Raw genomic sequence first — 56,701 nt, forward strand, 5'->3', positions numbered from 1 at the left:
TGTGTCAGACCTGCCTTAATTGCCGGAACAGGGCAGGTTTACGCGACGTCGTGAGCCGATTTCCGCCTCATTCCGGCCTCCATTCCGCCCGTTCGGGGCGACCCGACGTAAGGTAAGGTTATCCACCATGTTCCCCTTGGATCATGCCGCGGCGCAGCTTGTATGACGTCGAGGCGTCCGTCAATCGTGCCGTAAAGCATTGAAAATAAATCATTATATTCGCCGTCGAAGGCGCTCGATCTCCGACCTGCGACCTGAGATCGGTTGCAGAGACGGCCATCAAGTGAGACTTTTATGCTCACCTATTAAGCATGGCAGAACAGATTGTTTCTCTCTTGGCCGGTCGAATTGGGGCGGATATGTGGCAATATCTGGGCGGGGGTGCCAGGGACGTCGGTTTCGACCGAGCGTGACTTCGGGGTGAAGATGGCATTTGATTTTGAGCCGCAGTTTTCGGTCGCTCTGCCGAAAACGATGCGGGAGACGCTGCCGGCCACGACCAATCGGGCCAATCGTATTCTTAAAAGGGGCTTCGATATCCTGTTCGCAGGGATCGCTCTGGTGCTGCTTGCACCAGTGTTCGGTATCGTCGCGCTGGCCTTGCGCCTGCGCGAACGGGGGCCGATCTTCTTTTCGCACAAACGCGTGGGCGCGAACGGCGAGGAATTCGCCTGTCACAAGTTCCGCACGATGAAGACCGACGGGGACCGCCAGCTGGAATGGATGCTCGCCATCGACCCGATCGCGCGGGCCGAGTGGGAAGCGGACCGCAAGCTGGAACGTGACCCGCGGGTTCATGCCATCGGCAACATCCTGCGCCGCACCAGCCTCGACGAGCTGCCGCAGTTCTGGAACGTGCTCAAGGGCGACATGTCCATCGTCGGTCCGCGCCCGATCACCTGGAGCGAAGCCGAGAAATACGGGATGCACTTCGCCGATTACTGCGCGGTCAAGCCGGGGATCACCGGCGCGTGGCAGGTCGGCGGACGCTCCGACACCAGCTACGACTACCGTGTCGGGCTTGACGTCGACTACGTGCGCAACGCCACTTTCCTCGACGACATCCGCATCGTATTCAAGACCGTGGGCGTGGTCCTTGCCCAGCGTGGGGCCTGCTGACCGCGCGCCTGACCGGAACCATTCGATGTTGCATTCCATGAGCGAATTGCAGAACCCTGCGCAGACCGCCCTTCCGACCGACGGAGGGGCGGATGCCGTTCGGGCACCGCAACCGACCCGCGTGGTCATCGGCATCCCCACCACGGGCCGCCCGACGATCCTGCCCGACACGGTGCGCGCCATCGCGCGACAGTCGCGGCTGCCGGATCTTCTGATCCTGAGCGTCGCCGGGCCCGACGACCTTGGCGATCTCGACATCCCGAAGCTGCCGTTTCTGGTCGAGGTCATCACCGGCCCGAAGGGCGCCACCCTGCAACGCAACCGGATGATGCGTATTCTGGGGCGCGAGGATGTGCTCCTCCTCCTCGACGACGACTTTCTGATGGAGCCGGACTACGTCGCCAACACGCTGACGGTCTTTCGCGAGAACCCGAACGTGGTCATCGCCACGGGAACGGTACTGGCCGATGGCATCCGGGGGCCTGGCTACGACCACCGCGAAGGCGCGCGGCTTCTGGCCGAACACGCGCAGGCGGAGAAAACCGAGACGCTTTCGCCGAAATACGCGGGCTACGGCTGCAACATGGCGCTACGGGCGAGCGTCGCGCTGGACGAGGCGATGCTATTCGACGAGGCGTTGCCGCTTTACAGTTGGCTCGAGGACGTCGACTTCTCACGCCGCCTTGCCGCACATGGCGACGTGGTGAAGGCCGGGCATATGCGCGGCGTGCATCTCGGCACCAAGACCGGGCGCACGCCGGGCATTTATTTCGGCTATTCCCAGATCGCGAACCCGTTCTACCTGCGCCGCAAAGGGACGATGAGCCGCTTCCACGCCTATGAGATGATGAGCAGGAACATCCTGTCCAACCTGATGCATTCACTGCGCCCGCCTGCATGGGCGGACTATCGCGGGCGGCTGAAGGGTAACCTCGTGGCGATCGGCGATGTGATCCGGGGCAAGGACTCGCCCGATCGGATCACGCGGCTGAAGCCCTGATGCCCGCCAGCACCCGGTCATACTCGGCTTCCTGCGCGTCGATCCATTCGGACCGGCTGAGACCAAGACGCACGTCGCCGGAATACCCCTTTTCACTCATCGCCCGCACCTGATCGTCGGGCAGGGACATGAACCGGGTCAGGGCCGCGTCGATGCTGGCCGGATCTGTGGGCGAGAACGACAGGCCAAGCCCGTTCTGCTCGACCTCTTTCGACATGAGGGCGGTGTCGGCCACCAGCACAGGCAGGCCGCTTTCCACCGCCTCGGCGATGACGAGCGCGAAGGGTTCGGGATGAAGCGAGGGCATGACCAACGCGCGCGCGTCGCCCACGTAACCGCCCACCTGTGAGCGCTCGATCCACCCGGTGATCGTGGGGTTGCCGGACGCATCGGCCTCCAGCCCGGCCCGCATCGGCCCGTCGCCCACCAGCGTGGTCGGCACGCCCGTGCGCCGCGCGGCCTCGGCCAGAACGCCGGTGCCCTTGTCCGGTTCGAGCCGCCCGACATAGACGAGCTTCCGGTTCTCCTCGGCCCGGATACGCTCTTTCGCGTAGGGCACGACCGGATTGCGCACGACGTGGATCGCATCCGCGCGGTATCCGGAGCGTGTCAGGCGCGAGGTCATTTCGGGGTGCAGAACCAGTATTCCGCCCCAGTCTGACCCGTCTCCCAGATGGCGGCGCAGGTTCTTCTGCCGCAGCACGCGCCAGACCTTCTGCGGATAGCTGCGCTTGTCGCAATGGGTCGAGATACAGTCGAGCGACAGGGGCACGCGGGTGCATACCTGACCCTTCTGGTAATCCATATAGACCCCGTTGGGGCAGGCCACGAACATATCGTGGGCGTGGATCAGGGTGCGTTGCGACACGGGCTTCAGCGCCGCGAAAACCTCGGGCGAGAAGATCTGCGCCCAACTGTGCGTGTGATAGACCGTCTCGGGCGTGTCGCGTTCGGCGATGAAACGGGCCACGACGTCACGCGCCCTGGTGTTCATAAGGCCCGAGGTCAGCGCGGTGCGGCCCGGCAGTTCCAGCAACGTCTTGCCGCCGACCGCCACGACCTCGACCCCGAGGGCGGCAAGCTCGGGGCTGTCGCCGTCGTCGCCGCACAGCCAGATCACCTCATGCCCACGCGCGACGAAATCTTCGGCGGCCATCATGGCAAGCGCCGTAGCCCCGCCACGTGCAAGGCTCATGTCATTTATGATGACGATTCTTCGACGGCTCATGTTTCCAATATCGGCCTAGAAATTTTCCCGTATCCGCCTGTTTTTCGGCGCTCTCGCTGCTTAAACGCATATGTCGGGTAATGCCACTTTGTGGCAATTGTTCGGAGTCAATCGTTTGCGAGCGTGTCGGTCGTGAGAATTCTGGTGTTCAACCTGCACTATTCTCCCAACCTCGGGGATGGGTTGATCGGCGCCTGCATGGTTCACGCCTTGGGCGAGCTGGTGCCGGATGCCGCCGTCGTGCCGGTCGACATTTCGGGCCGCGACAGGTTCGGCGCCGTGACCGTGCGCAACCGGGCGACGCTTCTGAAAATACTCCGCCTGTTCTCCAAGACCTTCCGCCGTCAGATCGTCTATCGCCGCCTCAACGCCATGCTCGACCGGATCGAACCGCGCTGGCGCGAAGCGATTTCCGGTGCCGATCTTGCCATCATCGGCGGCGGGCAACTGTTCTCGGACGCGGACCTGAACTTCCCGACGAAGATCGGGCGCGTGGCCAAGCTTCTGCGGGACGAGGGCCTTCCCGTGGCGATCCACGGAACCGGTGTGTCGCGCAACTGGTCGCGCAGGGGCAGGGCGCTGTTTCGCACGTTGGCCGAGGCGGACCTGCGGTCCATCGGGATGCGCGACGAAGACTCGCTCAAGGCGTGGGAGGATCAGTCGGGGATCTTCGAGCCGAAGGCTATCCTCACCCGCGACCCCGGTCTGCTCGCTTTCGAGGCGTTCGGACCTGTCGCCGCGGTCGACCGGATCGCGCTTGGCGTGACGTCGCCCGTGCTTCTGACCTACCACGCCGACAGCGGTGTCGCGGGGCGCGGCGGTCTGGGCTGGTTCGAAGCTCTGGCGCTGGAACTCGTCGGTCAGGTCGGGCCCGTGCGGCTGTTCTGCAACGGGGCCGAGGAAGACGCCCTTGCACTGGGCGAGCTGTGCGAGCGCCCGCTGATCCGACAGGCCATCGCGGACGGTCGGATCGAATGTGCGCCGGTGCCCAGAAACCCGGAAGAACTGGTGGCCACGGTCGCGCCATGCCGTGCCGTGATCTCGCACAGGCTGCATGCCTGCATATTGGGATATGCCTACACGAGGCCCGTGGTCGGCATGGGGTGGGATCGCAAGGTGCAAAGTTTCTTTGCGTCGGTCGGGCTGGATCGCTTTTTCGTCGGGCGCACAAAGACGCCGCCGGAAGAGGTCGCCGCGCTGGTTCAGACGGCGCTGGAACAGGGGATCGACCCCGACACCCACCGATGCGCCATCGAAGACACGCGCGAAGGAATGCGCGCCACGCTTGAAGCTCTGCAAGGTGCCGAGCGGTTCAGGGTGCGCGAGAGAGCGTGAAGCGGTAGGACGACGCATCGCCCGCATCCGACGCGCCGGACGCGACGAGGATCTCCAACTCATCGCCGGCCGCCATGTCGAAGGGGCCGATCCGGGTGTCGATCCTGCCCGTGACCACCTGCCGTGCAAGCTCGGCGTCGTTTACGAGGACGGACAGGACGACCCCGTCGCTCGTCGCGTCTGGTGCCAACGAGATGTCCAGAACCAGTGCCCCGTCCGCCTCGGCCACATATCGGTGCCCCACGGCCCCCGCGACGGTCGGCACGATGAACTCGGCATTCATCCGGATGCCACCGTCCCGCGCGCTGGCCAGATACGGCACCCAAGGGACGCCGCCCGTCTCCTGTCCGGGGCGGAAGGCAAATGGCGCGTCGCCGTCCATGAAGCGCACGAAGGGGCGGAACCCGTCGCCCGCGCCATCGTGGTCGAACTGGTCATAGCTGTCTGCGATGACGGTCTGCGGCCCGAGGCGCAGGTTCTCCCCCGGACTGACCGCGACCCCGTCGCCTGACACGATCAGCGGCACGTCGCGCGACAGGGTCCGCCGATCCGTTTCGCGCCCGTCGGGGCCGAGCAGGGTCAGCTCCGCGTCTACCTCGATGTCACGCGGCGCGCCCCAGATCACGATCAGGTCCGACCCGAAGGCGCAGGCATAGGTGAACGGGTCCGGTGAAACGTCGCGCACAGGAACGCCCTCGGCCCGTGCCTGCAACATCGTGAAAGCCGCGCCCACGTCGGTCAGGGCGTAATCGGTGCCGACCAAAGGCTCCAGCCCGTCGCCACGGGTGTTGAGCGGATACCAGACCGCGCGGGTCACGCCGGAAACGGCTATCGCGCAATAGTATTTCACCAGCGTCGCCGCCGCCTTCGCCCCGTTGGGGTCGCCGAATTCGGTCGCCTCGATGGGCAGGGCGCCGAACCCCGGAACCTGCCGCAAGAGCGCGATCTGGCGCGGCAGTTGCTCCGGCGGTGTGGTGTAGGGGTGGATCACCACCGCATCCATCCAATCCGCAGCGCCCGCCTCCGACAGCGCCTGAAACCACGCAATCGGGATCGAATGCGCAGCACCGCCCAGCACCCGAACCTGCGGATCGGCCGCCTTCACCGCCTTGTAGGTCGCCTCGATCAGCGTCGCATAGATCGCGGCCCGGCCCGCGAGATCCGCCGCGCGCATCGGGCCGGAGGTGAAGGTGTCGCTGTTCATTTCGTTGCCCACCTCGACCGAGGTGATGGCGGGGAAATCCTGCGGCATCCGGGCCGAGAACCGGGCAAAGGCCTCGACCCCCTCGGGGGTGTAGGGCGTGACGCCCCCCTGAAACGCGGGATGCCCGTTGTTCATGATGACCGTCATCGTCATCCCGCGCGCCGCGAGCAGGGCCGGATAGCTGTGGCGGATCGTGGGGTAGGCGATCTGACCGCCCGTTTCGATGTCTTTCCAATAAAGCTCGTCGCGCAGATCGTGGATGCCGTACCTGTCGGCGGCGTCCAGCATCCGCCGGTCCCAGGTCTGCCCGAAACTCGACGCCGCCCCCAGTCGCGGCCCGACGTTTTCCTGAGCCCAGAGGGGCAGGGCGGTCAGCGCGGCAGCCAGAACGGGGAAGACCAACTTCATGCCAAGAGCCTGCCCCACCCCGCCATGCCCCGGCAAGCGCCCTTCACAGAACGGGCCGTTTCGTGCAGGAAGACAGCAGACAGAAACGGACCCGCCCGCCCTTGCAATTCGTCCCCTCCACCTTGATCGCCGTCTTCGCCATCGTGGCGCTCGTGGGCCTCGGAATGCAGCGCGGGCTCTGGGCGTTCATGGTCTTGGCCCCCTTCGGCGCGGCGGCGGCGTTCAACCTGCCCGCGCTGGGCGGCGCCACCATCGGCGTGCTCGACCTCGGCGCGGTGACGCTTTTCTGCATGGTGCTCCTGACCCGCGGGATGATGTCGAGCCTGCTTGGCACGTTCCGACCGTTCGGACCGGGGTTCTGGCTTGCCTGCGCCATCGTCGTCGCGGGCATCTCGGCCATCTTCTATCCGGTCCTGTTCGCGGGCCAGACCGAGGTGTTCGGCATTGCGCGCCAAGAGGGCGAGGGTCGCATCGCCCGCTATCCGCTGGGATTTTCGACAGGGAACATCACGCAGCTTTTCCGGCTCGTCCTCGACTTCTTCACCTTCGCCGCCCTTGCGACCGCCTTTCGCCGCCAGTCCGAGGTGCGCCCGGTCCTGACCGCGCTCGCCGTCGCGACCACCGTGAATTTCGTGCTCGGCTGGCTCGACGTCGCGACCGCGAAATTCGGTCTGACCGCGTTGATGGAGTGGCTGCGCTCGGCCAATTACTCCATGCACATCACCGACACGATGGCGGGGATGAAGCGCATGATCGGCGGGTTTCCCGAAGCCTCGACATTCGGGTATTTCTCGCTCGGCCTGTTCGGCTTCTGGCTGCAATACTGGTTGCTCGCACCGGGCTCGCGCCTCAGCCGATGGATGCTCGCACTCGCGACGATCTCGGTCATCCGCTCGACATCGTCCGCCGCCTATCTGGCCCTCGTCGTGTTCCTCGTCACCTTCGGGCTCTACCTGATCCTCAGGAACCTGCGCGCGGAAGCTTCGCGCCGCTCCATCGTGCTGGTGTTCGGCGGGCTCATCATGGGCTGGGTGCTCGTCATCGCCATCGCCGCCAGCTACGAACTCGTCCAGCCCGTCACCGATTTCCTCGACCGGGCGCTGTTCAACAAGATGGACAGCGACAGCGGCGTGGAACGGATGAGTTGGAACACGCAGGCGATGCAGAATTTCTACGACACCTACGGCCTTGGCGCGGGCGTGGGCGCGGTGCGTGCGTCGAACTGGCTGATCGCCTGCCTCGCCAGCGTCGGCGTGATCGGCACGTTCTTCTTCCTCGCGTTCCTCGCAAGCCTCGGCATGGCCCCCTCGCGCCCCGGCTGGGATCCGCGGGCGGTCGTGGTCAAGTCGCTCAAGGCCGGATGCCTCGCCATGCTCTGCGCCGCGCTTCTGACCCACCCGACCCCGGACTTCGGCGTGTTCTTCTTCGCGCTCGCCGGTCTCATCGCCGGATTGTCCCGCGCACTGGCCCTAGAATCACGCCCGGCAGGCGCCACGACCACGTGAGTGGGTGCTAAGTCTTTGATTTCGATTCTCAATCAATCCCAAAGAATTGACTCCATTGTCCGCCCCGACATCGCTAAATGTGGCAGGATCCGGTGAACATGCTGGTGAAATACCGAATTTTTGACGCAATTCGGTGGAAACGAAACCGCGCGTAAACTATATTCGCGAGGACTGGGGGGGGCCTTGTTGCGTAGGGTCCATTGTCTGTTCAATTGCAAACTCGCCACCGTTCGCGGAGCGTCGGGTCATGCCCCGTCGTTGCCGGTCGATCCTGCGGGTCGGCTGTGGATGCCGCGCGAAAAGCCGGTGCACACCACGTCATCGCCCAAAAACCGACAGAATGGTCTTCGAATTATGGGGTCGAGGAGAGTGAAGCGTGACCACGTTCGACATGCAGGCCGTCCGCTCCGGGCGTAGTTCCGAGCGGTCCGAGGATATCGACCGTGTCGATGTCCGTGGCCTGCTGCGCGCGATCTTTTCGCGTGGTCCGCTGATTGGCGGTCTTGCCGTCGGCTGCGCGCTGCTCCTTTTCGTCGTCACGCAGTTCATCCCGTCGACCTATACCGCCTATTCCAAGGTCATGCTGGACGCGCGCGAAGTGCGGATCATGTCGTCGGACGAGGTGGTGTCGAACCTCAGCCTGTCCGACCCGGTGATCCAGTCCGAAGTGTCGGTCATGACATCGAACATCCTGATCGAACGCCTGATCCTCGAGGTCGGGATCGAACGGCTTGAAACGCTTTACTGGGGCGAGGTGCGCGGGGATCGTGACGAGGCATCGCGCCTTGCCGACCTGACATGGGCGATCCGGCAGGATCTGAACGTGTCGCGCGAATCCGAAAGCTACGTGTTCGAAATCCAGTTCAGCGCCGCCGAACCCGGCATCGCGCAACAGATCGCTAACGGCATCGCCGACACCTATATCGCGCTCCAGCTTGAAAACCGCCGTGACAGCGCCGTGCAGGCGACCGCATGGATTCAGGAACAGGTGAACGAGGCGCGGGCCACCGTCGAGGCCGCCGAGGCCGCGCTGGCCGAATACCGCTCGGATGCGCTGACCCGTGAAGGCGGCACCTATGAAACCTCGACCCAGCAGCTTGGCAACCTGTCGAGCCAACTGGTCGTCGCCCGTTCGGAGCGCGTGACCGCCGAAGCGCAGTATGAACAGCTCAGGAACCTTCTGGAAAATCAGGGGCTCGACGCGCTGGCGAAAGCCGTGACCTCGCCCCTGCTGGAACGGCTCAATCAGGATAAGCTGGCCCTTGAACGGCAGGACGCGCAATGGGGCGCCTCGTTCGGCCCCGACCATCCGCAGCGGGTGCGCATCGCGAATGAGATCGCGGGCGTCGAAGCCGAAATGCAGACCGAGGCGGAGCGCATCATCGAGTTGCGTCGGAACGAGGTCGAAGTGGCCCGCCTGCGCGAACAATCCCTCGCCGACGGCATCCAGCAGCTCGAAGATCGTCTTGCGGGCATGTCCGCCAATTCGATCGGTCGTACCCAGCTGGAACGCGAAGCCGCCGCCGCGCGCGAGAATTACGAGGCGCTTCTGGCACGGCTCGGTGCCGCGTCGGGTCAGGAAAACCTGCAACGGCCCGAAGCCCGGGTGATTGAACGCGCGACCTTCCCCGCCGTGCCGTCCGCGCCCCGGCCCAAGCTGATGGCGGCCTTCGGGCTGGTCCTCGGCCTGACCGCGGGGCTGGTCGCCGCGCTGTTTCTGGAAATGACGCGCTCGACCTTCCGCACCCGGCGCGAAGTCGAGGCCGAAACGGGCCTCTCGGTCCTCGCCAGCCTGCCGCTACAGGCGCAGGACGGCACGCGGGACGTGATCCGGGGGCTGCGCATCAATTCCAACACGCTTTTTGGGGAAAAGGTGCGCCAGTTGCGCACCCTGATGAACATGCGTGACCGCGACGTCGCGCGGGTGGTGTCCGTCACCTCCTCGCAACCCGGCGAGGGGAAATCGACGACCGCCATGGCGCTGGCCCAGATGGCGGCGCTTGCCGGTAAATCCGTCATCGTCGTCGACGGCGATCTGCGCCGCTCGCGTCTGGCCGAAACCTTCGGCTGGCAGGTCGATTACGATTTCGCGGACTTCATCCTCGAAACCGCCGACCTGCCCGAAACCATTCATCTGGACGAAGAAACCGGCATTCATTTCCTTGCTGCCGTAACCCCGTGCCCCGAAGCCGCCGACGATCTGTCCGAGGACTGGCTGCGCCCGCTGATGAAAGAACTGAAGCGCGTGTTCGACGTGGTCATCATCGACACCCCGCCGCTGTTGAACGTGGCCGACGGGCTGGTCTTCAACACGGTGGCCGACAGTATTCTTTATGTCGTGCGGTGGGACGAAACCAAACGCGCCGCCGTGCGCGAAGGCATCGACGCATTGGCCGAGGTCGGTCTGACCCCGGCAGGAATCGTTTTGAATCAGGTCGATCCGAAGGCGGCCGAGAAAATTTACGGAGACGGGTATGCAGCATATTCTTGACCGCACCACCCCCGGCCATCCGACACGCAAGACCACCCAGCCCTGGGTGCGCCGTCTGGGCCTGTCCGGCGACGAACCCCGCGTCGCCATCATTCATTACTGGCTGGTCGGAATGCGCGGCGGCGAGAAAGTGCTGGAGTCGCTTCTGCGCATGTTCCCGCAGGCCGACATTTTCACCCACGCCTATGACCCGTCCAAGGTCTCGGACCTTATCAATTCCAAGACGGTCCACCTGACCTCGGTGGGCCGCAAACCCTTCGCGACCCGGCTTTACCAGAACTACCTGCCGCTCATGCCCCGCGCGCTCGAGGAACTGGACCTGTCGGGCTATGACCTCGTGCTGTCCAGCGAAAGCGGCCCGGCCAAGGGCGTGATCCCGGCGCCTGATGCGCTGCACCTGTGCTATACGCACTCGCCCATGCGCTATCTGTGGGATCAGTATCACGTCTATCGCCGCGACGCGGGGGCGGTGAAGCGGGCGGTGATGCCGCGCCTGATCCACAACCTGCGCCAATGGGATGTGACCAGTGCCGCGCGCGTGGATTGCTTCGTCGCGAACTCCACCCATGTCGAGGCGCGGATCAACAAATACTGGCGGCGCGACGCCCGCGTGGTGCATCCGCCCGTCGCGGTCGAAGACTTCGATCCGGTCGAGGCAAAGGATCGCGGCGGCTTTTACCTGTGGCTGGGCGAGCTGGCGTCCTACAAGCGGCCCGATGTGGCGATCGAGGCGTTCAACAAGCTGAACAAGCCCTTGTTCATCATCGGCGGGCCGGACAAGACCGCCAAGGCGCTGTCGCGCAACGCGAACGACAATATTCGGTTCCTCGGCAAATTGCCGTTTCCCAAGATGAAAGCCTATCTCGCGGCCTGCAAGGCGCTGGTCTTTCCGGGCGAAGAGGACTTCGGACTCGTCCCGGTCGAGGCGATGGCTTCGGGCCGCCCGGTGATCGCCTATGGGCGCGGCGGCGCGCTGGACACGGTCGTCGACCGCCAGACCGGGCTGCTCTATGCCGACCCAGACGTGGACGGTCTGATCGCCGCCGTCGAAGCGTTCGAGCGGGAGGGTCTCGAAGACCTCGACCCCCATGCGCTCGCCGCCCATGCCCAACAGTTCGACGAGGCCAATTTCCGGCGCGGCATCGCCAGCGTCCTGCGTGAAAACGGGATGCCGGTGGATGCGGTCAAGGTTGATGGTGCCTGAAACGCCCCGGAATAGTCGGCCCACGGTTTCGGGCGGACGGCGCGGGGTCCGGCGATGCTGAAGCGCCTTGCGGCCCCCTATGTCGTCGGCGTCGCGTCGCGCGTCATCGGGCAGGCCATTGCTTTTGCGACCGTCGCTATCGCGTCGAAGTTCATCGACCTCGACGGGTTCGGCACCTACGCCTTTGGTTGGGCGCTGACGGTCATCGCGACCACCTTTGTCTTCACCGGGTTCTATCAGGCCCTCCTGCGTTCGCAGGATATCGAGCGCGACCGCCACACGCTCTTCTGGGCCATGCTGGGCGTCGGCGCGCTGGGCTCCATCGTCATCACCGGGATCGGTCTGACGATGGGCGGACTCGCCACGACCGAGGGCCGGGTGATCCTGACGCTCGCCCCCTTGCCCTTCGTCAACGTCCCTGCGGCGTGGTGGGAGGCGCAGTTGGTGCGCGCCGCGCGTGTCCGGGCCGCAAGCCTGTATGTCCTGATCTACGAAAGCTTCGCGCTGCTCACCGTGATCGTTCTGTTGTCGATGGGGTGGGGGGTCTTCGCGCTCGTCACCTCGCGCGTGGTAGCCGTGGCGTTCGGTCTTTTGCAGACCGGCCTGCTCGTGCGCCGGCTTCCCCGGTTCGAATTCCGCCTCGACGCGCTCAGGGCCTCGCGCGAGACCGCCGGGCCGCTCTGGGGGACCACCAGCGTCGCGCTTCTGTCGAATTACGGGGCCGACCTGATCCTCGGCGCGCTGGCATCGCCCGCCGTCGTCGGGGCGTACCGGGGCGGGGCTCGCATCGCGATGACCGCCGCCGACCTCGTCATGCAACCCCTTGGCCTGCTGTCGTGGTCCAAGTTCACCCGGATCGAGAAAGAAGGTGCGGGCATTCCGGCGCTGCGCCGTGCCTGGATCGAGAATATGTCGCTCGCCGCCGCGCTCATGTGGCCGATGTCTATGGCCGTCGCGTTGCTGGCCCCGCTTCTGGTGGTGACGATCCTCGATGACACGTGGCTGCCCGCGGCCTCCATCGTCTCGATCCTCGCGGTTTCGAAGTCGATCGAGTTTTTCGCCAACCTGCTCGAGCCGACGATGCTGACCACCGGAAACGCGGGCCGACAGCTGAAGATCCGCAGCGCGGGGGCCGTCACGCTGATCGTGACCCTTCTGGCGTTCGGGCGTTTCGGGCCGGAAGCCGCGGCCTACTGCCATCTCGCGGCCAGCGTCGTGGTCGGCGCGGCATCGCTCGCGGCCACCGCAAAGGCGCTGGAAATTCCGCTGCGCGACATGGTGATGACGTTCCTGCCGGGGGCGGCGCTCGCGGCGCTCACCTATGTGGCGGTGCATTGGTCGAGCAGCCTGTGGGGCTCGGTCGGGTCAGAAGTTGGACTGGGCCTGACGCTGGTAAAGATCTCGGTCGCCTGGCTCATCCTCATGGCCATCTTCATGCGCCGTCGCGTGCTGGTCCTTCCCACGCCCTGAGGTGTGTTGCCCGGTGAACGAACGGCGCAGGTCCATCACCGTATAGCCCCCGCCGGCATCCATGTGATGCATACCCATGATCCCCGGCATGGCATCGGGCGTGATATGGCGCACCCGACGCTCACTATAGCCCGTCATCGACAGTTCGGTGATCTCCATCAGGTTCAGCCCATATCCGTAAACGCCGTTGGAATTGTCCTGACTGGCACGATAAAGCCGCCCGTTCTCGGCGAAGATGCGTCCCCCGTTGCGTGCGGTCGTCGCATCGAGCACCACCGGATTGAGCGGATGGGGCTGCGGGTTCGTCATCATCGGATCGTCGATGGCGAACAGGTGCAGTTCGCTTCCGAAATCGCCGAAACTGTCGTTGGCGATGTTCGTGGCCAGCCACCATTGGCCCGCGTGCTCGAATACGACCGTGTCCGACGCCTCGACACCCTCGAAACCGACCGCCGCACGCTCCCACCCCAGCGGAAAATCGGTCGCGCGCCATAGTTCGATCCGTTTCGCCTGATGCGTTTCCGGGATCATCCAGACTTCGCCGTTCCAGCGAAAGACGTAGGGAAACGACAGGTGATGCGGCATCTGCATGACCGGACCGATGGGGTCCATCCGCATTCCGTCGAGCCGCCCGACCGACAGGTGCCCGTGGTGGGTGGCGTAGTCGAAATCCTCGTAGAACAGATAGGTGACGCCATCGTGCTCCAACAAGAACGGGTCAGCCCAATAGGTGTTTCCCGGCGGCATCAGATCGACGCCCGAGGTCGGATCGATCCCCGCCAGCGGCCCGTGTGACAGGCGCAGAAAGAACATGCCGGGGCGCTTGCCGCGTTTGGCCTCGATCCGGCGCACCACGCGCATGGCAAGCTCCCACGTCAAGGCGCAGGCGTAGTCTGCAAGGTCCACACCGCGCGGCGCGGGCAGGGTGGCCGGGGCCGGAACCGGCACCGGCAATGCGCCGTCCCGCGTCAGCCGCACCAATTCCCGCAGCAGGAGCAGCACGGATTTTTCGCGGGCGAAGGCCGCATTGCGCGAGGCCATGAACTTGGTGTCGAAGCGGGCGGTCGCGATCGTCGCCTCGCCCTCCTCCGTCCGGCAGGTCAGCGCGACCTCGGTCACCGGGCTGCGCAGGCGCGCCTCGGTCAGGCCGCTCGCCTCGTCATAGGTCGATAGCCGCCACAGACCGAACCGAGCGGCCGGGGCGCAGTTTTCCGCCGCCCGTGACATCGAGAAATCAACGACGACATCGCAGCCCTCGGCAAGGTCGGGCGCGAAATTGCGAAGCGGCGGCACGTCCGGCGGCAGGTCGTCGGGCGCAGGGAACAGCCGCGTCTCGGCAGCGATCCAACCGCGCCAGATCGCGGGAAGGCTGGGTTCGGGGGCGGGGCAGGCGGTGACCACGGCCAGATCGAACCGCGCATCCTCGCCCACGGCACGCAGAAACCGGCGTTCGCCGGGTCCGGCGACGCCTGCTTTCAGGATCACGCAGAGTTTCAATGCACTCATTTCGCGGTCTTCGTTTCTGCCCAGTCTCTAATTAGAAACCAATGCTGGCAGGAATATGGCCGCGTTTCGATGCGATTGCCTAGGCTTGCGTGCGGTCGTCGCGCGACGCGCCCCGGTCCGGGCGCTAGAAGATCCGCCCCGCCGCAAGTATCCGGTCACCTGCACGCCGCGTGAATTCAGGCACCTTGGGCGAGGGCAGGCGGTCCGCCATGACCTGAAGCTGCTTTCGCAGGCGTCGTGGCGCGCCGATCAGGCTGACGGGTCGCTCCATCGACCCCTCGACCAGCGCCCGTTCGTGCGTCATGAAATCGGTCTTGTATCGCTGGTCGCCGCGACCGAAATCCAGTTCCCGCCGCCCTTCGGCTTCCATCTGCTTGAGCGTTTCGAGGATCAGGATCAATCCGGGCGAGGTCTTGCGGTATTCCTCGTCATAGGACGGGAACCACCAGTGCAGCGTTTGCGTGCTGCGCATCCCAAAATGCACCGCGACACAGGTCTCGCCCGCATAAAGCGCCGATGTCTGACCCGCGAATTCCGGCGTGTCGGTGGCCCGGATCGCCTCGGCCACGTCGCGCGCCCATCCCACGTCGAGGATGAGTTTGACGCCCATCGCGGCGAGCGACGCGCGCTTCCAGTCGAGGAAGCTTTGCCATGCCAGGTCGGACCTGTCGTTGGCGACGAAGGTGATCGCGCCATGATCGCGTTCCAGCTTGCGGCTGCGCCGTCCGAGGTCGCGGAACGACCGATTGTTCGATCTGCGCGCGTCGGCCCAAGCATCGAAGCCCCCTGACAGGTCGATATAGGGCGATGTCGTTTCGCGGAAGGCATGGTCCGCGAAGGCGCTTTGGGAGCGAGGCGCGTGGTTGAAGTCATAGGCCTTGGCCCCCGCCGCCTTCAGGACCATGCCCATGTCCGGGCGCGTTCCGGGCGCCGCGACGACCCCATGATAATCCGAGATCTGGCCCGCCAGCGGCGCGAGCCGCCCGAACCGCTGTTTGTGGAAGGCGAAGAAGCCCTGAATCGCACCCTGATCGTGCAGCACCGCGACGCGCGTGTCCTTGGGGCGCACAGTGCCGGTGATCCGGCAGAAATCCGGCGTGAAGAACGGGCTTTGTAGATCCCGGTCCGCGGCCTGAAAGCCTCGCCAGACGGCGACCATATCGGCATCGAGCTCATCCGGTCGAATGATGTCCACCTGCATCCGATCAGACCTTTCTCGTGGTCGCCACGCCATGACAGGGCAGATGGGCCGAGCGTCGACGGGTCACGCGGACGTGGACGAGGGCTGCCCGGTGCGAGACCGGGTTAGGATCGAACATGGCAGCTGCACCCCTTGCATCTGCGCCCCCGCGCGGGACTGTCCCACAAACGGGCAAAAAGTCAACGAAACGCTTGTATGATAAGGGTTTCGCGGCGTTTTGCCATGCCAATTGCGGGCCGGGCCGTGCATTGTTGTCGATCCGGCGACAGGGGGCGAGCGAATGCCGCGCGTTGATTCACCAACCGGTGAGTCGGAAAAAGTGGTTGAACCCCCCCGACAAAAATGCCCCTATCGCTGCAAATGCAATGAATGCCCTCGGATCGATCCGAAATAGGTATTGATGCAAATTGTTATAAGTTATAACCTTTTAACTGAACGCCAAAGCCTGCTCCTTTTTTCACAAGCCCTGAACGAGATTCAGGTGGAAATCTGTAGCAATATATGGCATTCAACACGCGATAGTGGCATTATAATGCCACATCCGGTCAAGGGAGGAGAATCAATGACCACTCGCAAACTGCTTACGTCGCTCGCCGCCGGTGCCGCACTGACGGCCCTGTCCACCGGGGGTGCGTTCGCCCAGGAAGTCACGCTCAAGCTGCACCAGTTCCTGCCCGCGCAAGCCAACGTCCCGAAGGACGTGCTGGATGTCTGGGCCGACAATGTCGAGAAGGATTCGGAAGGCCGCATCAAGGTCGAGCGTTATGCCTCCATGGCGCTGGGCGGCACCCCGCCGGAACTGATGGACCAGGCCATCGACGGCATCGCCGACGTCGTCTGGACCGTCGTGGGTTACACCCCCGGCCGCTATCCGACCACCGAAGTTTTCGAACTGCCCTTCATGGTGTCGGATGCCCGTGAAGCGTCCTGTGCCTACTCGAAAATGTTCGACACGCACATGAAGGACGGCGAGTTCAAGGATCTGCACATCGTCGGCACCTGGGTCCACGGCCCCGGCATGTTCCACACCAACGAGCCGGTCGAAGTGCCCTCCGACCTTGAAGGCATGAAGATCCGGGGCGGTTCGCGCCTCGTGAACGACCTGCTGACGCGCGTCGGCGCCGAGCCGATCGGGATGCCCGTTCCGGCCGTGTCCGAAGCCCTGTCCAAAGGCGTGATCGACGGAACCACGATCCCGTGGGAAGTGACCTACGCGCTCAAGGTGCCGGAACTGGTGACCAACCACACCGAATTCGAAGGCCCGGCGCTTTACAACCTCACCTTCGTCCTCGCCATGAACAAGGGCGTCTACGAAGGTCTGTCGGACGAGAACAAGGCTGTGATCGACGCCAACTCCGGCCTCGCCTTCTCGGTCTTCGCCGGTGGCACCCAAGCCGACGCCGATGGCCCGGCCCGTCAGGTCGCCGTCGACCTGGGCAACAACATCATCACCGTTTCGGAAGAAGATGCGAAAGCCTGGGATGAGATCGTGAACCCGATCTACGACGAATGGATCGCGGGTATGGAAAACGGTCAGGCCCTGATCGACGAAGCCAAGATGCTCATGGAGCAGTGCGGCGCCGACATGGCCAACATCGACACCTACGGCGCGAAATAAGCCATCATGCGCGCGGCGGGGCGACCCGCCGCGCGTTTTCGTCTGACCCGGACCTGAAACAGGGGATCCCATGAACCGCTTTTTCCTCGGCCTGTCGAAAGCACTTGCGATCGCGGGCGGCGCTGTCCTGAGCATTCTCGTCATCCTTGTCGTCGTTTCGATCCTCGGCCGCGAAACCGGCCTTGGGGCCGTGACCGGCGACTATGAGATCGTCGAGGCCGGAATGGCCTTCTGCATCTTCGCCTTTCTGCCCTACGCGCATATGACCGGCGCACACGCGACCGTCGACATCTTCACCAATACGCTGGGCGAGACCGCGCATCGCTGGCTTCTGGCGGTGATCGACGTCGTCTTCGCCGTCGTTCTCATCATCATCGCGACCCAGCTTTGGGGCGGCATGATGAGCAAACTCAATTCGGGGCAGACCACGCTGCTCCTGCAATTTCCCGTCTGGTGGGGCTACGCCGTCTCAATGGTCGCGGCCATCGTCGGCGCGGTCGTCGGTGTCTGGCACGCCTTCGTGCGCGTGACCGAGGCCGTGACGGGCAAGACCATCGCCGTCGAGGGGGGCGAAATATGACCAATATCGAGATCGGGCTCTGGTCCTTCCCGGCGCTCCTCCTGCTTATCTTCCTGCGCGTGCCCATCGGGCTTGCCATGTTCCTTGCGGGGTTCGTGGGGCTGGGGATCATCAACGACGGCTGGCACATCGCGCTCGCCCGCCTGAAGACCGAGACCTATACGACCTTCTCGTCCTACTCGCTGTCCATCGTGCCGATGTTCCTCTTGATGGGTCACTTCGCGACCCTTGGCGGGATGAGCCAATCGCTGTTCAAAGCCGCCGAAAGCTGGCTGGGCCACCGGCGCGGCGGGGTCGCCATGGCCGCCATCGGGGCCTGTGCGGGGTTCGGCGCGATCTGTGGCTCGTCTCTTGCGACCGCTGCCACGATGGGGCGCGTCGCCCTGCCTGAACTGCGCCGTTACGGCTATTCCGGCGGCTTCTCGACCGCCACGCTGGCGGCGGGCGGCACGCTCGGTATCCTGATCCCGCCGTCGGTGGTGCTGGTGATCTATGCCATCCTCGCCGAGCAAAACATCGCCAAGCTCTTTGCCGCCGCCATCGTGCCCGGCATCCTCGCGGCAATCGGCTATATCATCGTCATCTCGATCTATGTCCGCCTGTTCCCGAAATCGGCGGGCACCCGTCCTCCGGTTCCGATGGCCGAGCGGTTTCGGGCCGTGTTCAACGTCTGGCCGGTTCTGCTGGTCTTCGGCCTCGTGGTCGGAGGCATCTACGGCGGGCTGTTCACGCCCACCGAAGGCGCGGCGGTCGGTGCGCTCGGCACCGGGATCATCGCGCTCTTCAACGGCGGCTTGACGTGGAAATCGCTGCTCGGTTCGTTCACGGCGACCGCACGCTCGACCGCGATGATCTTCTTCATCGTGCTCGGCGCGGCCTTCTACAACGGCTTCCTCGCCGTGAGCCAGGTGCCGCAGACGGCGGCGAGCTGGGTCGCCGAACAGGGGTATTCGCCTTACACGGTGCTCTTGATCATCCTCGTCTTTTACCTGCTTCTGGGCTGTCTCATGGACTCGCTGTCCATGATCCTGCTCACCATTCCGATCTTCTACCCGATCATCTCGGTGCTGGATTTCGGCATGGTCGACTTCGTGTCGATGCAGCACGACATGATCCGTGACGCGATCGCGTCCGGGGCCGCGCAGGGGGTCGCGCAGGATGTGATGGACCAGATCAACGCGCTGATGGCGGCGGGGCAGGAAGTGCCACGACAGCTTTCGGGTGAACTGGGCGTCCGCCTGACCGAAATGCGCGCCAATGCGCTGGGGATGGAATACACCGCGATCTGGTTCGGCATCCTCGTCCTGATCGTCGTGGAAACCGGTCTCATCACCCCGCCGGTGGGGATGATCCTGTTCATCATCAACGCGATGGACAAGCAGACCCCGATCGTCGAGACCTACAAGGCCGTGATGTTCTTCATCACATCGGATCTGATCCGCGTGGCCCTGCTGGTCGCCTTTCCGGCGATCACCCTGTTCCTGATCACCTGAAACGAAAACGGACGGCGCAAGCACATTGCGCCGTCTCGCGAAGATAGATACAAGTCATAACGATTATACCAGGGAGGTATTCATGGCTGACGACATTCTTCTGGTGGATGTGTCCGACGACGGCATCGCCACGCTCACCATGAACCGGGCCGGCAAGCGCAACGCTATGTCCGACCAGCTTCTGAACGCGCTCGACGCGTTCTTTTCCAACCCGCCCGCCGGGGTGAAGGCGGTGGTTCTGACCGGGACCGAGGGGCACTTCTGCTCGGGTCTCGATCTTGCCGAGCACGAACAGCGCGACGCCGAGGGCACGATGCGCCACTCGCGCGGGTGGCACGCGATCATGGACAAGATCCAGTATGGCGGGCTGCCGGTGATTTCCGCCATGTTCGGCGCGGTGATCGGCGGCGGACTGGAGCTTGCCACCTCTACCCATGTGCGTATCGCCGAGCCTTCCACCATCTTCCAGCTTCCCGAGGGACGGCGGGGCATCTTCGTCGGCGGCGGGGCGAGCGTGCGCGTGGGGCGCATCCTCGGGGCCGACCGGATGATCGAGATGATGCTGACGGGCCGCAAATACGGCGCGGAAGAGGGGCTGTCGCTTGGCCTCACCCACTACGCGGTCGGCGAAGGCGAGGCGCTGGAACTCGCCCAGAAGCTCGCCCGCAACATCGCCGACAATGCGCCCCTGTCGAACTACGTGATGATTCAGGCGCTGTCGCGGATCGAGGATATGTCCAAAGCCGACGGTCTCTTCACCGAAAGCCTCTGCGCGGCCCTGACCCAGACCAGCCCACATGCGATCGAGGGGTTGCAGGCCTTCCTTCAGAAACGCGACCCGAGTTTCAGGTAGCGCCATGTCGGGAGGGGAGGAGACCGACACGGCCAAGAAGGTGACGGATGCGGCCCTGCGCCCGTTCCTTGGCTTCAACCTGCGCCGCGCGTGGAACGTGATTCACGCCGACCTTGGCGCCACGCTCGACCCGTTGGGTCTGCGGATGATCACGTTTTCCGCGCTGGTCGTCATCGGGGACAATCCGGGCCTCAGTCAGGCGCAACTCGCCGCTGCCCTGTCGGTCGAGCGCCCGAACCTCGTCGCCGTGACCGACGAACTCACTCGGCGCGGTCTGATCTCGCGCGAACGCGTGCCGTCCGACCGCCGCACCTATGCGCTGCGCCTGACGACGGCGGGGGCCCGGCTGCTCGCACAGGCGACCGAGGCGGTCCATGCCCACGAAACCAGTCTTTATGCCGGGCTGACCGGCGACGACCGCGCGCAACTGCTCGGCGCGCTGGCCAAGATCGAAGCCACCGGGACAGGGAGGAGCTGACCCATGTCTAAGTACAAACCGCATTCCACAACCGTCGAAACACGCCCCGATGGCACGATGATCTACCGCGCCGCCGACCCGCTCGGCCCCGTCGTGGACCGCACCGGCGACTGGCTCCACCATTGGGCCGACGCCGCGCCCGACCGCACCTTCCTTGCCGAACGCTACGGCGCGGGCTGGCGTGAGGTGAGCTATGCAGAGGCGCTGGAACAGGTCCGTGGCATCGCCGCCAGCCTGCTTGCGCGCGGGATGAACGCGGACACGCCGGTGATCGTGATCTCCGGCAACGGCGTCGACCACGGCCTTCTCGCGCTCGCGGGGCAGTATGTCGGCGTGCCGATCGTGCCGGTGGCCGAACAATATGCGCTGATCCACGGCGCTCACGGTCGTCTGCGCCACGCGGTCGAAATGACCAAGCCGCGCATGGCCTACACGGTGGATGCCGACCAGTATGGCGAGGCACTGGCGCTCGACATCTTCGACGACATCGAAGTGGTCGCTTCGAACCCCGGCCAGAACACCAAGGTCACGCCCTTCGCGGACCTCGTCAAAGGCGACTCGAGCGTCGATGTGGATGCCGCTTTCGCCGCGACTGGCCCGGATACGGTGGGCAAGATCCTCCTCACCTCCGGCTCCACCTCGGCCCCCAAGGGTGTGCCGACGACCAACCGGATGATGACCACCAATCAGGCGCAACTCGCCGCCGCGCTGCCGTTTCTCGCCACGCGGCCCCCAGTTCTGGTCGACTGGCTGCCGTGGAACCACGTCTTCGGCGGCTCGCACAACTTCAACATGATCCTTGCCAACGGCGGCACGCTTTATGTCGACGACGGCAAGCCGACTCCCGCGTTGATCTCGCGCACCGTCGAAAACCTGAAACTCGTCTCGCCCACAATCAGCTTCAACGTGCCCGTGGGCTTCGCGGGGCTGGTCAAGGCGATGAAGACCGACGAGGCGCTCAAGCAAAGCTACTTCGCCGAACTCGACATGATCTTCTACGCCGGGGCCTCGCTGCCGCAGGACGTCTGGAAGGGGATCGAGGACGCGGCGCATGAGGTGCGCGGTGACCTGCCGCTGATGAACTCGTCCTGGGGCCTGACCGAAACCGCGCCCGCCGCGCTCCTGCAACACGAACCCACCGACCGCTCCGGCATCGTCGGCGTGCCGCTGCCGGGGGTGGAGGTGAAGCTGATCCCCGACGACGACATGCGCTGCGAGGTTCGGGTGAAAGGCCCGTCGATCTTCACCGGCTATCTCGACAACCCGGAAAAGACCGCCGAGGCCTTCGACGACGAGGGCTTCTTCCTCACCGGCGACGCGATGAAATTCGTGAACCCCGATCACTACGATCTGGGCCTGCAATTCGACGGGCGCATCTCGGAGGACTTCAAGCTCCTCACCGGCACATGGGTGCGCGCGGGCCAGCTTCGGCTCGACATGCTCGCCTGTATCGGGCCGCTCGCGCAGGACATCGTCATCACGGGCGCGGACAAGAACGAGATCGGAATCATGATCTTCCTGAACGTCGCGGAGTTGGAAAAGGAAGGCTATTCGTTCGATTCCGACAACGGCGCGCTCATCAACGCGGCGCTGCAATCTGACATCCGCCGCCGTTTGGCGGTGCGTGCGGGCGAAGTGTCCGGCTCATCCTCACGCGTGGGTCGCGCTATCGTTCTGGAAGAGCCGCCCAACATGGGCGAAGGCGAGATGACGGCCAAGGGCAACCTCAACTACCGCAAGGTTCTGGACCGCCGGGACGCGCTTCTCAAACGGCTCTACGACGACGCCGACCCTGCAACCATCACCATCTGAGGTTTGCCATGAAACCCTTCGCCGCCCCGCTCGACGACATTTTCTTCATCCTGAACCACGTGGTTGGGGCCGACCGGGTCGCGGACTACGACCCCGAAATGTCGCGCGAAATCGCGCAGCACTTCGCCTCGTTCGCGGAAGAGGTGATCGCGCCGACCGATGAGATCGGGGACAAGATCGGGGCGAAGCTGGTCGATGGCCGGGTCGTTCTGCCGGACGCGGTGAAGGCGATGTTCACGCAGTATGTCGAGGGCGGCTGGCCCGGTCTCATGCTGCCCGAGGAACATGGCGGCATGGGGGTCGACGGCGTGACCGGCGGCGTGATCCACGAGATCCTGATGGGCGCGAACCACGCGTTCCAGATGCTCGTCTCGCTGGCCGTGGGGCACAACCGGGTCTTCCAGAATTTCGGCACCGACGCGCAGAAGGCCAGGTACCTGCCGCTGCTCGCCTCCGGCGATTATCTCGGCACGATGGCCCTGACCGAACCCGGCGCGGGGTCGGACCTTGGCCGCATCCGCACCCGCGCGGTGCAGGATGGCGATGTCTGGCGGATCACCGGCGAAAAGATTTTCATCTCGGGTGGCGATCAGGACATGTCCAGGGGCGTGCTGCACATGGTCCTCGCCCGCACCGGCGAGATGGACAGCGGGGTGAAGGGCCTGTCGCTGTTCGCCTGCCTGTCGGATCGCGCCGACGGCAGCCGCAATGCGGTCAACGTCACCCGGATCGAGGAAAAGATGGGTCTGCACCTGCAACCCACCTGTCAGCTTGCCTTCGACGGGGCCGAGGCGGAGCTCATCGGGGCCGAAGGGCAGGGGCTGCGCGCGATGTTCGAGATCATGAACCACGCGCGCGTGGACGTGGCCTTGCAGGGCGTGGCGCATTCCGCCCGCGCCTATGACATCGCGTCGAGCTATGCCGCCGAGCGCGTGCAGGGCCGGGGGCCGGATGGTCCCGTGACCATCGACAAGCATGGCGACGTGCGCCGGATGCTGGACGAGATCGACGCGATCGCGATGGGCGCGCGCGCGATGACGCATCTGGCGCTGGTGACGCTGGAATCGGGCGACAACCCGTGGCTCCTCGAGCTCCTGACCCATGTCATCAAGTGGTATGCGTCCGAGCAAGGGTTGCGCGCCGCCGAGACGGGGATGCAGGTGCTGGGCGGCTACGGTTATCTTCAGGAATACCGCATCGAACAGACCTACCGCGACCTGCGCATCGCCGCGATCTACGAGGGCGCTTCGGGCATTCACGCGATGGGCGTCGCCGCGCGCCTCCTGCGGCTGGAGAACGGCGCGGCGATGAATGCTTTCGTGGACTACCTGAAAGGGATCGACGGCGGCCCGGCGCTCGACCGGGCCGTGGCGGCATGGGAAGCGGCGCGCGCGCATCTGGAAACCGGCGTCGATCCGGGTCAGATCGCGACGCCGTTCATCCGCCTGACCGCGCGAGTTCTGGAACAGGCGCTCTGGGCGCAGATGGTGGCCAAGGCCGATCATCACCCGGACCCGGAGCGCATCCGCCGCGTCGCGGCACTCGTCGCGCGGCAGTCGGCCCGGACCGAAGCCGACCTTGCGGAAATGACGGCGGCCTGACGCAATCCGCGGCCCAGACCTGCGTGCCCTGTGCTATGCAGTAAAGTGCACCTCGTCGCCAAACCTGTTGAACTGCGCGGGCAATTGTGCAAAATACTGCACAAACGACTCACGGCGCAGCGACAGGAGGAATCGATGTCCGCAGAAGAGTTTTCCATGCTGATCGGTGGCATCGCGGCGCGGCTCGAAGGTGTGCCGCTCGATGACGACATGGCCGCGTTTCTGAACCGCGAGTATCCGAAAGACAGCCCCGAATTCAAACGCTTGGGCGAGCTTTGCGCGCAAGGCGAGGCCGAGGGCTGGCTGGTCCAGCGCGAGGCAGGCGGGATCAAGTTCGGGCGACCGATCAAGCCCGGCGGGGCCGCCGGCAGCTTTTCGGTCGACGTGGTGCGCATGAAGGACGTCAAAGGCCCGCATCACGTCCACACCACGGGCGAAATCGGGGCGGTCATGCCGCTTGAAGGGGCGCCGAAGTTCGATGATTTCGAACCCGGTTGGTATGTCTACCCGCCGGGGTCCGATCATCACCCGACGGTGACGGGTGGGGATGCCTACGTGCTCTACCTGCTCCCCGAAGGCGCCATTGAATTCACAGGGAAATAACCGTTCCGGGCGCGGGAGGCGCCTGACTGGGAGGATCACATGACGAACGAGAATGCCGCGGTCTATTTCGTGGACCGGCACATTGAAGAAGGCCGCGCGGACAAACCCGCGTTTCGCGAGGCGGACGGCGAGCACCGCACGCTGACCTATGGCGACCTGCACGAACAGGCCGGGCGCTGGGCCGGTGCGCTTCACAAACACGGGGTGCGCCGCGAGGAACGCGTCGCGATGATCGTGCGCGACCAGATCGAATTTCCGGTCGTCTTCTGGGGCTCGCTCAAGGCGGGGGCGATCCCGGTTCCGCTGAACACCCTGCTGTCCGCCAGTGTTTACGAAGCGATCCTGAACGACAGCCGCGCCTCGATCCTCGTGGTGTCCGAACAGCTTTGGGAGACGGTGAAGCCTGCGGTGGACGGAAACCGCTACCTGCGCACCGTCGTCGTGATCGGCGACGCGCCCGAAGGCACGGAAAGCTACACGGATTTCGTGGCCGGGGCCGAGATCGAGGAAACCTGCGAGGCGTCGGCGGACGAACTGGCCTTCTGGCTGTATTCCTCCGGGTCGACGGGCACCCCCAAGGGGGTGCGCCACGTTCACGGCTCGCTCAAGGCGACCTGCGACACCTTCGGCGCGCAGGTTCTTGGCATCCGCGAGGACGACACGGTGTTTTCGGTCGCGAAGATGTTCTTCGCCTATGGTCTGGGCAACGCCATGTCCTTCCCCATGTCCGTCGGGGCGACGACGGTGCTGATGGGCGGGCGGCCCACGCCGGATGGGGTGTCTGCGCTGCTGGCCGACGAAAAGCCGACCGTGTTCTGCGCGGTCCCCACGCTTTATGCCGCCATGGTCGCGGCGCAGGAAAAGGCGGGAACCGATCCGGTCCACTCGGTGCGCATCTGCACCTCGGCGGGCGAGGCGCTGCCGCGCGAGATCGGCGAGCGTTGGCAGCGGCTTTGGAAGGCCGAGATCGTGGATGGTGTCGGCTCGACCGAAATGCTCCACATCTTCCTGTCCAACCGTCCGGGCGACATCGTCTATGGCACGTCGGGCAAGGCCGTGCCGGGTTACGAAGTCCGGCTGGTCGACGAGCATGACGAGGACGTGGCCGAAGGCGACGTGGGCGAGCTGCTTGTGCGCGGCCCGTCCAGCGCCGAGGGCTACTGGAACCGCCGCTTCAAGTCGATGGACACGTTTCAGGGCCACTGGACCCGGACGGGCGACAAGTACGAACGCACGCCCGAGGGGCGCTTCGTCTACTGCGGGCGCACCGATGATATGTTCAAGGTGTCCGGCATCTGGGTCTCGCCCTTCGAGGTGGAACAGGCGCTGATCGACCATCCCTGCGTCCTCGAAGCCGCCGTCGTGGCGCGGGAGGATGAAAAAGACCTCGTGAAGCCAGCGGCTTACATCGTCCTCAAAGAGGGCGTCGAGGCGCCGACGCCGGAGGCGATCAAGGACTTCGTGAAAGAGAAGATCGGAATGTGGAAATACCCGCGCTGGATCGAGGTGGTCGATGAACTGCCCAAGACCGCGACCGGCAAGATCCAGCGTTTCAAGCTGAGGGATGCGCACTGATGATTGATTGGGTCGACAGCGGATTTCTGAACGCGGGCGGCAAGCGGCTGGAATATGCCTGCCATGGCCCGCAGCCGGGCGACAAGCCGGTGATCGTGATGCTGCACGAGGGGCTGGGATGCACCGCGCTGTGGCGCGACGTGCCCGCGAACATCGCGCAGGCGACCGGGCACCCGGTCTTCGTGTTTTCGCGCGCGGGCTACGGCCAGTCGGATCTTGCCGATCTGCCGCGCCCGCTGGACTACATGACGCGGGAAGCGGTGGATGTGCTGCCGGACGTGCTCGACGCCATCGGCGCGCAAGGCTACGTGCTTCTGGGTCATTCCGATGGCGCGACCATCGCGGCCGAATATGCGGGCCGGGTGTCGGACGTGCGCGTGCGCGGCCTGATCCTGATCGCACCGCATTTCTTCACCGAAGAGATGGGGCTGGCCGAGATCGCCAAGGCGGGCGAGGCCTATGAAGCGGGCGGGCTGAAGGAAAAGATGGCCCGCTATCACCGCGACCCGGACAACACGTTCCGGGGCTGGAACGACAGCTGGCTCGCCCCCGGTTTCAAAGACTGGAACGTGGCCGAGGTCATCGACTACTGGCGCATTCCCTGTCTCGCCATTCAGGGACGCGACGATCAATACGGCACGCTCGCCCAGATCGAAGAGATCGAGACGCGGACCTATTCGCCCGCGGACGTGGCGATCATCGAAGGTGCCAAACACGCGCCGCACCTCGAAAAACCGGAAGAGACGCTGGCGGCCATCGTGGAGTTCTGCGAGCACCTCGACACCATGGAAGCGGCGGAGCCCGAGGGCGTATGACGCCCGCGCCCCATATACCGGGGCAGAACGCCCGCCCGCCGGAAGGCTCCATCGCGCCCGGATGGGACGAAGGGCTCGCGCAGTATCGCGCGGGCTACTTCTGGGAAGCGCATGAGGCGTGGGAGCCGGTCTGGATGGAGGCGGCGCCGAACTCGGAGCACAAGGCGCTATTGCAGGCCGCGATCCAGCTTGCCAACGGGAACTTGAAGCGCGTGATGGGTCAGCCCCGCGCCGCGGCCCGTATCCTGACCATCGCCCGTGACCACCTCGCCCGAGCCGGGCAGGGGGCGCGAGTCGATTGGGCGCGCGGCGAGGCGCAGGCGCTCGAATCGCGCCTGAGTAATGATGCAATATAGTGCAAAATACGGCATGAAGCTGAGGCACTGTGTTGTAAATAACTGAAATTAAACGAAAGAAAGTTAAGCACTATAGTGCATCATGGTGTAGACTTGATCTCAGCCACGCACTATATTGCTACCAACGCGAACAAGGAGACCGGGCCAATGAGCAAGGTGATCGACTTCCAAACCGACCCGTCAAAGTACCGCCACTGGAAGGTGGAATACGACGGCCCCGTCGCGACCGTTTACATGGACGTCGACGAAAACGCGGGCCTCTTCGACGGCTATCAGCTCAAGCTGAACTCCTACGACCTCGGCGTCGATATCGAACTGTCGGACGTGGTTCAGCGTATGCGCTTCGAACACCCCGAGGTGAAGACCGTCGTGATGAAGTCGGCCAAGGACAAGGTGTTCTGCGCCGGTGCGAACATCCGGATGCTTGGCGGTGCTGCCCACAGCCACAAGGTCAACTTCTGCAAGTTCACCAACGAGACCCGCAACACCTTCGAGGCCGCCGAGGCGGACTCGGGTCAGAAATGGATCGCGGCGGTCAAGGGCGCTTGCGCCGGGGGCGGCTACGAACTGGCGCTCGCCTGCAACTATATCATGCTGACGGACGACTCGACCTCGTCGGTCGCGCTTCCCGAGGTTCCGCTTCTGGCCGTTCTGCCGGGCACCGGTGGCCTTACCCGCGTCACCGACAAGCGCAAGGTGCGCCGTGACCGCGCCGACATCTTCTGCTCGATCGAAGAGGGCGTGAAGGGCAAGCGCGCGAAAGACTGGCGTCTGGTGGACGAGGTCGTTCCGAACTCCAAGTTCGACGAAACCGTTGACGAACGCGCCCGCGAATTCGCCGCCGCCTCGACCAAGCCGGTCGCGGACAAGGGCATCGCACTCGGCCCGCTCAATCGCACCATCGACGACAAGGGCGTGCACTACGACCTCGTCGAGGTCGAGATCGACCGTGACGGGCGCAAGGCGACCATCACCATTTCGGGCCCCGACGCGGACGCGCCCGCATCCATCGACGACGTGGTGGCCGCTGGCGATCAGGGCTACATGCTCAAGCTCGCCCGCGAGCTGGACGACGCGATCATGCATCTGCGGCTCAACGAGATGGAGCTTGGCCTGTGGGTGTTCCGCACGCAGGGCGACCCGGAACAGGTCAAGGCGCACGAAGACCTGCTTCTGGCCAATGACGACAACTGGCTCGCCAACGAAATCCTGATGTTCTGGAAGCGTGTGCTCAAGCGGATCGACGTGACCTCGCGCTCGCTGACCGCTCTGGTCGAGCATGGCTCCTGCTACGCCGGTGTGCTGGCCGAAATCCTGTTCGCCGTCGACCGGTCCTACATGATGGAAGACGAGTTCGAGGGCGACAACCGCCCGATCGCCACGATCACCCTGTCGGACTCCAACTTCGGCCGTTACCCGATGGGCAACGACCTGACCCGTCTGGAAACCCGCTTCTACGGCGAGCCGGACAGCGTGGACGCCGCGAAGGCCAAGATCGGTGAGGCTCTGGAAGCCGAAGAGGCCGACGAACTGGGCCTTGTCACCATGATCCTCGACGACATCGACTGGGACGACGAGATTCGCATCTTCATGGAAGAGCGCGCCTCGTTCAGCCCGGACGCGATGACCGGCATGGAGGCCAACTTGCGCTTCGCCGGACCTGAAACGATGGAAACCCGGATCTTCGGTCGCCTGACCGCCTGGCAGAACTGGATTTTCAACCGCCCGAACGCGGTGGGGGCCGACGGCGCGTTGCAGCGTTACGGCACCGGCGTGCGCGGCGAATACAACATGGAACGCGTCTAACCAAACTTGCAGGGCGGGCTATCGTGCCCGCCCAAAACCCATAGGGAGAGACAGATGGTCGACCTTATCAACGTCAGCTACGATACGCAGATTCCCAACAACGTCGGGCTGTCCTCGGACCGCAAGGTTCTGAAGGCACTTGAGAAATGGCACCCCGGCTACATCAACTGGTGGAACGACCTCATCCCCGAGAAATTCCAGAAGTCGATGGTCTATCTGCGCACCGCCGTGTCCGTGGACCCGAAAGGCTGGGCCAAGTTCGACTACGTCAAGATGCCGGAATACCGCTGGGGCGTTCTGCTGGCCCCGCAGGTCGAAGACCGCAAAATCCCCTGTGGCGAACACTACGGCCAGCCCGCTTGGCAGGAAGTGCCGGGTGAATACCGCAACCTGATGAAGCGCCTGATCGTCATTCAGGGCGATACCGAGCCGGGCTCGGTCGAGCAGCAGCGGTTCCTCGGCCTCACCGCGCCGTCGCTTTACGACATGCGCAACCTGTTCCAGGTGAACGTGGAAGAGGGGCGTCACCTCTGGGCGATGGTCTACCTGCTTCAGAAATACTTCGGCAAGGACGGCCGGGAAGAGGCCGACGATCTGCTGGTGCGGTCCTCGGGATCGGAAGAAGCCCCGCGCATGCTGGGGGCCTTCAACGAAGAGACGCCGGATTGGCTGTCGTTCTTCATGTTCACCTACTTCACCGACCGTGACGGCAAGATGCAGCTTGAATCGCTGGCGCAATCGGGCTTCGACCCGCTCAGCCGCACCTGCCGCTTCATGCTGACCGAAGAAGCGCACCACATGTTCGTGGGTGAGACCGGCGTCGGACGCACCATCGAACGCACCTGTCAGGTGATGCGCGAGAACGGCATCGAAGACCCCTATGACATCGACAAGATCCGCAGCCTGGGCGTCATCGACCTGCCGACGATCCAGAAGAAGCTGAACCTGCACTACACCCTGTCGCTCGACCTGTTCGGGCAAGAGGTGTCGACCAACGCCGCCAACGCGTTCAACGCGGGCATCAAGGGCCGGTATCAGGAGCATCGGATCGACGACGACCACATGCTCAAGAACGACACCTACATGGTGTGGGACTTCGAGGACGGCAAAGTCGTTCAGAAAGAGGTTCCGGCGCTGACCGCGATCAACATGCGCCTGCGCGACGACTACACCCGCGATGCCGCCGGTGGCGTCGGCCGCTGGAACAAGATCATCGAAAAAGCCGGTGTCCAGTTCGAGTTGAAGCTTCCGCATGAAAGCTTCAACCGCAAGATCGGCGTGTTCTCGTCGCACCTGTTCGACCCGGAAGGCACCCTGCTGACCGGCGCCGAATACGACGCCAAGGTGAACGACTGGCTTCCGACCCACGCGGACGGCGACTTCATCCAGTCGCTCATGGTCCCCGTCACCGAGCCGGGCAAGTTCGCCGGTTGGATCGCCCCGCCGAAGGTCGGCATCGACAACAAGCCGGGCGACTTCGAATACGTCAAACTGCACATGGCGTAAGCCACAGGGCCGGGGGGCCACGGCCCCCCGCCACATCTTCGAGGGAGGACACCATGCAAGTCGACCGCCGCACCGCACACGCGCCGCGCACCCGCGATCTCGCCGTTCAGGTCTCCGGCCTGAAACAGGGCTGCGTCGGATGCGCCGACTGCAAGGGCCTGTGCCACGAATTGATCGAGGCGATGCTGGTCCCCGATCTTGTCCTGAAGGACAAGTGAAACTGGCCGCCAGAGCGCGGACCCCCTAAACAAGACCGAAACGCCAGTGAAGCGGGCCCGCGCCCGACCACCCAGCCATTCCGGAGCGACACGCCATGAACAAACCGCTCAAGCAGCACCTGATCGACCCGGAAATCTGCATCCGGTGTTACACCTGCGAAATGACCTGCCCGATCGAGGCGATCACGCATAACGACGACAACGTCGTGGTGGACGCCGAAAAGTGCAACTTCTGCATGGATTGCATCCCGGTCTGCCCCACCGGCTCCATCGACGAATGGCGCGTGGTGAACGAACCCTATTCGCTGGACGAACAGTTCGAGTGGACCGAACTGCCCGAACAAGGCGATGTCGAACCCTCCGCCGAAGGCGACGGGTCGATGGAGGCGCTGGACGAAGAGATGGCCGCGCTTCTGGCCGAGGCGCATTCCGGTGCGGGCGGCAAATCGGTGGCGCCCAAATCCGCCTCCAAGGCGACCGTGAACCTCTACAACCTCGGTAAACCGATCGAGGCGACGGTGCAGGGCAACTACCGCCTGACCGCCGAAGACAGCGACGCCGACGTGCGCCACATCATCCTCGACTTCGCGGGCCAGCCCATGCCGGTGCTCGAAGGTCAGTCCATCGGGATCATCCCGCCGGGCGAAACCGCCGACGGCAAACCGCACCTGCCCCGCCTCTACTCGGTGTCGAGCCCCCGCGACGGCGAGCGTCCCGGCTACAACAACCTGTCGCTCACCGTGAAGCGGGAAGAGCAGGGCATCTGCTCCAACTACGTCTGCGATCTGAAAAAGGGCGACAAGGTGCGCGTCACCGGCCCGTTCGGCTCGACCTTCCTCCTGCCGTCCGATCCGAATGCCGAACTCCTGATGATCTGCACCGGCACCGGGTCCGCCCCGTTCCGAGGCTTCACCATGCGCCGCCAGCGCGAAATGCCGACGGCGACCGAGAAAATGACGCTGGTGTTCGGCGCGCGCAAACCCGGCGAACTGCCCTATTTCGGCCCGCTCAAGAAGGTGCCCGAAAGCTTCCTGCGCAAGGTCTTCGCCTTCTCGCGGCTGGACAACGAACCCAAGCATTACGTACAGGACAAGCTGCGCGAAGAGAAAGAGGCGGTGGCCAAACTCCTCAAATCCGACAACGCCTATTTCTACATCTGCGGCAAGAAAGAGATGGAGCACGGGGTCGAAGAGGCGCTGGCCGACATCGCCCGCGGCGAGGGGCTGGAGTGGAAGCCGATCCGCGACAAGATGCGCGAAGACGGGCGCTATCACGTCGAGACCTATTGAGGTCCGTCCGCATCGAAGACACAACGGATCGGGGGCCGCGCGCCCCCGATTGCATGAGGGGGCAGGGGCATGGCAGAGCCGTTCATCCACGACATTCTGGTCAGCTGGGCCGACTGCGATCCGGCGAAGATCGTCTATACGGGTCGCATCCCGAATTTCTGCCTCGATGCGATCAACGCGTTTCTGCACCACAAGATCGGCGGCGGCTGGTTCATTCAGGAACTGGATCACGACATGGGCATGCCGTTCGTGTCGATGAGCCTCGATTTCCGCGCCCCGGTCACGCCCCGTCACATCCTGAAATGCGAGGTCTTCCCCAGCCGGATGGGCGAAACGTCGATCACCTTCAAGGTCATCGGTCGGCAGGATGGCACGCTTTGCTTCGAGGGCAGCTTCACCGAGGTTTTCGTGAAGGCCAGCACGTTTTCCAAGCAACCCCCGCCTGAACGGGTCAGATCGGTGCTCGCGCCGCTTGTGCGAAACTGAAACATTTGTGCACTATATCCCCAGATCCCTGCGAATCCCTTTGAAGCCGGGGCCGGCTGCGCCTAGGATTTATGCACTATTGAACATGAGGCGGCATGGCCGAGATCACCAACTTCCGCGGCGAAGCCCGCGCCGAACAGTCCGAGACCGACCGGGTCGTCGATGACCTTATCGCGCGCGTGGGCGAGCGGGTGCGCGCCGCGCGTGACCGCAAGGGCATTCCGCGCCGCGTGCTGTCGGAAAAGTCCGGCGTCTCACCGCGCTACCTCGCCCAACTCGAGGCGGGCGAAGGCAACATCTCGATCGGGCTGCTTCAAAAGGTGGCCCATGCGCTCGACCACAAGATCGAGTGGCTGGTGGGCGAAGACGATCCCTGGACCTCCGACGCGCTCAGGATCGCCGACCTCTATCGCAGCGCCACGGCGCAGGTGCAGGAGGCGGTGCTCGCCACCCTGTCGCCCGAACCGACGGCGCAACGTCGCGCCAACCGCGTCTGCCTCGTCGGTCTGCGCGGCGCGGGCAAGTCGACGCTCGGGCGCCGGGCGGGCATGAAGCTCGGCATCCCCTTCGTCGAACTCAACCGCGAGATCGAGGAACAGGCGGGCATGCCGGTGGACGAGGTCATGGCGTTCTACGGGCAGGAAGGCTACCGGCGGCTCGAAGCACAGGCCCTCAGCCGCGTGATCGCGACCCACGACACCATGATCCTCGCGGTCGCGGGCGGGATCGTGGCCGAGCCGGAAACCTACAACCGCCTCCTCAACCACTTCCACACGATCTGGGTCAAGGCGACCCCCGCCGAACACATGGCACGGGTGCGCGAGCAGGGCGACGAGCGCCCCATGGCGGGCAACCCCGAGGCGATGGATCAACTCAAATCCATCCTCACCTCGCGTGAGGCGCTTTACGACAAGGCGCTCGCCCAGCTCGACACGTCGGGCAAGACCGAAGACGAAAGCCTCGCCGAACTCACCGGCCTCATCCGCGAGCGCGGCTTCGTCTGAGCGCGCCGCGCCCCTCTTCTCTGGCCCGACAATACCTCGCAGGGGGTCTGGGTGGTCATGTTTGCAGGCAAATGACCTGGCCGGCCACCCCCAGCGGGTCGACTGCGTCAGCAGGCGAAGTCCATCGTCAGCCCAGAAGCACGTTCAGATGCCGCACCACCGACCGGGCCAGAACACCCGGCTCGTAGCCGCCCTCCAGCATCGACACGATCCGGCCCTTGCAGTGGCGCGTGGCCACGCCCACTAGCGCCTTCGTCACCCATTCATAGTCGTCGTCGGTCAATTGCAGCGACGACATATCGTCGGCCACATGGGCGTCGAAGCCCGCCGAAATGAACAGCATCTGCGGCTCGAAAGCCTCGAGGTGCGGCAGCCAGTGGTCTTCGACTCCGGCGCGAAATTCCTTCGACCCGGCCCCAGCCGACAGGGGAATGTCGACAAGGTTGTCGGTCTCCTTCTCGTGCCCCGTGAAGGGATAGAACGGGTGCTGGAAGGACGAACAGAACAGCACGCGCGGTTCGGACCGGAAGATGTCCTCGGTCCCGTTGCCGTGATGGACGTCGAAATCGACGATGGCCACACGCTCCAGACCATGCGCGTCCAGTGAGTGGGCGGCGGCGACGGCGATGTTGTTGAACAGGCAGAACCCCATCGCCGTTCTCCGTTCGGCATGGTGCCCCGGCGGACGCACGGCGCAGAAGGCCGGGTTCGCCTCGTCCGCCATGACGAGGTCCACGGCCATAACGCCCGCGCCCGCCGCCCGTTCGGCGGCGCGAAGCGTGCCGGAAGACATCACCGTGTCGCCGTCGACCTCGATCGACTGCATCCCCTGACCGGGCGCGATGGCATAGACCCGCTCGATGTAATCGGCGTCGTGGACCCGCAAGAGCTGCTCGCGCGTGACGAGCGGCGCATCGTAGTGGCGAAGCACATAGTCGAGACCCGACGATATGAGCTGGTTGTTGATCGCCTCCAGCCTGAGCGGCTGTTCGGGGTGCAAAGGCCCCGCGTCGTGGTCGTAGCACTCGTGGTGCGAAATGAAAGCCAGCATGTCCCCTCCCGGCCTGTCCCCATGTCCATCCTACCGCGCGGGGCCCCCATCCCGCGCGGTGGTCTTTCGTCGCGTCAAAGCGTGCGTTCCACGATCACCAGTTCAGCATCGTCCGGGTCCATCCGCGTGGTGAACCCCAATTCGCTCATCAGTTTCAGCATCGGCGCGTTGTTTTTCAGAACCGTGCCCTCGATCGTCGTCAGGTCGTGGTCGCGCGCCGCGTTGAACAGCCCCTTCATGAGCCGTGTCGCGATCCCCTGATGGCGCACCTGATCGCCGACGACGACGGCGAATTCGGCGCTGCGGCCATCGGGATTGATGACATAGCGCGCCACGCCGCACTGTTCCTCTTTCCCGTCGATCTCGGCCATGGCGACCAGCGCCATTTCGCGGCGGTAGTCGATCTGCGTGAACTGGACGAGCATCTCCGGCGACAGCTCGTTCAGGATGCCCATGAACCGGAACATCCGCGCCTCGTCCGACAGGTTCTTGACGAATGCCTGCTCGCTCTCGGCATCCTCGGGCCGGATCGGACGAATGACCAGTGGCGTCCCGTCCGACAGATGTTCCTGCGTGATGAGGTGCCGGGGATAGGGATGGATCGCCATGTGGTCGTAATGGCCATCGCGCGCAGGCGGTCGCGCCACCCGGATGCGGGCGTCCACCGCCAGCACGCCGTTCGCCCCGGCGATCAGCGGGTTGATGTCCAGTTCCACGATCTCGGGCAATTCGCTGACCATCATCGAAATCCGGCGCAGCACGAAAACGACGGCGTCGTGGTCGGCGGCGGGCTTGTCGCGGTAGGCCTCCAGAAGGCGTGAAATCCGGGTGCGCGCGATCAGGCGTTCGGCAAGCACGGCGTTCAGCGGGGGCAGGGCGACGGCGCTGTCCTTCATCACCTCGACCGCCGTGCCACCGGCACCGAACAGGATCGTGGGGCCGAACACCGGGTCACGGCTGACGCCGATCACCAGTTCGCGCGGCGCTTCGATGTCGGACATGGCCTCAACCGTGATGCCCCGGATGCGCGCGTTGGGACGCTCCCGTTTCACCCGCTCCTGAATGTCGCGAAACACGCGTTTGACCTCGGCGGCGTCGCCGATCCCGGTCCGCACGCCGCCGACGTCGGATTTGTGCGTGATGTCCGGCGACGAGATCTTCATCGCCACGGGAAAGCCAACCGACGAGGCGGCGACAAGGGCTTCGGCGGCCGTCTCGGCCTCCACCGTCAGGTTGATCGGGATGCGGAACGCCTTGAGCAGCGCCTTGCTTTCAAGGTCCGACAGCATCTCGCGATCTTCCGACAGCGCGTTCGCGATGATGAGCCGCGCGCCTTCCAGATCGGGCGCGGTCGAGGGCGAAAGCGGGCCAAGGGTCTGGAGTGCCAGCTGCCGGTTGCGGTGGTGCTTGGCGAGGTAGGAAAACGCCTCGACCGCGCGTTCGGGCGAGATGAAATCGGCCACCCCGTTCTCGGACAGTAGCTTGCGCCCTTCGCCGACGCTCGCCTCGCCCATCCAGCAGGCCAGAACCGGTTTCTTGCGCCGTTTCGGCAGTGCATCGACCACCGCTTGCGCGGCGGCGGTCGCATCGGTCATGGCCTGCGGGGTCAGCATGATGAGCAGCCCGTCGGTGTTGGGATCGTCATAGACCGCCTTGACCGCCGCGCCGTATTCATGCGCGCCCGCATCGCCGAGGATGTCCACCGGGTTCGCGTGGCTCCAGTATTTCGGAAGCAGTTTTTCCAGTGACGCCTTCGTTTTGGGGTCGAGTTCCGGCAGCACGAGGTTCAGGTCCGCCGCACGGTCGGCGGCCAGCACGCCCGCGCCGCCGCCGTTGGTGATGATCGACAGCTTGTTGCCGGTCGCCTTCTTGCTGGACGACAGGATTTCCGCCGCTGCGAAAAGCTGACCGAAGGTCATGGCGCGCACCGCACCCGCGCGTTCCAACACCGCGTCGAACACGGCGTCCGACCCGATCAGCGCCCCGGTGTGGGTGTGCGCGGCCTCCGACGATGACGAGTGGCGCCCGGACTTCAACACGATCACGGGCTTCAGCCGGGCCGCGTAGCGCAGGGCCGAGATGAAGCCGGGGGCATGGCGCACGCCCTCGACGTAAAGCAGGATCGCGTCCGTGTGATGGTCCGAAGCCAGATATTGCAGCATATCGCCGAAGTCGATGTCGATGGAATTGCCCAGCGACACCAGAGCAGAAAAGCCGAGGTGATGCGGTCCGGCCCAGTCGGAGATAGCGGAACACAGCGCGCCGGACTGCGAAATCAGCGCGAGCCGCCCACGCGGGGTGCCCGCGCGCAGAAAGGTGGCGTTCATCTTGTTCCACGGTCGAACGAGGCCCACGCAATTCGGCCCCATGAACCGTATGCCGGCCCGCTTGGCGGCGGCTTTCAGATCGGCCTCGAAATTCGCGCCCTTGTTGCCGCCTTCGCCGAAGCCCGCCGACAGGACGATGGCGTTCCTGATACCTGCCTCGCCGCAATCGCGGATGATCCCCGGCACGGTGCGGGCGGGCGTGGCGATCACGGCAAGGTCGATCTCGCGCCCGACGGCGGTGGCCGAGGGATAGCAGGTCAGCCCGCCGACCTTCTTGTGCTTGGGATTGATCGGATAGATCGTTCCGCCGAACCCGTCCGTCACGAGGTTCGAGAACACCTGCGCGCCCACGCTCGTCGAACTGTCCGAAGCCCCGAACACGGCGATCGTTTCGGGGTCCATCATCCCCTTGAGAGGGCTGTCTTCCATTACCGGCTCCTTGGGCCACTTCTGCGGCGCATCGACATGGTCCTCCCACCCCTGCGCACATTGACCGCATTAGGTTTCAATTCCTTGACCCGTGTCAAACCGGACCACGGCGATGTGGTCCATGTTGTCGCGCGGGCTTAACCTGACCTGTCAGGTTGCCTAGGGTGAGGAAACGGATAGGAAGGTCGAATGTTCAGGATCGTCGTCACAATGCTCTGGGTCTGGATGGCGGGCGTCGCCCCGGCGTTTGCGGATGCCTCCCTTTTCGTGCAACGCCTGAGCGGCAAGATCTCGGATGCCGCCGAGACGAGCGTTTCGCAGACGGCCCTGATCCTCGGGCGCTATTTCGACATCAACGCGATGGCCTTCGCGGCATTGCCCGAAGCCTATCGCCCGAAAGCGACGCAGGCCTATGTGACCGCCTACCATGCCAGTGTCGCCGGACGCTTTTACAAGGAATTCCAGTCGGCGGGCGAGGGCGGTCTCAGGGTTCTGGGCGTGCGTGAGAACGGCAACCTCACGCTGGTGGGAACGGAAGTGCACGAAGGCGGGCGCAGGCTGATGGTCGAGTTTTACCTCAGACGCGACGGGACCAGCTTCAAGGTCGTGAACGTCGCGCTCGAAGGTCTGCTCATCACGAAGCAGCAGCAGCGCGATTTTCAGCCCATCCTGATCTCGGGCGACATTCCCGGCCTCATCAATTGGCTCGAGCGAACCGGATCGTGACCGAGGCTGCGATTTCGGCGCGCGGACTGCTCAAGTCCTATCCGGCGATGGAGCATCCCGCGCTCGATGACCTGTCGCTCGATGTCGCGCGGGGCGAGATGCTGGCGATCACCGGGCCGTCCGGGTCGGGCAAATCGACGGCGCTTTATGCCATGGCCGGTCTGATCGGCTTGGACGCGGGCACTGTGACCTGTCTGGGCGTGACGCCGCGCAGCCGGGCCGATTGGGCGCGGCTCAGGGCCGAGAAGATCGGGCTGGTGTTTCAGGACGACTGGCTCTTGCCCACCCTGACGGCCACGCAGAACGTCGAAACCCCCATGATCGGTGTCGTCGCCTCGGCGCGTGAACGCGCCGAACGGGCGCGGGCGGCGCTGGAGCGTGTCGGGCTTGCCGCCCACGCCGACCGGCATCCCGCGGGCCTCTCCGGGGGCGAGCGTCAGCGCGTGGCCATCGCCCGCGCGCTCGCGAACGCGCCCGAGGTGCTGCTTGCGGACGAACCGACCGGCGAATTGGACGTGGCGAATTCGGCCAACGTGGTGGACCTGCTCAAGGCGTTGAATGCCTCCGGGACCACCGTCGTGATCGTGACGCATGACATGGGTGTGGCCGCGCAATGCACCCGCGCCGTGCAGATCGTGGACGGCAAGTTGGAGGGGGGGCAATGACACTCACCGGGATTGCCGCGCTGAACCTCACCCACCGCCCGTGGCGGACCGGCCTGACGCTTCTGGGCGTCGTTCTGGCCATCGCGGCCTATGTGGCGCTTCTGGGGCTGGTGAAGGGCATCGAGGGCACGCTGGTCGAAAGCTTCTCGTCGCGCGGCACCGACGTTGTGCTGACCGAAGCGGGCGCGGCGGACGTGCTGTCGTCGGTCGTGCCCGTGGGTCTGGTGGACGAGGTCGCGCAGGTCGAAGGCGTGGCGGCGGCGGCGCCGGAACTCGGGCGGATGACCACCGTTGGCGAAAACACGACGAGCTTCATCATCGGCTGGCCCGCCGACGCCTTTGGCATGCGCGCGATGGAGATCGTCGAGGGTCGCTTCCCCCTTCCCGAAGACCGGACCGAAACGGTCGCGGGCGGCATCACGCTCGGCACCCGGCTGGCCGAACGGCTGGATGTCGGGGTCGGCGATCTGGTCGAGGTGTTCGCGGCGGATTTCGTGGTCACCGGGCTTTACACGTCGGAAGGCGTGATGGCGATGAACGGGGCGCTGACCCTGATCGAGGACATGCAGGCGCAGACCTACCGCGACGGGCAGGCGACCTCGATCGTCGTGCAATTGTCCGACGACCTGTCGCCGGTCGAACGGGACGCGGCCATCGCGCGGCTCTCCGAACGCTTTCCCGACCTGTCCGTCGATCCGACCGAAACGCTGGTTCAGGAATATTCCAACCTGCGGATCGCGACCATCCTCGCTTGGGTCGTATCGACCGTGGCCGTGGCTTCGGCGGCGCTCGCGGTTCTGAACACGATGGCGATGGCGGTGAACGAACGGCGCGGCGAAATCGCCATCCTCGGGGCTGTCGGATGGCCGCGCGGACGGATCGTCCGTTTGCTGATGCTCGAAGGGGCGTGGCTGACCATCGCCGGGTCCGCGCTGGGCATATTGGTCGGGATCGCCGTCGCCTGGATCGTGGCCTGGTCGCCGCAGGTCGAAGGGTTCGTCGAACCGGTGATCGACGGCACGCTCCTGATACGCGCCGTCGCCATCGGCCTCGGCATCGGCCTGATCGGGGCCTATGTCCCCGCGATCCGTGCCGCGTCGGAAGATCCGGCTTCGATCCTCAGGGGCAAATAGGCCCGTTCAGCAGTAGCGTTCGATCCCGACGATCTGCGCGTCGGAGTAGCGGTCGCCATGGGCCCACCCGACCGGCATGATCTGGTCCAGCGCCGCGCGGTCGGACTCGGTAAAGATGATCTCGTCGGCATCCGCCCATTCCATGAGGTGCGCGGCATTGCGCGTGCCGGGGATGGGCACGAGGTGATCGCCCTGCTGGAGCGTCCACGCGATTGCGACCGCTGCGGTCGTCCAGCCACGGTCATGGGCAAAGGCGCGCAGGGCGCGGACATGCTCCATGTTGGCGCTGAAGTTGGGCTCCATGAACCGCGGGTTGTTCTTGCGAAAGTCGATGTCGCGGAAACGCGCCGGGTCGAGGTCGCTGTCGCCGAAAATACCGCGTCCAAGCGGCGAGAACGGCACGAAGGTCGTTCCCAGGTCCTTGCAGGCCTGAATGAGGCCGAGGTCCGGCTGTCGGGTCCACAGCGAGTATTCGTTCTGGACCGCACCCACCGGGGCCACGCTGGATGCGCGGCGCAGGGCGGCCGGCGAAATCTCGGAATAGCCGAACGCGCCGATCAGGCCTTCCTGCCGGAAGCTTTCGAGCGTCTCGGTCACCTCTTCGATCGGGCGGGGAAATTCGCGGCGATGGACGTAGTAGAGTTCGACGCTGTCGACCCCGAGCCGTTCGAGCGAGCCTTCCAGATGTTCGCGCAGGTATTCGCGCGAATTGTCGGCTGTGCCGCGCGGCGCCCCGATCACGATGCCGCCCTTCGTCGCGATCTGGAACCGGTGTCCACGGTCTTTCTGCCATTCGCCGATCAGGGTTTCGGACAGGCCCTTGCCATACATGTCGGAGGTGTCGAGAAACGTGATCCCGGCGTCGCGCGCGGCGTCGAGTGTGGCGAAGGCCTCGTCCCGGTCCGTTTCGCCGTAAAAGCCCGCAAAACTCATGCAGCCCAATGCGATGGCGGATACGTCGGGGCCGTTCTGCCCCAATTTGCGCGTTTTCATGGCGTTCTCCCGTCAGGTGTCGGCGGGATCATATCGGCCTGCGTCGGGATGGAAACCCGCGACCGGCCCGAACCGGAAAAAAGAGGAACGCGGCACCATGGCGGCGCCGCGCTTTCGGTTTTCGGTCACGCAGGTTCGGGGTGTCAGATCGCGATCTGTTCGAGCGTTCCGCCCTTCTCGAGATGCGCCTCGACCCACTTGGGTTTCCGGCCACGGCCGGTCCATGTCATGTTCGCGTCGTCCGGGTTGCGGTATTTCGGTGCGACCTTGGCGCGACCGTCCGACGATTTCGCGGCCTTGGGCGCGCGTTTGACCGGCTTCACATTGGACAATTCGTCCAGCGAGTACCCAAAGGATTTCGCGGCTTTCTCGGCAGCCTGAAGGGCCGCGCGTTTTTCTTCGTCTCCGACTTTTTCCAACGCCTTTTCGACGTCGGCCTTTAGTTTTTCGAGTTCCTTGCGGGACATGCCCTTGAGATTGAATTTCATGTGAGTGGTCCTTTGAGTGGGTCTTGGAGACTATTACCAAGCTACAAATTACGGCGAGAATACCAATACGGAAGAATAGGTGTGCCGACAATAGCCAAGCCCGCACCGGCACCGCGACTAAGCGGTTGGCGCTATTAACCATTTTGTCAATCGTGTGGCGTTACTCGGCTGCCTTGGAGCGCGGATCGACGAGCGTGACGATGTCGGACATGATGACGTTCAGCTCGAAATCCTTTGGTGTATAGACTTTTGCGACCCCCATCGCCGTCAGACGCTCGGCATCGGCCTCGGGGATAATACCCCCCGCGATGACGGGGATATGGCCCAGCCCGGCCTCTCGCATCCGGGTCATCAAATCTTCGATCAAAGGGACGTGAGAACCCGAAAGAATGGACAAACCGACGACATGGGCACCCGATTCTAGGGCCGAGGCCACGATTTCCTCGGGCGTGAGTCGAATGCCGTCATAGGTAATATCCATGCCGCAATCACGTGCCCGCGCCGCGATCTGTTCGGCCCCGTTGGAATGCCCGTCGAGACCGGGTTTGCCGACGAGGAATTTCATTTTCTCGCCCAGTGCCGCCGAAACGGCGGCGACCTGTTCGCGAATATCGTCGAGCCCTTCGGTGCGGTTCGACGGGTATTTCGACACGCCCGTCGGCCCGCGATATTGACCGAATTCCGCGCGCACGGCGTCGCCCCATTCGCCGGTCGTGGCGCCCGCCTTTGCCGCGGCGATCGAGGCGTCCATGATATTCTCACCCGAACGCGCGGCCTTGCGCAGTGCCTCGAGTGCGGCGTTCACGGCGGCGTCGTCGCGGGCCTTGCGCCAGTCTTGCAGGCGCGCGATCTGGTCGGCCTCGGCTTCGGGGTCCGCGACCATGATCGCTTCGGGGCCGGAGGTCAGGGGCGACGGTGCGGCTTCGGTCCATTTATTCACGCCGACCACGGTCGTATCGCCGCCTTCGATTTTGGAAATACGCTCGGCATTGGATTCAACCAGACGCGATTTCATATATTCGATCGCTTTGACGGCGCCGCCCATGCCGTCGATCTGGGCCAACTCCGCGCGCGCGCCTTCTTTCAGCGCGGCCACCTTTTTCTCGACCGCCGGGTTATTGTCGAACAGGTCGTCATATTCAAGAAGGTCGGTCTCATACGCCATGATCTGTTGCATGCGCAGCGACCATTGCTGATCCCACGGGCGCGGCAGACCAAGCGCCTCGTTCCACGCGGGCAATTGCACGGCGCGGGCGCGGGCGTTTTTCGACAGTGTGACGGCGAGCATTTCGATGAGAATACGATAGACGTTATTCTCGGGCTGCTGCTCGGTCAGGCCGAGGGAATTCACCTGAACCCCATAGCGGAATCTGCGGAATTTGGGGTCTTCGACGCCGTAGCGGTCGCGCGTGATTTCGTCCCAAAGCTCAACGAATGCACGCATCTTGCACATCTCGGTGACGAAGCGGATCCCGGCGTTCACAAAGAACGAAATGCGGCCGACCATGGCCGGAAACGCTTCGGCCGGCACCTTGGTCTTGAGGTCGTCGAGCACCGCGATGGCGGTGGCCAGCGCGAAGGCAAGCTCTTCTTCCGGTGTCGCGCCCGCTTCCTGCAAATGATAGGAACACACGTTCATCGGGTTCCATTTCGGCAGATGTTCGCGCGTATAAGCGGCGACATCGGTAATCATCCGCAAGGACGGTTTCGGCGGGCAGACATACGTGCCGCGCGACAGGTATTCCTTGATGATGTCGTTCTGAACCGTGCCCTGCAACTTGGATATATCCGCGCCTTGTTCTTCGGCGACGGCAATATAAAGGGCGAGCAGCCATGGCGCCGTCGCATTGATCGTCATCGAGGTATTCATCTGTTCGAGGGGAATATCCTCGAACAGCATCCGCATGTCGCCGAGATGCGCGACCGGGACGCCCACTTTGCCGACCTCGCCTTTGGCAAGCACATGGTCGCTGTCGTATCCGGTCTGGGTCGGAAGGTCGAAAGCGACCGAAAGCCCGGTCTGCCCGCGCGACAGGTTGGAACGATAAAGCGCGTTGGAGGCCTTGGCGGTCGAATGCCCTGCATAGGTCCGGAACAGCCACGGGCGATCCATCTGGCGATCGGACTTCGAAGACATACGGTCGCGGGTCGGCATATCGGTCGGCATCGGTGACTCGTCCTTCATGTTGCAGTGCAGCAAATATCGCAAAGCAACAATATTTCGCAAGCCCCGATTTTCGGGTCACATTCGTGCGCGGTCTGTGGCGGCCTTACGGGTTGAACGTGAAGGTCGACAACTCGCACACGTTGTTGCCGAAGCTCTCGACCTCGTCACCGTCGTCGAACACCGCCTTGAAGTCGAAGATGCAGTAGCCCGAGCCGTCGTCGATGTTGACGACGACGTTGTAGCCGGAATACAGCACCTTGCCGCCGAAGATGTTTTCTTCCCAACTCCGGGCATCGCGGTGCGACGCGTAGAAGCGCACCATCGTGTAGCCGGTGTTGTTGACGATGGTCACGCGGCGGTCCAGCGCGGCCGCCGGCAGGGTTGCGGCGGCGACGGTCGCGGCGGCGACGGCGCCCGTGAGGATGGTTCTGATTGCGTTCATGGATATGGCCCCCTTCCATGTGTGTGTCCCGACTAACTCAGGATAAGCCCTGATTTGACTTTGCGTCACCCCCTAAAGGAGGGGGTTGGATGATGGCCCACTCACCCGATGGCGCGATTTTGGTTGTTCCGGGCCGGTCCTGACGGCAAAACGGAAACATGAACCGCACGGTGGAACTGCCCCTTTGGGCCCTGATCCTCATTCTCGCCTTCGCGGCCGTGACCTTTGCGTCCCATTTCCTGTTTCCGTCGGTGCGCTGGTTCTTTCGTCGCCGGATGGAACGCGCGGTCGCGCGGCTGAACCAGCGGCTCACGCGCCCCATCGAACCGTTCAAGATCGCGCGGCGCTACGACATGATCCAGCGGCTGATCTACGACCCCGAAGTGTCCAAGGCGATCCAGCAACACGCCCGCGACGAAGGCGTGCCGGAGCAGGTCGGCTTCGAACTCGCCCGCCGTTATGCGCGCGAGATCGTGCCACGGTTCTCGGCTTTCCTGTATTTCGGCTTCGCGATCCGCCTGTCGCGGTTCATTTCGCGGGCCTTCTACCGGGTGCGGATCGACCAACTGGACGCCGAGGTGATTGAAAGCATCCCGCAGGATGCCACGGCGGTCTTCGTGATGAACCATCGGTCGAACATGGATTACGTGCTCGTCACGTGGCTGGCCGGCAAACGCAGCCACCTGTCCTATGCCGTCGGGGAATGGGCGCGGGTCTGGCCGCTGGGCCCGCTGATCCGGGCGATGGGGGCGTATTTCATCCGGCGCAAAAGCCGCAATGCGCTGTATCGTAAGGTGCTCGCCCAATACATCCGCATGTCGACGGAAAGCGGCACGACGCAGGGCATGTTTCCCGAGGGCGGCCTGAGCCTGACCGGCGCCGTGGGGGAGCCGAAGCTAGGTCTTATCTCCTACATCCTCGAAGGGTTCGAGCCGGGGCAAAGCCGGGATGTCGTCTTCGTCCCCGTCGCGATCAACTATGACCGGGTGATGGAGGATCGGGTGCTGCTCGCCGCCGGGCAGACCGGGGTGCGCAAGTTCCGTCTGCGCGCCTTCGATGTCGTCCGCCACGTGGTCGCCCACCTGTTCCTGCGCTTCACAGGCCGGTTCCGCCGGTTCGGTTACGCAAGCGTCAGTGTGGGCGAGCCGCTGTCGCTGTCGGAATTCCTTCACGACCACCCGATGCTGGGCGAGCGCACGACAATGCAGCTTGCACGGCGGATCATGGCGCGCATCCGCGCCGTGGTGCCGGTGCTGCCGGTCCCGGTCGTGGCGGCGGTCTTTACGCAGGAAGACGGGCTGACCCGCGCCGAGGTGGCGGAACGGTTCAACCGCATGGTGCGCGACATGCGGGAACGGGGGGCGCAGATCCACATGCCCCGCGCGCTCGACATCGACCCGGTGGAGCAGGGGGTCGAACTGCTGCTGGTCCGCCGGGTGCTGGTCGAAGAGGGCGGCAGGCTGACGGTCAACCCGGACGAGCGGGCCGTCGTCGAATACTACGCGCATTCCATCGCGCATCTGAGCCCCGGCCTTGCGCAGGCAGACGAATTCGACGCGACATAAAATTACAAAATGTGCTTAAGTAGGGTTGCATTGTTACCTAGCCACCCGTAATGCTGCATCAGCAACCGCGATTCTGCGTCGCGGCAATCTGTTGTTTGAGCAAGGAGGCCCCCATGGCACTCGACGACGCCCCGGCCATCGCCGCTTATGAAGCGCCGGAAAAAGACCTCTACGAAATCGGGGAAATCCCGCCGATGGGCTACGTGCCCAAGAAAATGTACGCTTGGGCGATCCGTCGCGAGCGTCACGGTGAGCCCGACAAGTCGTTTCAGGTCGAAGTGGTGGATACCCCGGTTCTGGACAGTCACGAGGTTCTCGTCCTCGTCATGGCCGCAGGCGTGAACTACAACGGCGTCTGGGCCGGTCTCGGCGTGCCGATCTCGCCCTTCGACGTGCATGGCGCGGACTTCCACATCGCGGGCTCCGACGCGTCCGGGATCGTCTGGGCGGTGGGCGACAAGGTCACGCGCTGGAAGGTGGGCGACGAGGTCGTGATCCACTGCAACCAGGACGACGGCGACGACGAGGAGTGCAACGGCGGCGACCCGATGTTCTCGGACAGCCAGCGCATCTGGGGCTATGAGACCCCGGACGGCTCCTTCGCGCAGTTCACCAACGTGCAGGCCCAGCAGCTCATGCCGCGTCCCAAGCATCTGACTTGGGAGGAAAGCGCCTGCTACACGCTGACGCTCGCCACCGCCTACCGGATGCTCTTCGGCCACCACCCGCATGAACTGAAGCCCGGCCAGAACGTGCTGGTCTGGGGCGCCTCTGGCGGTCTGGGGTCGTTCGCGATCCAGCTTATCAACACCGCGGGCGCCAATGCGATCGGCGTCATCTCGGAAGAGGACAAGCGCGACTTCGTCATGGGTTTGGGCGCCAAGGGCGTCATCAACCGCAAGGACTTCAACTGCTGGGGCCAGCTTCCCACGGTGAACACGCCGGAATACAAGGAATGGTTCGGCGAGGTCCGCAAGTTTGGCAAGGCGATTTGGGACATCACCGGCAAGGGTGTGAACGTCGACATGGTGTTCGAACACCCCGGCGAAGCCACGTTCCCGGTCTCGACCTTCGTCGTGAAGAAGGGCGGCATGGTCGTGATCTGCGCCGGCACCACCGGCTATAACCTCACGATGGACGCGCGCTATGTCTGGATGCACCAGAAGCGCATCCAGGGCTCGCACTTCGCCCACCTCAAACAGGCGGCCGCGGCCAACGCGCTCATGGTCGAGCGTCGGATCGACCCCTGCATGTCCGAGGTCTTTCCGTGGGACGAGATCCCGGCGGCCCACATGAAGATGCGCCGCAACGAGCACAAGCCGGGCAACATGGCGGTTCTGGTGCAGTCGCCCAAGACCGGCCTGCGCACGCTCGAAGACGTGCTCGACGCGAAATAATCCCTGCCCAATGGCATACTTCGCGCGCGGCCTCCGGGTCGCGCGCTTTTTCATGCGCCGTGGCGGGAAACGGCGGTCCGACGGCCTGCCGGACCCCGGCTGCCGGACCATGGGCGAAGCGTCCCGACCTGCCGAATCAGTCACCCAAAGATGCATCATCGACCCATTTTCAATGACTTACTTGGCCGTCCCTCGCCGGAAATGGGGAGGGTAAAGACGCGAATTTCAATGGAATGTTCATCATTTTAAGGTTGAATGGCACTCAACTCAAACGGGAGCCTTTACATGCAACACGAATGGCTCATTGATGTATTGGCGGACCTGAAAGCGTTCGCCGATGCAAAGGGGATGGGTGCCTCGGCCGAGGCGCTGGACGATGCGAGCCTGATCGTATTGGCCGAACTGAACTCCCTCGCGCGGGCCGATGCAGCAGCGGCTGTGGGGGAGCATGAAGGCCAGACTGGAAGCGTTACTTTCCTTTTTGAAGGACGCCGACTCGCTTGAGGCGTTCCAAGCCGCGACCGAACAGGTCTGCGACATCTACGGCGTTCTTCACTGCGTCTATCACTGGGTGAACTCGGACGGCGAACGGTTCGGGGCCGGGACATATTCGTCGGTCTGGGTCGATCGCTATCTCGAGATGGACTATCTGCGCATGGACCCGGTGATCTTCGGGTGTTTCCAGCGGTTCACCCCGGCCAACTGGAAAGACCTCGACTGGACGACCAAGGCCGCGCGCGCGATGCTGGATGATGCGCTGAAACACGGGCTTGGCAATCAGGGCTATTCCATTCCGCTTCACGGCCCGCAGGGGCAGTTCGCGCTGTTCACGCTCAACCATCAGGCCGAGGATGACGACTGGGCCGCGTTCATCGACATCAACGGGCGCGACCTGATCGTGTTGGCGCATGAATTCAACCGGCGCGCGCTGGAATTCGAAGGCGCGGAAGGGATCGCCTCGCCCAGCCTCAGCCCCCGCGAACTGGCCGCGATCCGCTGTCTTGCGCGCGGATTGTCCCGGGCGCAGGCCGCGGCGGAACTGGGTATTTCCGAGCACACGCTCCGGGTCTACATCGAGAGCGCCCGCCACAAACTCGGCGCGCTCAACACGACCCACGCGGTCGCGCGCGCCTTGTCGACGGGCATCATAATCGTCTGAGTTCGCCCATTGTGCGGGCTGGTGCCCGCGCAGCAATTGCGCCGCCCCGGTTGACGCCAGGGCGTCGCGGTGGTGACGCGCCGGTGGCGCGTCCGGAGGGCCAGCCCTCCGGACCTCCCGAAGTATTTGTGAAACAGAGAAGGGGTCAGGACTTGGCGGCGGTGAGCCCGGCGGCTTCGATGCCGGCGATGGCGGCGGCGTTGTCCTTGTCGCCCGTGTCGCCCGAAATGCCGACCGCGCCGACGACCCTGTCGCCCTCGACGATGAGCGCCCCGCCGGGTTGCGCGGCGAAATCACCCTTGGCGGCGACCGAGATCGCGGCGGCGAAGCCCGGATTGTCCTTGAACATCGCGAAGAGGTCGGCGGACGGCACGCCCATCCCCGCCGCGCCCGCGCCCTTGGCGTGCGCCACGGCGAGGCGCGTGCCACCAGCCCCGTCCTGCCGCTTGGACAGCACGACGTTTCCGCCGGCATCGAAGACAACGAGCGCCAAAGGGGCCAGCGCGTTTTGCGCGGCATAGGCGAAGGCGCCGTCCGCGATGGCATCGGCCTGGGCGAGGGTGAGCGACGAGGGGACGTGATAGGGCATGACCGTTCCTTTCCTGAGCTGGGCGCAGAGTGAGGCAACGACGCCCGAAAGGGAAGCGGCGCGCGCTGGGGTAACGGATCGGCAACCACCGGCGCACGCTTGGGTGAGAGGTCGTTTACCGAACTTGACCAGATTGGACCGCAGCAGAGACGGACATTCGGGAGATTTCAGATGCTGCGCTACCTTTACGCCGCCGACCTTCAACGCTTTCCGCGCCTCGCGCAGTCGATGTTCACCGACCGCGCCGAACAATTCGCGCGACGCCTCGGGTGGGAGGTCGCGGTCGATGCGGCGGGCGAGGAGCGGGATCAATACGACGCACTGAACCCGCTCTATGTGATCTGGGAACGGCCGGACGGGTTGCATGGCGGATCGATGCGCTTCCTGCCCACCACGGGGCGGACGATGGTGAACGAGCATTTCTCGCACCTGAACGACGGTCACCCGATCACCTCGCCTTTCATCTGGGAGTGCACGCGATTCTGCCTGTCGCCCGATGCCGACAGGCGTGCTGCGCCCGCTTTGGCACTGGGCGCGGGTGAGCTTATGGCGCATCTGAAACTTCAGCATTACGTGGGCGTCTTCGATACCCGGATGGAACGGATTTACCGCCTGATGGGTCTCGTGCCCGAGGTTCTGGGACGCTCCGGCGAAGGGCGCGACGCCATCGGTGTGGGGCTTTGGTCGATGGACGAGACCGCTTTCGCGCCGACCCTCGCCCGGGTCGGGGTGGACCGGGCCACTTCGGTCGGCTGGTTACGCTACGCCCTGTCGCTCGGCGGCACGACACCCGCGCTCGCGCAGGCGGTCTGAACCGGCTGGCGCCGGGGGGACACGCGGGATAGGGTCGGCGCATGGCTCTTCCCGCGCTCCAACTGTCCGACGATCAGGCCGAAGCTCACGACCGTGTCGCAGAGCTTCTGCGGTCTGCGGGCGTCGATATCGACGAGGGGCACCTGACGCCGCTGTCCGAGGGGAAATCCCGCGTCATGGCGGTGATCGGCAAGGCGGGATCGGGCAAGACTCTGTTGCTCGCCCAGCTTTACGAGGCGCTGGAGGAGGCCGGGGTCGAGGTCGTTTCGGGCGACTGGGAGGGGCGCAAGCGCAAGGACAAGCGCACGCTTGCGATCCTCGCACCCACGAACAAGGCGGCGAGCGTACTGCGCCGCCGCGGCGTGCCCGCGACGACGATTCACCGCATCCTCTACACCCCGGTTTACGACCCCGAATACGAACGCATCGCGGAATGGCTGGCGGGGCAGGCCGAGCGGCCCGAGATCGAGGGGCTGACGGATGCCGCACTCGACCGGGCGTTCGCGTTTTACCAGACCCAGAAATCCATCCCCGGCGCGCTGGCGGCGGCGGGGCTGCGCGGGTCGGATTTCATCACCGGGTGGAAACGGCGCGAAGATCCGCTCGACATCGGGTTCATCGACGAATCCTCGATGCTGGACGAAAAGCAGTTCGAGGATCTGAAAGAGATTTTCCCGACGCTGGTTCTGTTCGGCGATCCCGCACAGTTGGCGCCGGTCGGTCAGTCGGGCGAGATGGTGTTCGACCGGATGCCCAAGCCCGCCGTGATGGCTTTGAGCCGTGTGCACCGTCAGGATGGCGACAACCCGATCCTCGATCTGGCCCATGCGCTGGGCGATCCGGAGGTCGATTTCCACCAGTTCGAACGGTTGGTGCAGGACGCGGCCCAAAGGGACGAGCGCGTCATCATCGCGCCGCGCGTGGACGCCGACATGATGGCGCGGTCGCCGGTGCTGGTGTGGCGCAACAAGACGCGCATACGGCTGATCCATGCCTTCCGCGCCGCCCACGGTGCGCCGGGGGATCGGCTGATGCCCGGCGAGCCGCTGATCTGCGATGGGATCGAACTGCCGCTGAAGCACCGCAAGAAACGCATCGACCTCGAAGCACGCGGGCTTATCAAAGGCGCTCAGGTTGTGTTCCGGGGCGAAGGCAAGAAACCGGGGTTCAGCCGTGTGCATGTGGTGGGGGCGGAAGACCCGAATATCTCGGTCGCCTCCATCGTGAAGATCGAGCAGCTCGAAGAAGAGGAACCGTTCATTCCCTACGCGGCCAGCATGGGGGCGGCGTTCCTGCATGGCGCGGCGGTGACGATCCACAAGGCGCAGGGCTCGCAGTGGCGCGACGTGCAGGTGTTCGGGCCGGACCTGTCGGCGGCGGCCTATATGGGGCGGACCGAGGCGGGGATTCCGCTGTGGAAACGCCTTGCCTATGTGGCGATCACGCGGGCGGAGGAGCGGCTCTTTTGGTGCAACCGCTATGCGCTGGCGCGTCCGGTCGGGGCGCTGGGCATCGCGGACCTGCCCGAACCAGTGGCGCGGCTGACATTGGAGGCTGAGAGCGATGGGTAGCATTCTAATTACGGGCGCCTCGGGCGGCATCGGGCGCGCCTGTGCCGAGCGGTTTCTGGGCGCGGACTGGACCGTCGGCCTGATGGCGCGGCGGGCCGACAAGCTCGAAGAGATCGCGGCGGTGCATGAAAATGCCGTGGTCCTCCCCTGTGACGTGGGCGACGCGGCGGCGGTCGAAACGGCGTTCGCGCAATTCGCCGACAAAGCGGGGCGTCTCGACGTTCTGTTCAACAACGCGGGCATCTTCACGCCTGCCGCCCCCATCGACGAAATCTCGCTAGACGACTGGCATCGGGCGCGGTCGGTGAACCTCGACGGGATGTTCTATTGCGCGCGCGCGGCTTTCGCGCAGATGCGCCGCCAGTCGCCGCAAGGCGGGCGGATCATCAACAACGGGTCGATCTCGGCCCACAGCCCGCGCGAAGGCTCTGCCACCTACACGACGACCAAGCACGCGATCACGGGGCTGACCAAGACCATCAGCCTCGACGGGCGGCCCTTCGATATCGCCTGCGGGCAGATCGACATCGGGAACGCGCGGACCGAGTTGCTCGACGGGATCATCGAAAAGGCGAAAGCGGCGGGAGAAGCGCCGCCGCCGTCGATGGACGTGGGCCTTGTCGCGGATGCCGTGATGAACATGGCGACGCTGCCGGGTGAGGCGAACGTGCAATTCATGACCATCATGGCGACCAAGATGCCCTATATCGGGCGCGGTTGAGGTTGATTTTCCGCCGCCGTTGCAGCAATCACGGCGGGACGGAAAAAGGGACCGACCATGACTCGCATCGACGACAAATTCGCCGCACTTCGCGCCGAGGGCAAGAAAGCCTTCGTCGCCTACCTCATGGCGGGCGACCCGGACGCGGCGACGTCGATGGAGGTGATGAAGGGCTTGCCGCGCGCGGGTGTCGACATCATCGAGCTGGGCGTGCCGTTCACCGACCCGATGGCCGATGGTCCGACGATCCAGCTTGCCGGTCAGCGCGCGCTCGAAGGCGGCATGACGCTGCAAAAGACGCTCGACATGGCCGCCGAGTTCCGCAAGGGCGACGACACCACACCCATCGTGCTGATGGGCTATTACAACCCGATCTACAATCGCGGCGTCGCACGGTTTCTGGAAGACGCAAAGGCCGCCGGGGTCGACGGGCTGATCGTCGTGGACCTGCCGCCGGAAGAGGATGACGAGCTTTGCATTCCGGCGCAGAAGGCCGGGCTGAACTTCATCCGCCTCGCCACGCCGACGACCGACGACAAGCGCCTGCCCAAGGTGCTGACCAACACCTCGGGTTTCGTCTACTACGTGTCGATCACCGGGATCACCGGGTCGGCCGAAGCCGAGGCGGCGGACGTCGGGCCAGAGGTCGCGCGCATCAAGGCGCAGACCAATCTGCCGATCATCGTGGGCTTCGGGATCAAGACGCCGGAACGCTCGGAAGCCATCGCCAAGGTGGCGGATGGCTCGGTCGTCGGCTCGGCGATCGTGGACCTGATCGGCAAGGGCAAGCCCGTGGCCGAAGTGCTCGACTTCGTGAAAGGGCTGGCCGACGGCGCACACCGCGCCTGACCGTCACCCGAGAAGCTGGTAGCTTTCGGGAACGTAATGGAAGCGGCCGTCCTTGAGGCGGTCGACATAGCCGACCGAAGGCCAAGGCATGTGATATCCGATGAAGGGTATCTTGTCCGATGCCAACATTTCCAGCACCGCCCTGCGGGTCTTGGCCGCCTGTTCCTTGTCTTCGTCCAACCTCATCTCCCAGTCCGGGTAGGCCAGCGACCAGACATGGTGGCACGCGAAATCGGCGGCGAGCAAAAGGTGCTCGCCCGTGCTTCCCACCATGAACATCATGTGGCCGAGGGTGTGGCCGAAGGCTTCGATCGCGGTGATGCCGGGCACGACCGTATCGCCCTCGGCGACGAATTCGATCTCGGGCTTCAGGGGCAGGATCGTGCGGTCGAACACGTCGGACCCGGTATCGTCCCAGGCATCGAACTCCATGCTCCCACAGACATAGCGCGCGTTCGGGAAGGTCACCGAATTCGGGCCATGCAGCCCGCCGATATGGTCGATATGCATGTGGGTCAGGACGACGACGTCGATATCCTCGACGAAATATCCCGCCGTCTCCAACGCGCGGACGGTGCCCGCTGGTTTCGGCCCCGTGTCGAACAGGACCAGCGCCTCGCCCGTGTTCACCAGCGTCGGGGTAAAGAACGTCTGCGCCCAGTGTGCCGGAATCCGCGCGGCATCCGAAGCGGCGGCGAAGGCCTCGTCCGAGATATTGCGCCCGAAGGTGTCGTGCGGTGCATCGTTCTTTTCGTGCCCGGCCATGAGGGTCACGACATCGAAATTGCCGATCTTGAACCGCTTGAAGCCGGTCATGCCCGGCATCATCAGATCGGCCTTCGCCAGTGCCGGGCCGGAAGCGAGCGACAGGCCCGCCGCGCCCAGCAGCATCCCGCGCCGTGTCAGCGTGGGGGTTGATTTTCGTAGCATAGTCGTCTCCCGTCAGACGAGGGTCGGGTGACCCATGGGAGGATAACGCGCGATCCGCGGGCGTTCACGGCAAAGTGAGGGGACGATGACCGAGAACAAGACGAAGCCGACGTCCGAAGCGGTGATGGATTTCCTCTATCAAGCCGAACCGCAGCGCAGGCGCGAAGACGCCTTGGTCCTCGACACCATCTTCCGCGACGTGACGGGGTGGAGCCCGCAGATGTGGGGGCCGTCCATCGTCGGCTACGGGTCGTATCACTACAAATACGACAGCGGGCGCGAAGGCGATATGTGCGCCACGGGCTTCAGCCCGCGCAAGGCGAACCTCGTCCTCTACATCATGCCGGGGTATCAGGATTACGGCGCTCTGCTCGACCGTCTCGGCAAGCACAAGCTGGGCAAATCCTGCCTTTACCTGAACAAGCTCGCCGACGTGGACGAAGGGGTGCTGCGTGAGATCATCCGAACCGGGCTGGACGATCTGGCGAAGAAATACCCGGTCGAGCCGAGCTGATTATTCCCACCAGCGGTCGATTGAGGCGATGTCGTCGTCCGACCATCCGAAATGATGCGCCAGCTCATGCACCATGACATGCGCCACCAGCGCCCCGATTTCCACATCGCCCCTGTCCACCCATTCATCCAGAATGGGGCGGCGGAACAACCAGATCACGTCCGGCCCGCCGGGCTGATCGAAGACCGATTTCTCGGTCAGGGGAATGCCTTCGTAAAGTCCCGTCAACTCGAACGGGCTGTCGATGTCGAGCGAGGCGAGCATGTCGTCCGAAGGAAAATCCTCGACCCGGATCGCAACGCCGCGCGCAGGGCCGCGAAACGCCTCCGGCAACGCCTCGACCGTGTCGTGGGCGATGGTCTCGATCTCTTCCAGCGTAGGGGGCAATCCGTCCGTCATGGCACCTACATGGGGCAGGGCGCCGCCCGCGTCCAGCGCGAGTGCATGGACAAACCCCGCCGCTTGTGAAAAAGGGCAGGGCCAAGGAGACACCCATGACAACGACCCGTTTCGCGCCCTCTCCCACGGGCTATATCCACGTCGGAAACCTTCGCACCGCGCTTTTCAACTACCTGATCGCGCGCAAGGCCGGCGGCACGTTCATCCTGCGTCTCGACGACACCGACCCTGAGCGGTCCAAACAGGAATACGCGGATGCGATCATGGAGGATCTGGAATGGCTGGGTCTGACATGGGACCGGGTCGAGCGTCAGTCGGACCGGCTCGACCGCTACAACGCCGCCGCCGACGAGTTGCGCGAAAAGGGTCGCTTCTATGAGGCGTTCGAGACGCCGACCGAACTGGACCTCAAGCGCAAGAAACAACTGAACATGGGCAAGCCCCCGGTCTACGACCGTTCCGCGCTGGCGCTGTCGGATGACGAGAAAGCCGCCCTGCGCGCCGAGCGCGGCGATGGCGTGTGGCGCTTCAAGCTGGATCACGAGCGCATCGAATGGACCGATGGTATCCTTGGCGACATCTCGATCGACGCGGCGTCGGTGTCCGACCCGGTGCTGATCCGGGCGGATGGTCAGTTTCTTTACACGATGGCAAGCGTCTGCGACGACATCGACTTCGGCATCACCCATGTCGTGCGCGGTTCGGACCACGTGACCAACACCGCGACGCAGATCCAGATCATTCAGGCGCTGGCCGGTAACGTCCCTTCCTTCGCCCACCATTCGCTCCTGACCGGCCCGCAGGGCGAGGCGCTGTCGAAACGCTTGGGCACCCTTTCCTTGCGCGATCTGCGCGCCGCCGGGATCGAGCCGATGGCGCTGATCTCGCTCATGGCGCGTCTCGGCTCGTCGCAGCCCGTCGAATTGCGGTCGAGCATCGACGAGGTGGTCGAGGGCTTCGACCTGTCGAGCTTCGGCGCGGCGCCCACCAAGTTCGACGAGCGTGACCTGATGCCGCTCACCGCGCATATCAACGCCGCCAAGCCGTTCGATGTGGTGGCGGACGACATCCGCGCCCTCGGCGTGCCCGACGACCTCGCCCCCCGGTTCTGGGAGGTGGCGCGTGAGAACATCACGACCCTCAAGGATCTCGAAGGCTGGTGGACCCTCTGCCGCGACGGGGCCGAGCCGCTGATCGACGACGAGGACCGTGAGATGATCGCGACCGCCATGCCGCTCCTCCCCGCGCCGCCCTATGACGAAACGACATGGAAGACGTGGACAGATGCGGTGAAAGAGGCGACCGGGCGCAAGGGCAAGGGCCTGTTCATGCCGCTGCGCAAGGCGGTCACCGGCATGACCCACGGCCCTGATATGTCGAACCTCATGCCGCTGCTGCAAAACGTGCGCGCCAAGGGCTGAGGCCCGGTCGGAACCTTCCAGCGCTGGAAGGACGTTGAACCCCTGAAACGGCCTCGGTGACGCGGGCTGTCGGAAAGGGGGTAAACCAATGTCATACTGGCGTTTTTTCGCGATGATCGCGACATCGACGGTGGTGATGTTCGGGCTGATGTACCTGAACACCTACCTGATCGGCCACGTTTTCTTCTCGGAAACCCGCACCTACATGGCGGTGCTGATGGGGGCCACGATGGCCATCGTCATGCTCGCGTTCATGTTGGGCATGTACCCGAGCAAGGTCGCGAACGCCGCGATCTTCGCGGGGTCCGTGGTGGTCTTCGCGCTCATGCTGTTTCTCGTGCGCAGTCAGGTCACGGTGGGCGATCTGTCCTACATGCGTGCCATGATCCCGCACCATTCCATCGCGATCATGACCTCGAACCGGGCGAATTTCTCTGACCCACGGGTGCAGTCGCTGGCGGATGACATCTCCTACGCCCAGAACAAGGAGATTGCCGAGATGCGCTACCTGATCGACGATATTTCGGCCAATGGCGACACGACCGGCGCTGAAAACGCGCCCGAAGCCGACGTCGTATCGCTGTCCGA

Annotated in this window: 51 protein-coding genes (1 of these 51 cut by a window edge); 38 read left to right on the top strand and 13 right to left on the bottom strand. The window is 64.4% G+C overall.

The genetic code is table 11. The annotated features are described in order from the left end of the window. Nucleotides 1–426 precede the first annotated feature (426 nt). Nucleotides 427–1,119: a sugar transferase gene (locus tag HOY44_RS13700; protein ID WP_008330777.1), complete on the top strand. Its 693-nt coding sequence runs from the start codon at nucleotides 427–429 to the stop codon at nucleotides 1,117–1,119. A 37-nt stretch (nucleotides 1,120–1,156) separates the two neighbouring features. Further along, entirely contained in the window at nucleotides 1,157–2,119 is a 963-nt protein-coding gene (locus HOY44_RS13705; RefSeq protein ID WP_287435341.1) for a glycosyltransferase family 2 protein, read from the top strand. On the opposite strand, the gene HOY44_RS13710 is transcribed toward HOY44_RS13705, so the two are convergent. Further along, the gene (locus HOY44_RS13710) at nucleotides 2,100–3,347 is read right to left on the bottom strand and encodes a glycosyltransferase family 4 protein (RefSeq protein ID WP_287435343.1); all 1,248 of its coding nucleotides are present in this window, start codon (nucleotides 3,345–3,347) and stop codon (nucleotides 2,100–2,102) included. The genes HOY44_RS13705 and HOY44_RS13710 overlap by 20 nt on opposite strands. Nucleotides 3,348–3,491: 144 nt before the next feature. On the opposite strand from HOY44_RS13710, the gene HOY44_RS13715 reads away from it, so the two are divergent. Then, nucleotides 3,492–4,682: a polysaccharide pyruvyl transferase family protein gene (locus HOY44_RS13715; RefSeq protein ID WP_287435345.1), complete on the top strand. Its 1,191-nt coding sequence runs from the start codon at nucleotides 3,492–3,494 to the stop codon at nucleotides 4,680–4,682. Here HOY44_RS13715 and HOY44_RS13720 read toward each other — a convergent pair. Beyond that, nucleotides 4,660–6,294 carry a hypothetical protein gene (locus HOY44_RS13720; RefSeq protein WP_287435347.1) on the bottom strand — a complete coding sequence of 545 codons (1,635 nt, stop codon included), beginning with the start codon at nucleotides 6,292–6,294 and terminating at the stop codon, nucleotides 4,660–4,662. The two genes, HOY44_RS13715 and HOY44_RS13720, sit on opposite strands and share 23 nt — an antisense overlap. Before the next feature lie 101 nt (nucleotides 6,295–6,395). Between HOY44_RS13720 and HOY44_RS13725 the strand changes: the two genes are divergently transcribed. The 4 genes from HOY44_RS13725 (at nucleotide 6,396) to HOY44_RS13740 (ending at nucleotide 12,964) form a co-directional block, all read left to right on the top strand. Further along, nucleotides 6,396–7,799, top strand: a complete 1,404-nt coding sequence (locus HOY44_RS13725; RefSeq protein ID WP_287435349.1) for a hypothetical protein — start codon at nucleotides 6,396–6,398, stop codon at nucleotides 7,797–7,799. A gap of 376 nt (nucleotides 7,800–8,175) precedes the next feature. Further along, nucleotides 8,176–10,290 carry a GumC family protein gene (locus HOY44_RS13730; RefSeq protein ID WP_008330771.1) on the top strand — a complete coding sequence of 705 codons (2,115 nt, stop codon included), beginning with the start codon at nucleotides 8,176–8,178 and terminating at the stop codon, nucleotides 10,288–10,290. Next, nucleotides 10,274–11,494 (top strand): glycosyltransferase, encoded by a 1,221-nt coding sequence (locus HOY44_RS13735; RefSeq protein WP_287435351.1) that lies wholly within the window; start codon nucleotides 10,274–10,276, stop codon nucleotides 11,492–11,494. The genes HOY44_RS13730 and HOY44_RS13735 overlap by 17 nt, the downstream gene beginning before the upstream one ends. 54 nt (nucleotides 11,495–11,548) lie before the next feature. Next, nucleotides 11,549–12,964: an oligosaccharide flippase family protein gene (locus HOY44_RS13740; RefSeq protein WP_287435353.1), complete on the top strand. Its 1,416-nt coding sequence runs from the start codon at nucleotides 11,549–11,551 to the stop codon at nucleotides 12,962–12,964. On the opposite strand, the gene HOY44_RS13745 is transcribed toward HOY44_RS13740, so the two are convergent. Together HOY44_RS13745 and HOY44_RS13750 are read right to left on the bottom strand one after the other, a co-directional pair. Continuing rightward, nucleotides 12,860–14,470 (bottom strand): glucosamine inositolphosphorylceramide transferase family protein, encoded by a 1,611-nt coding sequence (locus HOY44_RS13745; RefSeq protein WP_287435355.1) that lies wholly within the window; start codon nucleotides 14,468–14,470, stop codon nucleotides 12,860–12,862. The genes HOY44_RS13740 and HOY44_RS13745 overlap by 105 nt on opposite strands. A gap of 124 nt (nucleotides 14,471–14,594) precedes the next feature. Next, nucleotides 14,595–15,671: a GNAT family N-acetyltransferase gene (locus HOY44_RS13750; protein WP_287435357.1), complete on the bottom strand. Its 1,077-nt coding sequence runs from the start codon at nucleotides 15,669–15,671 to the stop codon at nucleotides 14,595–14,597. A 562-nt stretch (nucleotides 15,672–16,233) separates the two neighbouring features. Between HOY44_RS13750 and HOY44_RS13755 the strand changes: the two genes are divergently transcribed. The 17 genes from HOY44_RS13755 to HOY44_RS13835 all read left to right on the top strand — a co-directional run bounded on the left by HOY44_RS13755 (nucleotide 16,234) and on the right by HOY44_RS13835 (nucleotide 33,764). Further along, nucleotides 16,234–17,289, top strand: a complete 1,056-nt coding sequence (locus HOY44_RS13755; RefSeq protein WP_008330766.1) for a TRAP transporter substrate-binding protein — start codon at nucleotides 16,234–16,236, stop codon at nucleotides 17,287–17,289. A 70-nt stretch (nucleotides 17,290–17,359) separates the two neighbouring features. Next, entirely contained in the window at nucleotides 17,360–17,869 is a 510-nt protein-coding gene (locus tag HOY44_RS13760) for a TRAP transporter small permease (protein WP_287435359.1), read from the top strand. Next, entirely contained in the window at nucleotides 17,866–19,362 is a 1,497-nt protein-coding gene (locus tag HOY44_RS13765; RefSeq protein ID WP_008330764.1) for a TRAP transporter large permease, read from the top strand. The genes HOY44_RS13760 and HOY44_RS13765 overlap by 4 nt, the downstream gene beginning before the upstream one ends. A gap of 82 nt (nucleotides 19,363–19,444) precedes the next feature. Further along, nucleotides 19,445–20,215: a crotonase/enoyl-CoA hydratase family protein gene (locus HOY44_RS13770; protein WP_008330763.1), complete on the top strand. Its 771-nt coding sequence runs from the start codon at nucleotides 19,445–19,447 to the stop codon at nucleotides 20,213–20,215. A 4-nt stretch (nucleotides 20,216–20,219) separates the two neighbouring features. Continuing rightward, a complete protein-coding gene (locus HOY44_RS13775; RefSeq protein WP_138423659.1) occupies nucleotides 20,220–20,693 on the top strand; it encodes a MarR family winged helix-turn-helix transcriptional regulator in 474 nt (157 codons plus the stop codon). A 3-nt stretch (nucleotides 20,694–20,696) separates the two neighbouring features. Next, complete coding sequence (locus tag HOY44_RS13780; RefSeq protein ID WP_287435363.1) at nucleotides 20,697–22,505, top strand: feruloyl-CoA synthase; 1,809 nt, start codon at nucleotides 20,697–20,699, stop codon at nucleotides 22,503–22,505. 8 nt (nucleotides 22,506–22,513) lie between these two features. Next, the gene (locus tag HOY44_RS13785) at nucleotides 22,514–24,106 is read left to right on the top strand and encodes an acyl-CoA dehydrogenase family protein (RefSeq protein WP_287435365.1); all 1,593 of its coding nucleotides are present in this window, start codon (nucleotides 22,514–22,516) and stop codon (nucleotides 24,104–24,106) included. 135 nt (nucleotides 24,107–24,241) lie between these two features. Beyond that, nucleotides 24,242–24,709 (top strand): 4-hydroxylaminobenzoate lyase, encoded by a 468-nt coding sequence (locus tag HOY44_RS13790; protein ID WP_287435367.1) that lies wholly within the window; start codon nucleotides 24,242–24,244, stop codon nucleotides 24,707–24,709. Nucleotides 24,710–24,748: 39 nt separating this feature from the next. Further along, complete coding sequence (locus tag HOY44_RS13795) at nucleotides 24,749–26,284, top strand: benzoate-CoA ligase family protein (protein WP_008330754.1); 1,536 nt, start codon at nucleotides 24,749–24,751, stop codon at nucleotides 26,282–26,284. Beyond that, the gene (locus HOY44_RS13800) at nucleotides 26,284–27,099 is read left to right on the top strand and encodes an alpha/beta fold hydrolase (protein WP_287435371.1); all 816 of its coding nucleotides are present in this window, start codon (nucleotides 26,284–26,286) and stop codon (nucleotides 27,097–27,099) included. Before HOY44_RS13795 ends, HOY44_RS13800 begins: the two co-directional genes overlap by 1 nt. Further along, nucleotides 27,096–27,455, top strand: a complete 360-nt coding sequence (locus HOY44_RS13805) for a DUF309 domain-containing protein (protein ID WP_138423654.1) — start codon at nucleotides 27,096–27,098, stop codon at nucleotides 27,453–27,455. The genes HOY44_RS13800 and HOY44_RS13805 overlap by 4 nt, the downstream gene beginning before the upstream one ends. Before the next feature lie 147 nt (nucleotides 27,456–27,602). Continuing rightward, the gene (gene boxC, locus HOY44_RS13810) at nucleotides 27,603–29,261 is read left to right on the top strand and encodes a 2,3-epoxybenzoyl-CoA dihydrolase (protein WP_287435374.1); all 1,659 of its coding nucleotides are present in this window, start codon (nucleotides 27,603–27,605) and stop codon (nucleotides 29,259–29,261) included. 54 nt (nucleotides 29,262–29,315) lie between these two features. Further along, nucleotides 29,316–30,767 carry a benzoyl-CoA 2,3-epoxidase subunit BoxB gene (gene boxB, locus HOY44_RS13815; RefSeq protein WP_008330750.1) on the top strand — a complete coding sequence of 484 codons (1,452 nt, stop codon included), beginning with the start codon at nucleotides 29,316–29,318 and terminating at the stop codon, nucleotides 30,765–30,767. Between the two features lie 53 nt (nucleotides 30,768–30,820). Further along, entirely contained in the window at nucleotides 30,821–30,985 is a 165-nt protein-coding gene (locus HOY44_RS13820) for a hypothetical protein (protein ID WP_008330749.1), read from the top strand. Between the two features lie 95 nt (nucleotides 30,986–31,080). After that, complete coding sequence (gene boxA / locus HOY44_RS13825) at nucleotides 31,081–32,274, top strand: benzoyl-CoA 2,3-epoxidase subunit BoxA (protein ID WP_008330748.1); 1,194 nt, start codon at nucleotides 31,081–31,083, stop codon at nucleotides 32,272–32,274. Nucleotides 32,275–32,343: 69 nt separating this feature from the next. Continuing rightward, entirely contained in the window at nucleotides 32,344–32,760 is a 417-nt protein-coding gene (locus HOY44_RS13830) for an acyl-CoA thioesterase (protein WP_008330747.1), read from the top strand. Between the two features lie 95 nt (nucleotides 32,761–32,855). Beyond that, nucleotides 32,856–33,764, top strand: a complete 909-nt coding sequence (locus tag HOY44_RS13835; RefSeq protein ID WP_008330746.1) for a helix-turn-helix transcriptional regulator — start codon at nucleotides 32,856–32,858, stop codon at nucleotides 33,762–33,764. Nucleotides 33,765–33,891: 127 nt separating this feature from the next. Here the strand turns inward: HOY44_RS13835 and HOY44_RS13840 are convergent, their stop codons facing one another. Next, a complete protein-coding gene (locus HOY44_RS13840) occupies nucleotides 33,892–34,815 on the bottom strand; it encodes a histone deacetylase family protein (protein WP_287435381.1) in 924 nt (307 codons plus the stop codon). A gap of 74 nt (nucleotides 34,816–34,889) precedes the next feature. Further along, nucleotides 34,890–37,571, bottom strand: a complete 2,682-nt coding sequence (locus tag HOY44_RS13845) for a bifunctional acetate--CoA ligase family protein/GNAT family N-acetyltransferase (protein ID WP_008330742.1) — start codon at nucleotides 37,569–37,571, stop codon at nucleotides 34,890–34,892. 189 nt (nucleotides 37,572–37,760) lie between these two features. On the opposite strand from HOY44_RS13845, the gene HOY44_RS13850 reads away from it, so the two are divergent. From HOY44_RS13850 to HOY44_RS13860, 3 genes are read left to right on the top strand one after another with little or no spacing between them, the layout of a single operon-like run. Further along, a complete protein-coding gene (locus HOY44_RS13850) occupies nucleotides 37,761–38,297 on the top strand; it encodes an ABC transporter substrate-binding protein (RefSeq protein WP_008330740.1) in 537 nt (178 codons plus the stop codon). After that, nucleotides 38,294–38,962, top strand: coding sequence for an ABC transporter ATP-binding protein (locus tag HOY44_RS13855; protein ID WP_287435385.1), 669 nt, complete (start codon nucleotides 38,294–38,296; stop codon nucleotides 38,960–38,962). The genes HOY44_RS13850 and HOY44_RS13855 overlap by 4 nt, the downstream gene beginning before the upstream one ends. Then, nucleotides 38,959–40,095: an ABC transporter permease gene (locus HOY44_RS13860; RefSeq protein WP_287435387.1), complete on the top strand. Its 1,137-nt coding sequence runs from the start codon at nucleotides 38,959–38,961 to the stop codon at nucleotides 40,093–40,095. Before HOY44_RS13855 ends, HOY44_RS13860 begins: the two co-directional genes overlap by 4 nt. A 6-nt stretch (nucleotides 40,096–40,101) precedes the next feature. Here HOY44_RS13860 and HOY44_RS13865 read toward each other — a convergent pair whose 3' ends face one another. From HOY44_RS13865 to HOY44_RS13880, 4 genes are all read right to left on the bottom strand, one after another. Beyond that, nucleotides 40,102–41,088 carry an aldo/keto reductase gene (locus HOY44_RS13865; protein WP_287435389.1) on the bottom strand — a complete coding sequence of 329 codons (987 nt, stop codon included), beginning with the start codon at nucleotides 41,086–41,088 and terminating at the stop codon, nucleotides 40,102–40,104. Nucleotides 41,089–41,231: 143 nt separating this feature from the next. Continuing rightward, nucleotides 41,232–41,576 (bottom strand): H-NS histone family protein, encoded by a 345-nt coding sequence (locus tag HOY44_RS13870; protein ID WP_287435391.1) that lies wholly within the window; start codon nucleotides 41,574–41,576, stop codon nucleotides 41,232–41,234. A gap of 160 nt (nucleotides 41,577–41,736) precedes the next feature. Continuing rightward, on the bottom strand, nucleotides 41,737–43,713 hold the full coding sequence (locus HOY44_RS13875) for an ethylmalonyl-CoA mutase (protein ID WP_287437233.1): 1,977 nt from the start codon (nucleotides 43,711–43,713) through the stop codon (nucleotides 41,737–41,739). A gap of 133 nt (nucleotides 43,714–43,846) precedes the next feature. Beyond that, nucleotides 43,847–44,185 carry a hypothetical protein gene (locus HOY44_RS13880; protein ID WP_287435393.1) on the bottom strand — a complete coding sequence of 113 codons (339 nt, stop codon included), beginning with the start codon at nucleotides 44,183–44,185 and terminating at the stop codon, nucleotides 43,847–43,849. 158 nt (nucleotides 44,186–44,343) lie between these two features. On the opposite strand from HOY44_RS13880, the gene HOY44_RS13885 reads away from it, so the two are divergent. The 4 genes from HOY44_RS13885 (at nucleotide 44,344) to HOY44_RS13900 (ending at nucleotide 48,306) form a co-directional block, all read left to right on the top strand. Then, complete coding sequence (locus HOY44_RS13885) at nucleotides 44,344–45,750, top strand: 1-acyl-sn-glycerol-3-phosphate acyltransferase (RefSeq protein ID WP_287435395.1); 1,407 nt, start codon at nucleotides 44,344–44,346, stop codon at nucleotides 45,748–45,750. A 113-nt stretch (nucleotides 45,751–45,863) separates the two neighbouring features. Next, entirely contained in the window at nucleotides 45,864–47,147 is a 1,284-nt protein-coding gene (ccrA, locus tag HOY44_RS13890) for a crotonyl-CoA carboxylase/reductase (protein WP_008330711.1), read from the top strand. A gap of 285 nt (nucleotides 47,148–47,432) precedes the next feature. Beyond that, a complete protein-coding gene (locus HOY44_RS13895; RefSeq protein WP_148912466.1) occupies nucleotides 47,433–47,651 on the top strand; it encodes a hypothetical protein in 219 nt (72 codons plus the stop codon). After that, a complete protein-coding gene (locus tag HOY44_RS13900; protein WP_008330707.1) occupies nucleotides 47,629–48,306 on the top strand; it encodes a helix-turn-helix transcriptional regulator in 678 nt (225 codons plus the stop codon). Before HOY44_RS13895 ends, HOY44_RS13900 begins: the two co-directional genes overlap by 23 nt. Before the next feature lie 145 nt (nucleotides 48,307–48,451). Here the strand turns inward: HOY44_RS13900 and HOY44_RS13905 are convergent, their stop codons facing one another. Continuing rightward, on the bottom strand, nucleotides 48,452–48,895 hold the full coding sequence (locus HOY44_RS13905) for a GlcG/HbpS family heme-binding protein (RefSeq protein WP_287435398.1): 444 nt from the start codon (nucleotides 48,893–48,895) through the stop codon (nucleotides 48,452–48,454). A 171-nt stretch (nucleotides 48,896–49,066) separates the two neighbouring features. Between HOY44_RS13905 and HOY44_RS13910 the strand changes: the two genes are divergently transcribed. From HOY44_RS13910 to trpA, 4 genes are read left to right on the top strand one after another with little or no spacing between them, the layout of a single operon-like run. Continuing rightward, the gene (locus HOY44_RS13910; RefSeq protein ID WP_287435400.1) at nucleotides 49,067–49,708 is read left to right on the top strand and encodes an acyl-homoserine-lactone synthase; all 642 of its coding nucleotides are present in this window, start codon (nucleotides 49,067–49,069) and stop codon (nucleotides 49,706–49,708) included. Nucleotides 49,709–49,749: 41 nt separating this feature from the next. Continuing rightward, nucleotides 49,750–51,279: an ATP-dependent DNA helicase gene (locus HOY44_RS13915; RefSeq protein WP_287435402.1), complete on the top strand. Its 1,530-nt coding sequence runs from the start codon at nucleotides 49,750–49,752 to the stop codon at nucleotides 51,277–51,279. Continuing rightward, a complete protein-coding gene (locus HOY44_RS13920; RefSeq protein ID WP_287435404.1) occupies nucleotides 51,272–52,000 on the top strand; it encodes an SDR family oxidoreductase in 729 nt (242 codons plus the stop codon). Before HOY44_RS13915 ends, HOY44_RS13920 begins: the two co-directional genes overlap by 8 nt. Before the next feature lie 57 nt (nucleotides 52,001–52,057). Then, nucleotides 52,058–52,849, top strand: coding sequence for a tryptophan synthase subunit alpha (trpA, locus tag HOY44_RS13925; RefSeq protein ID WP_287435406.1), 792 nt, complete (start codon nucleotides 52,058–52,060; stop codon nucleotides 52,847–52,849). Between the two features lie 3 nt (nucleotides 52,850–52,852). On the opposite strand, the gene HOY44_RS13930 is transcribed toward trpA, so the two are convergent. After that, complete coding sequence (locus HOY44_RS13930) at nucleotides 52,853–53,779, bottom strand: MBL fold metallo-hydrolase (RefSeq protein WP_287435408.1); 927 nt, start codon at nucleotides 53,777–53,779, stop codon at nucleotides 52,853–52,855. Between the two features lie 85 nt (nucleotides 53,780–53,864). Between HOY44_RS13930 and HOY44_RS13935 the strand changes: the two genes are divergently transcribed. Further along, on the top strand, nucleotides 53,865–54,293 hold the full coding sequence (locus HOY44_RS13935) for a DUF1801 domain-containing protein (RefSeq protein WP_287435410.1): 429 nt from the start codon (nucleotides 53,865–53,867) through the stop codon (nucleotides 54,291–54,293). Here HOY44_RS13935 and HOY44_RS13940 read toward each other — a convergent pair whose 3' ends face one another. Next, nucleotides 54,294–54,692 (bottom strand): metallopeptidase family protein, encoded by a 399-nt coding sequence (locus HOY44_RS13940; protein WP_287435412.1) that lies wholly within the window; start codon nucleotides 54,690–54,692, stop codon nucleotides 54,294–54,296. A gap of 95 nt (nucleotides 54,693–54,787) precedes the next feature. Here HOY44_RS13940 and gltX point away from each other — a divergent pair, with 95 nt between their 5' ends. Beyond that, nucleotides 54,788–56,113 (top strand): glutamate--tRNA ligase, encoded by a 1,326-nt coding sequence (gltX, locus tag HOY44_RS13945; RefSeq protein ID WP_287435414.1) that lies wholly within the window; start codon nucleotides 54,788–54,790, stop codon nucleotides 56,111–56,113. Between the two features lie 88 nt (nucleotides 56,114–56,201). Further along, nucleotides 56,202–56,701, top strand: partial view of a DUF305 domain-containing protein gene (locus HOY44_RS13950; protein WP_287435416.1) — the 5' portion only. The gene runs 367 nt beyond the window's last position; 500 of the gene's 867 nt are visible here — the first part of the coding sequence; the start codon lies at nucleotides 56,202–56,204; the stop codon falls past the right edge of the window.

The sequence above is a fragment of the Maritimibacter sp. genome (assembly GCF_016774595.1).
Classification (GTDB): Bacteria; Pseudomonadota; Alphaproteobacteria; order Rhodobacterales; family Rhodobacteraceae; genus Maritimibacter; species Maritimibacter alkaliphilus.

What these genes read in the sequence shown, in the direction of transcription:
- HOY44_RS13765 (WP_008330764.1), top strand. Translation starts at nt 17,866, where the DNA reads ATGACCAATATCGAGATCGGGCTCTGGTCCTTCCCGGCGCTCCTCCTG.
- HOY44_RS13805 (WP_138423654.1), top strand. Translation starts at nt 27,096, where the DNA reads ATGACGCCCGCGCCCCATATACCGGGGCAGAACGCCCGCCCGCCGGAA.
- HOY44_RS13835 (WP_008330746.1), top strand. Translation starts at nt 32,856, where the DNA reads ATGGCCGAGATCACCAACTTCCGCGGCGAAGCCCGCGCCGAACAGTCC.
- HOY44_RS13875 (WP_287437233.1), bottom strand. Translation starts at nt 43,713, where the DNA reads ATGTCTTCGAAGTCCGATCGCCAGATGGATCGCCCGTGGCTGTTCCGG.
- HOY44_RS13885 (WP_287435395.1), top strand. Translation starts at nt 44,344, where the DNA reads ATGAACCGCACGGTGGAACTGCCCCTTTGGGCCCTGATCCTCATTCTC.
- HOY44_RS13915 (WP_287435402.1), top strand. Translation starts at nt 49,750, where the DNA reads ATGGCTCTTCCCGCGCTCCAACTGTCCGACGATCAGGCCGAAGCTCAC.
- HOY44_RS13865 (WP_287435389.1), bottom strand. Translation starts at nt 41,088, where the DNA reads ATGAAAACGCGCAAATTGGGGCAGAACGGCCCCGACGTATCCGCCATC.
- HOY44_RS13860 (WP_287435387.1), top strand. Translation starts at nt 38,959, where the DNA reads ATGACACTCACCGGGATTGCCGCGCTGAACCTCACCCACCGCCCGTGG.
- boxB (WP_008330750.1), top strand. Translation starts at nt 29,316, where the DNA reads ATGGTCGACCTTATCAACGTCAGCTACGATACGCAGATTCCCAACAAC.
- HOY44_RS13710 (WP_287435343.1), bottom strand. Translation starts at nt 3,347, where the DNA reads ATGAGCCGTCGAAGAATCGTCATCATAAATGACATGAGCCTTGCACGT.
- HOY44_RS13930 (WP_287435408.1), bottom strand. Translation starts at nt 53,779, where the DNA reads ATGCTACGAAAATCAACCCCCACGCTGACACGGCGCGGGATGCTGCTG.
- HOY44_RS13795 (WP_008330754.1), top strand. Translation starts at nt 24,749, where the DNA reads ATGACGAACGAGAATGCCGCGGTCTATTTCGTGGACCGGCACATTGAA.
- HOY44_RS13870 (WP_287435391.1), bottom strand. Translation starts at nt 41,576, where the DNA reads ATGAAATTCAATCTCAAGGGCATGTCCCGCAAGGAACTCGAAAAACTA.
- trpA (WP_287435406.1), top strand. Translation starts at nt 52,058, where the DNA reads ATGACTCGCATCGACGACAAATTCGCCGCACTTCGCGCCGAGGGCAAG.
- HOY44_RS13735 (WP_287435351.1), top strand. Translation starts at nt 10,274, where the DNA reads ATGCAGCATATTCTTGACCGCACCACCCCCGGCCATCCGACACGCAAG.
- HOY44_RS13780 (WP_287435363.1), top strand. Translation starts at nt 20,697, where the DNA reads ATGTCTAAGTACAAACCGCATTCCACAACCGTCGAAACACGCCCCGAT.
- HOY44_RS13850 (WP_008330740.1), top strand. Translation starts at nt 37,761, where the DNA reads ATGTTCAGGATCGTCGTCACAATGCTCTGGGTCTGGATGGCGGGCGTC.
- HOY44_RS13920 (WP_287435404.1), top strand. Translation starts at nt 51,272, where the DNA reads ATGGGTAGCATTCTAATTACGGGCGCCTCGGGCGGCATCGGGCGCGCC.
- HOY44_RS13905 (WP_287435398.1), bottom strand. Translation starts at nt 48,895, where the DNA reads ATGCCCTATCACGTCCCCTCGTCGCTCACCCTCGCCCAGGCCGATGCC.
- HOY44_RS13750 (WP_287435357.1), bottom strand. Translation starts at nt 15,671, where the DNA reads ATGCAGGTGGACATCATTCGACCGGATGAGCTCGATGCCGATATGGTC.
- HOY44_RS13705 (WP_287435341.1), top strand. Translation starts at nt 1,157, where the DNA reads ATGAGCGAATTGCAGAACCCTGCGCAGACCGCCCTTCCGACCGACGGA.
- HOY44_RS13800 (WP_287435371.1), top strand. Translation starts at nt 26,284, where the DNA reads ATGATTGATTGGGTCGACAGCGGATTTCTGAACGCGGGCGGCAAGCGG.
- HOY44_RS13745 (WP_287435355.1), bottom strand. Translation starts at nt 14,470, where the DNA reads ATGAGTGCATTGAAACTCTGCGTGATCCTGAAAGCAGGCGTCGCCGGA.
- HOY44_RS13760 (WP_287435359.1), top strand. Translation starts at nt 17,360, where the DNA reads ATGAACCGCTTTTTCCTCGGCCTGTCGAAAGCACTTGCGATCGCGGGC.
- HOY44_RS13720 (WP_287435347.1), bottom strand. Translation starts at nt 6,294, where the DNA reads ATGAAGTTGGTCTTCCCCGTTCTGGCTGCCGCGCTGACCGCCCTGCCC.
- HOY44_RS13840 (WP_287435381.1), bottom strand. Translation starts at nt 34,815, where the DNA reads ATGCTGGCTTTCATTTCGCACCACGAGTGCTACGACCACGACGCGGGG.
- HOY44_RS13700 (WP_008330777.1), top strand. Translation starts at nt 427, where the DNA reads ATGGCATTTGATTTTGAGCCGCAGTTTTCGGTCGCTCTGCCGAAAACG.
- HOY44_RS13830 (WP_008330747.1), top strand. Translation starts at nt 32,344, where the DNA reads ATGGCAGAGCCGTTCATCCACGACATTCTGGTCAGCTGGGCCGACTGC.
- boxA (WP_008330748.1), top strand. Translation starts at nt 31,081, where the DNA reads ATGAACAAACCGCTCAAGCAGCACCTGATCGACCCGGAAATCTGCATC.
- HOY44_RS13770 (WP_008330763.1), top strand. Translation starts at nt 19,445, where the DNA reads ATGGCTGACGACATTCTTCTGGTGGATGTGTCCGACGACGGCATCGCC.
- HOY44_RS13895 (WP_148912466.1), top strand. Translation starts at nt 47,433, where the DNA reads ATGCAACACGAATGGCTCATTGATGTATTGGCGGACCTGAAAGCGTTC.
- ccrA (WP_008330711.1), top strand. Translation starts at nt 45,864, where the DNA reads ATGGCACTCGACGACGCCCCGGCCATCGCCGCTTATGAAGCGCCGGAA.
- boxC (WP_287435374.1), top strand. Translation starts at nt 27,603, where the DNA reads ATGAGCAAGGTGATCGACTTCCAAACCGACCCGTCAAAGTACCGCCAC.
- HOY44_RS13775 (WP_138423659.1), top strand. Translation starts at nt 20,220, where the DNA reads ATGTCGGGAGGGGAGGAGACCGACACGGCCAAGAAGGTGACGGATGCG.
- HOY44_RS13935 (WP_287435410.1), top strand. Translation starts at nt 53,865, where the DNA reads ATGACCGAGAACAAGACGAAGCCGACGTCCGAAGCGGTGATGGATTTC.
- HOY44_RS13880 (WP_287435393.1), bottom strand. Translation starts at nt 44,185, where the DNA reads ATGAACGCAATCAGAACCATCCTCACGGGCGCCGTCGCCGCCGCGACC.
- HOY44_RS13910 (WP_287435400.1), top strand. Translation starts at nt 49,067, where the DNA reads ATGCTGCGCTACCTTTACGCCGCCGACCTTCAACGCTTTCCGCGCCTC.
- HOY44_RS13740 (WP_287435353.1), top strand. Translation starts at nt 11,549, where the DNA reads ATGCTGAAGCGCCTTGCGGCCCCCTATGTCGTCGGCGTCGCGTCGCGC.
- HOY44_RS13785 (WP_287435365.1), top strand. Translation starts at nt 22,514, where the DNA reads ATGAAACCCTTCGCCGCCCCGCTCGACGACATTTTCTTCATCCTGAAC.
- HOY44_RS13820 (WP_008330749.1), top strand. Translation starts at nt 30,821, where the DNA reads ATGCAAGTCGACCGCCGCACCGCACACGCGCCGCGCACCCGCGATCTC.
- gltX (WP_287435414.1), top strand. Translation starts at nt 54,788, where the DNA reads ATGACAACGACCCGTTTCGCGCCCTCTCCCACGGGCTATATCCACGTC.
- HOY44_RS13845 (WP_008330742.1), bottom strand. Translation starts at nt 37,571, where the DNA reads ATGGAAGACAGCCCTCTCAAGGGGATGATGGACCCCGAAACGATCGCC.
- HOY44_RS13755 (WP_008330766.1), top strand. Translation starts at nt 16,234, where the DNA reads ATGACCACTCGCAAACTGCTTACGTCGCTCGCCGCCGGTGCCGCACTG.
- HOY44_RS13940 (WP_287435412.1), bottom strand. Translation starts at nt 54,692, where the DNA reads ATGACGGACGGATTGCCCCCTACGCTGGAAGAGATCGAGACCATCGCC.
- HOY44_RS13790 (WP_287435367.1), top strand. Translation starts at nt 24,242, where the DNA reads ATGTCCGCAGAAGAGTTTTCCATGCTGATCGGTGGCATCGCGGCGCGG.